We start from the raw sequence: 48,749 nt of genomic DNA, 5'->3' as shown, positions 1-48,749 counted from the left end.
TCTCTAACAATTTGAAGCTTTAAAGACATACTGTAATCGCGTTGGGTGCGTTTTACATAATTTATGTTTTCTTCCATAACGATCTTTTTTGTGTATCGCTATTTCAGGACGGGACAATTTATCAATAAAAAAAGCCAGCAATGTGCTGACTTTTGTTTTATATATTAATAAAATAAATTCTTTTTGTTCTTAACCTAAAATTACATCTGTTTTCATAATGTTCTTTTTTTATATGTAAATATATTCAAATATAATACCAAAAAATTAATTAACCAAATTAAGTACACCTAATACTTTTTATTTAACATCTAAACTATTACCCGAAAGAAATTTTTTGGTTGTTATACAATCTTTAGATAAAAAGTCTTTATGGAACACCTTGTTTAAACCTGATAATGAATGTTTGGCAATAATTGTTAAGCGAATGAATGAAGATTCATCAATCCAATCTTTTTCTATTTCATCAACAGTTCTGACTCGCATTGCGTGCAAATTATGGCTGTCGTTTTTATTTTCACAAGGAATATATGCTGAAAAATTATCTTTTAATGTTATATCATTTCCAACTAAATTGGATCCATTAAAATCTCCAACTGGCTTATAAAAAGTAGTTTCAATGTGAATATCAAATATTTCTGAATTTGTTGCATTAATAAACTTAAAAAAATAATTGATTTCACCTTTATATTCTATTTTACTTATATAATTTGAAATTTTTATGATTGGTCTTTTCTTTTTTAAATAAAAAATTAGAAATAAATACGATGCAATTAATCCAGATATAATTCCAATAAGTAGGCTAATAAAATCAGACATATATAGTTTTTTATTTCAAATATATGTAAAATATTACAAAAACAGTTTTATTTTTTAAATGATATTCAAGTTTAGATCTATTTAGTTAACCAAAATTTTTTTAAAAAAAGTATTATTCATTATAGGGTCAAAAAGATATATTTACAGCTTATCACGACAAGTTTTGGAAGTACTTTTAGGAGCAGGTAAATAAAAACTTGAATTTGTTATATGTAAAAAGCCCCGTTTGAGGCTTTTTTTTGTGGGATAGTTTTTTGTGTTAATGGCTCATTGTTACGGGGTCAAAGTCGGAGACATTTTCCCAGCGTAAACCGACTAACTCTTCGTAGAGCGAGTGACTTTGCCGCCCAGCAGGCTATATTTATTAATCATTAGTCCACTTCATAAATGCTTCAAATACATCCATCCAATGATATTCGGGTTTATTTTTTTGCCAAATGATAAATGAATGGTCATAATCTGGATATACTTTAAATGTTAGATTGTTTTTTTTATGTCTGATGAACTCAATTGGAATCAAATAGGTAGATTCAATAGGTACAGATTCGTCTTTTCCACAAGCTGTAACAAAAATTGGGATTTTGATTTGCAGTAAATTATCAATCGCTGCTTCAGAAAATTTTGTCCAACGTCGAAATGTATGTCCTTCCCAAAATTTACTAATAGAGTTTTCATCCGCTTCAATTTCTTTAAGTTGATTTAATAAAGAGTCCATTTTTACTTTTCCTTGATCTTCTGTTAAAGTACCTTTTTGAATCTCTTTTCTAATAAAAAGTGTGAAATCATAATATTGAGTGTTTCCATCACCTGACCAAAACCCAATATGAGTTAAATCTTTATTTATAGTACCTAATTTAGCAGCAACATCGCTTCCTTCAGAATGACCAATTGCAATAATTTTTTTAGGTTTTTTAACTAAATTCCTTATTATATATTTAAGGACTTCATTTGCTTGGTTTGCCCTGTATTCTAAAGATTCATTTTCATAAAACAATTTTGTAGCTTTAAATTCACTATTTATTGTTGAAAAAGGGATTCCTTTTTTTGATATAACAACAAATACGAAGTTTTTGGGTATTTTTTCTAAGTCAAAAGGAATATGACTTTTTATATAAGTCATTTTGCCTTCTTTTTTAATATTCATAAAAGGTTCTGGCCCAGAACCCTGTAGAAAAAGTAAAATGCTATTTGTATTCTCAATTTTATCATTTGAATATAAATGAAAATTGATAGTGTCTTTCTTTTTAATTATTGAATAGTGTTGATATTTATCTGGTTTTGGGTTAAATTGTCCTAGTAAATTAATAGATAAAAAAAGGAATAATAATGTTTGACAATATTTCATTTTTTGTTGGGTCTTTTAAAATTGCTCGTAGCTAAATCTAATATACTCAATGCTAAAAGAGTTAAAACTATTTGTAATTAAATTCGTCTTTTCAAATATAATCAAATTGCCACTCTCTTCTTATTTATTAAGTATTTTCTTTAAAAATTGTTCAAGCTAATCCCAAAAAAAGCCCCAATTACAGGACTTTAAAATATAAAAATTTTAAACTTATTTCTTCTTCAATTTCTCCTTGAAAAAATCAATAGTTCGTTTCCACGATAGAGTTGCGGAGGCTTCATCGTATCGGGGAGTGGTATTATTATGAAAACCATGATTGACTCCGGGATAAAAATAAGCGGTATGTTCTACTTTATTTTTTGAGTATGGCTTCAAAAGCGGGGCAACCCTCATTTACTTTAGTGTCTAAACCGGTATAGTGTGCCATGATTGGTATTTTTATTTTTTCAGCTTCTTCAGCTGTAGGTTGTCCTCCATAATTAGGAACTACTGCGCATAAATCAGTGATTTTGACCGCCATCATATTGGCAATTTCAGTACTCGGTTTTCATGTACGACAATTTAGCGAACTATAATTATTTTTTATTTCAAAGTATTAAGAATTCCCACTTTCTTATGGATACACTTTCTATTTATTGATTTCAATTGTCCTTTTAGTTTTAGCACTTTTTAATGCAGCATCAAGTATTTCCATCACTATCATATTGTTTTCTAAAGAGGAAAGTTCGTAAGGTTTTAGGGTGATTTCGTTTCTTACAACAGCAGCCAAAAAGGAAAAGGGATCATTACGAGGTGCTTCTAATTCTTTAATCTGGTATGATTCTTCTTTGTATCCGTCATAACCATCGGCAATGCGCACCCGCAAGTTATTTTTATTGTCCGCATATATAGCTCCATTTAAACCATAAATTTCCATATCTTTTCTTCCAATTGGCCAGTTCCAGGACCCTTGAATTAATGCATTTGCATTGTCATACGTTAAAATTATTGTTGATTCGTCATCCACATTTGGATTATTTTCAGGCTGTAGTTGCTGTGTTATTGCAGTTACTGAATTTGGCTTTTTGCCTTCCATTATCCAGGTCATTAGATTTGCACCATAACAACCAAAATCTATAATAGCACCTCCTCCGTTTTGAACAGGATCCGTTAACCATTCTAAAAACTCACTATTAACGCCAATTTTTTTAGGACCTTTGTGCCCATCACGAATTATAACTTTGCGTAAATCGCCTACTTTATCTTTTTTTAATAAATCATATGCTTTGTAGTTTGAAGGATACCAAGTGGTTTCGTAATTAGTAAGTAGATGAATGTTATGCTTTTTAGCAAGCATTTCCATTTTTTTAGCATGTTCCAGACTCACGGCCAATGGCTTTTCAACCATTACATGAATCCCCTTTGGAGCACAAGCTTCAACGACTTCTAAATGTTGATATATGGTACCGAAAGCAGTAACTGCCTCTGGATGTGTTTTATCAATCATTTCTTCAATCGTATTAAAAACAATACTCATTGGGAATTTGTGTTCTTTGGAATATCGTTGTGCTAAACCGCGATTAGGTTCTACTATCCCTACAATTTGAATATCTCCAAGATTTTCGCGACCCAGAATTCCATGTACGTGGGTATGCGTGAGACCAATAATTCCAACTTTGAGCGGCTTTTTCTGAGCTGAAACGTTTAGTGATGTTACTATAATTATGAAGAAAGCATAAAGAAATTTTTGTGACATAGGTAGCATTGTTTAATTTGAAATTATTTTTGTTAAAATTACTGCTTGTTCATAAAATACACACGACTCTTTTTTGCAAATAGTTAGAATCTTTCGTCATTAAATTCGTGTTTTCAAATATAACCAAATTTATTATAAGGAGATTTATAATTTATGCCTTTTAAATAGTTTCCAATCAATGCTAAAAAAGCCCCAATTACGTGACTTTTAAATATTAATAGCGATAACTTTTTCAACAAATTGCCTTCTTTCTATTTTATTATGTGCGTAGTCATCGTATAGGTCAAATACTTAATTTAGGAAAATATGCGCTTGTTTTTTCGCATCATTCGTAATTGCCTTGTATTAATGCTAAATTAGTTTTTCTACGCAATATTTTCGACACCATCGGGAAACGGTCTGTAGGCGTAATAATGCAAGACTTCTTCAATGGCTATTTTCAAGGCTTCGTTTATTGGGAGTAAAGTAATGGCTAGCCTGTTGTCAATTTGAGAAAGTTGCATGTAATAATCCGAAAAAATGGGTACGTATAATCCTTTGCCAATGGCTTCTTCAGTATCCTTGAAGTTTTGTTGCTGTTCTTCTTTGATTATTTTGCAAGTCGCCAATCGCAGTTTACCATATTTGTCTCTGCTCGCGGCATACCCAAAAAGCCTGCAAATCAATCCGCGATAGCGATAGTTGCTACAGCTTCCGTTGCTACGGTTCAAAACATCAAGTGGTCGGTATAAATGACAGTTGCTGTCGGATTTATTATTTAATTCAACAAGCATTTCTTCGGCTTTTCCGTTTAAAAATAAATGTAATGCCCAAGGCAAAAACTCCAAGGGAGAAGCAACGATGTCTGGTGTTGAACAGCATTTACCACAGCCAGTGCGACAATGTAAATTAGTTTCTGATTGGAAAGCACTAATTTCATTTTCAAGACGGCCAAATAATTCTTCAACCAGCCGAACCTTATGTTCTATAGACATTGATTTTTGTGTAAGGTAGTCTATTAAAAAGGGGTAACTGTATAATTAAGTTTTTCTTATCGTTTATAATTGATAAGGTTGTTTATTCAATTGCAAAGCTATAAAAGAGGAAGGAAGTGTTTTTTTTCGGATGGAGACAAATCAGTCATCTCTTAAAAATTCAAATACTTCATCATCCTGAATGATAGTTACTTTGCTGCAATGAGACAAGTGTGAAAAAGAATAAGGCTTTCTGATATTGAAGAATCCACTGCCGGCTAACCTAAATTTTCCGCTACATTCTGGAATACCTGTTGATGAATACCGATTTATTAAATATCCTTCATCAATTGGTTTCAACCAAAACCAACCGCCGGCAACTTCGCCACCCAACCATTGACTGTCTTTGGGGATGTTTTCAGGTCTAGTTGGTACCGGTAGTGTGCCTTTTACGTTTTCTTTGGTATATACTGTATTGGAGTGATGGTGTTGTCTTTTTGGATTATCTGCAGCAATTTTCGGTATAATGATTTTATCCGAAAGACAATTGATATTGGTTATGGGCATGGGTTTGAGACGCCATAAATAACGAAGTTTAAAACGGTATTTTTGCGCAGGGGCTCCAGCCAAAATTCCGTTTCTCACAAACCGGCAACAATTGATTCCATTAATTACAAATGGACCAAAAGGAATTGCTTCTTTATTTTGCAGTTCTTTAATTTTGGATATGGAAGACTCAATGTTTACAGGACAATAAGAAGCATATAACGGACCCATGCCAAAAGTCGTTTCGTTGTTTTGTATTTCATTCAAGAGCTCTTTAATATTTGCTATTTTATTATTGAAGAAGTTGGCCTTTGTGTGAATTTCAAGATTTGCATCCGTAGAAACATCCCGAATCCGTCCATGCTGATACGGAGCATGGTATCTTCCGCAATCAAAATAAGAACAATTGCCTGAGGCAACGTCTACTAATATCAATGACGCATGACCTACTTTATATTGAAAGTTTTTGTTATGACCCAACCAGCGCATGGGGGTATCATACCAGGAACCGGGCTGTTTGCCAATAAATTCAGGCCAGGCAATTGCAATTGCCATTCCGTTATGTTTAGCCATTTTAAAACGTTTTGGGGTTATTCCAGTTTTTTATCTTTCGGCATTGTTCCAAAAATAATCTCCCAAAGGGGAAATGTAAGACCAAAAGCTACCGTTTCATTTTTGTAATGGTGTAGCAGATGGTGTTTCCATAGATAACGAAAAAAGTTTTTGGGAGGTTTGGTTGTATGTATGAAATAATGTAAAGACAGATAGTACGAATAGCCCATTAAAAAACCAGGAAAAAATAGAAGAACATACTTGTCTATAATAAGCCAGAAAATAAATATAAATAAGCCAGCGAGTGGTATGGATACAGGAAGAGGTAAGACCAATCGTTGTTTGTCCCGAGGAGTAGTATGATGCATTCCATGAATCTTGAATATCCATTTCTTAGGGTTTTTATATTCTCCCATATGATAAATAAACCGGTGTATTAAATATTCGGCAAGTGTATAAACAAAGGTTCCAGAAAAAAATAACACTATATAGCCCAGTATTGATAGCTTTATTTTGATTATACCAAAGAGGATTATGTTTAGCGATATAAGTGCTAAAGTGGTGATTACAAACAAAGCATTGGTTTTTGTAAGACTTTCCATGATAGGATTCTCAAAAAGTCGTATAGATTCCTTTGATTTTTTCATTTTTGTTCGTTTTTAATGTTTCCAACGCTGTAAAATTGAAAATATTTAATGCTTTGATTTTGTGGACAAGAGTTATGAAATAATTTTCATTCTCCTTGGTTTTTCTCAAAATCTATCATCCAATTCACACCAAATTTATCAGTAAATGTTCCAAAATAGCCCCCCCAAAATGCATCTTCCATTGGCATTCCTACTTTTCCACCCGCTGAAAGTGCATTAAACAGTTTGTCAGCTTCTTCTTTACTTTCTGCATTGATAGCAAGCGAAAAATTATTTCCGTAAACAGTTTTAGCTCCAAATGATTCGAAGCTGTCACTTCCTGATATAGCAGTTTCTTTACTAATGGGTAAGGAAACATGCATTATTTTTTCGGCTTCTCCGGGAGGACAGGTTTTGCCCTCTTGCATGGGCATATCTTTAAATCTTCCAAAATAAGAGAATTCACCTCCAAACACTGATTTGTAAAAATTAAACGCTTCTTCGCAATTCCCATTATAGGTGATATACGTATTTACTGTTGCCATAGTACAGATGTTTAAATGTTAGATTGTTGTTTTTTAATTGATCATATAGTTTTTTAAAAAAGAATAAGCAATCATTAAAAAGTGATTTTTAAAGATAGTGCCGGTTGTGAATTTAGAACTAATGAACCTTGCATGGGGCTGAAAACGGGTTGGTTAATTAAAGAAATAGTTGCAGCTTTTCGAGCATTATTTCCAGACATTATAAAAAAAGGAATGCTTCCCAAACCAGAAACAACACCTCCCAACATAATAAAACCATAGGCATCTGCTGTTGCATTAGAATTACTATACCAGCTATCGCTAAAACCAATTGCGCCTACTACTGTCATAATAGTTCCGCCAGAGAGTAAAATCCAACCTGTGGTTTTTTGGTTTTTACTTTTCTTCAAGTAATATTCTTTAGAAAATTCATTATTTGGTATTGTCTGGCTAAATGCATTTACCGTAAAAAGGAAAAGTATTAGAAAAGTAATTGTCTTTTTCATGATAATACGTTTTTTTGCCTACTCTTTTAATATGCAGTTTTCGGCTTAGCTGTTTTTATATTTAAGTAAATAAAAAAAATATTTAGGATAATTTTAAATCAAAAGAACAATGATAAATGACTGTAATTATTGGAAAGTATAGGTCAAAATTTCACGCTCTTACCAGTCTTTTTTTGTCAAATATCTTTTGTACCAGACAATCGCTAAATCAGCTACTTCCTGTAATTTTCCAGGCTCTTCGAATAAATGGGTCGCTCCCGGAATTATTTTCATTTCTTTTATGGACCCCAATTCATCATAAGCCATTTTATTCATCCCAATAACTGGAACATCTTCACCGCCTACAATTAGTAATGTAGGAGCGGTTACTAATGGTAATTCGGTTATGGCTAAATCAGGGCGACCGCCTCTCGAAACTACTGCTTTTATTTTGTTTCCAAAATGAGCTGCAGCCCGCAATGCTGATGCAGCTCCGGTACTGGCTCCAAAGTAGCCTATGGGTAGGTTTTTTGCTCCTTTATTGGACATAAGCCATAATGTGGTTTCTATCAGTCGGATGGATAATAAATCGATATTAAACCGGTTTTCGTAAATGCGATCTTCTTCTTCAGTTAGTAAGTCAAACAGGAATGTGCCTATTTTTTGTTGCTGAATCAGTTCTGCGACCATTCTGTTTCGGGAACTGAATCTACTGCTGCCGCTTCCGTGTGAAAAAACAATAATCCCAATTGCATTTTCAGGAATTATTAAATCCCCTTTCAACGTGACAGATGACAAAGGGATATCCAAATCTAATTTCTCCATAATTGATTTTTTTTAAAAATAAACAATAGTAGATTTGTAATGCTATTCAATAGGGCTTGCAACATTTAATATTTTAACGACTTCCTCATCTTCGACTTGATCGAATTCTTCGTAAAATCCTCCAACTCCTCTAAAAGATTTTGAAGCAATTAGATAGATAAATTCATCAGTATTGCTCTCAAATATAGCTACGGTACCATATGGCAATACAGGCACGGCTACGATAATTTTTGCAGGTTTTTGTTTTCGCAACATTTTTATACTGGCAAGCAAGGTATTCCCTGTTGCTATACCGTCATCTACTAAAATTATGTTTTTGCCTTTTATATCCATTGGTTCTCTATTACCCATGTAGAGTTGGTATTTCTCCTTTAATAATTTTCGAAGACGAGTAATTTCTTCATCTATATACACATTGGAAACACCAGGATGCTCATTAATAATCATAGAATCCAGGGATACGGCACCTATAGCAAACTCCTTATTATAGGGATGTCCAATTTTTTTTGAAAGTACAATGTCTAAGGGGAGATGCAATTTTTTTGCTATTTCATGACCAATGGGAACACCACCTCTGGGAACGGCAAGAATTATTGAATTGCTATTCTGATACGTTTTTAATTTTTCAGCTAGCAATAATCCCGCTTCAATCCGGTCTTTTAATATCTCGTTATACATAACATTCCGTTTTATATAAAATAAAAAAATTTGACATAAAGGTACTGATTTTCAGTTACTTTGATTTATTTTGATAAAATTATTTTATTCTTTTTCAAAAGATTTTTTTTTAATATTTCATAATTTAAATAGGAAGAAATCAATTTAGACTGCATTTTATAGTTTAAAAAAGATAGGGTGTGAGATTATTTTCAATCAAATTAAAATGGGTCTTTAAAAGACAAAAGGACATCGTTTTTATAAAAGGATTTTTGCTATTTTTACTTCTTACCTAATGGAGAAAAAATGGCATTGTTAAAAAACATAAATGTAAAGGCTAAAGCGGATAGGAATACTGGTTTTGGAACTAATGCGAATAGTTATGGAGGGCGTTTTGTAAATAAAAATGGAACTGCAAATGTAGAGAAGAAAGGCATGCATATTTTGCATCGGATTAGTTGGTATCATACCATGATTAATATGCCACGATGGAAATTTATGCTGATTCTTTTACTGTTTTATGTTGGTATGAATTTTTTATTCGCATTTGTTTATTATCTCATTGGAATTGAACATTTGGATGGGATTGATGCTTCCGGGTCGGATTGGGTACAATTTGGACAGGCTTATTTCTTTAGTGCGCAAACGTTCACTACAGTAGGTTATGGACATATTAGTCCCACCGGTTTTATGACGAGTTTAGTTTCGGCTGCTGAGGCCTTAATTGGTTTGTTAAGTTTTGCTATTGCCACGGGTTTATTCTTCGGGCGATTTAGTAAACCCACAGCTTTTTTAAAGTTTTCCCATAACGCATTGATTGCGCCTTATGGAGAAATCAAGGGTTTAATGATTAGAACTACCCCTTTTAAAAATACTAATTTCACTGATGCTGAAGCCAAAATGACTCTTGGAATGAGCATTGAAGAAAATGGTATAACGACTAATAATTTCTACTCTTTGGAATTAGAATTAGATAGAATAAATGCTTTAACCTTAAGTTGGACTTTGGTTCACCCAATAACTGAAAACAGCCCACTTTATAATTTTACAGAAGCTGATTTTAAAAATACTCATGGAGAAATTCTTGTTTTCATCAAAACCTTTGATGATATGTTTAGTAATACGGTTGCAATCAGAACTTCATATACGTTTAATGAAGTAGTATATGGAGCAAAATTTGAGCCTATGTACGCCCGAAGCACTGATAATTCTAAAACAATCCTGAATTTAGACAAATTGGATGCCTATAACAGCGTCACTTTAGAATAAAATAATTGTTTTCAGATTATTTCAAATTTATAGAGAAAAATATTTTACATTTGTTTAATAAATTAACTTAAACAATGAACAATATAAAAAGCGTTTTCAGTATAAAGGATCTTGAAAATCTTTCTGGAATAAAAGCGCATACCATACGAATCTGGGAGAAAAGATATGACATATTGCAACCCATGCGTACGGATACAAATATTCGACTATACGATTTGGCAAGTTTGCAGAAGCTTTTGAATATTACTTTGTTGCATGATTATGGGTATAAAATATCTAAAATTGCGACTTATCCCCAAGAAAAAATACCGTCTCTTGTAAGAGAAATTATTTCGACAAAAAATGCCAAAAATCATGCTATCAGTGCCTTTAAGATGGCAATGATGAACTTTGATCAAGAGCTTTTTTTTAATACCTATAATTGGTTAATTGCCGAAAAATCGTTTAAAGAAATCTTTCATCAAGTTTTTATTCCTTTGATGAATGAACTTGGATTGCTGTGGCAGTCTGATACAATTACTCCGGCACACGAGCATTTTGTAAGTTATTTAATTAAGCAAAAACTACTGGTAAATACTGAAAAATTGCAGGTTTTGAAACAAACCAAATTTGATAAGGTATTTGTTTTGTCACTTCCTTTGAATGAGATACATGAATTGGGATTGATGTATTTGAATTATGAAATCCTTTTGAATGGATATAAAACGATTTACTTGGGAGAGAGTATGCCTATTGAAAATTTGAAAGATTTAAAAAAACATTTTAATTCGATTGTTTTTGTGTCCTACTTGACCGTTCAGCCTGATAGAGATTCCATAAATGAATATGTGACTAAAATGACCGATGAATTGGTAGACGATAACGCCGAGTTATGGTTTACCGGCAGGTTGGTTGAATTCATTAATAAGGAAGAACTTTCTGATAGAATATCAATTTTCGATTCCATTTCAGAATTAATAGACCGAATTTGATATTTTGTTTTATATTTTTGTATATTTGTTAAACAAATGAAGAAAAAAATTACAATTATAGGTTCGGGATTTTCAGCTTTGGCTGCTTCCTGTTATTTGGCAAAAAGTGGCCATCAAGTCACCGTTTTTGAGAAAAATGCTGCTATTGGCGGAAGAGCCAGACAATTAAAAAAAGATGGATTTACGTTTGATATGGGACCAAGCTGGTATTGGATGCCGGATGTATTTGAACGTTTTTTTTTCGATTTTGACAAAAAAACAACGGATTATTATGAGCTTATAAAATTATCTCCAGCATACCGAGTGTATTATGCTGTAGATGATTTTATCGCAATTGCGGATAATTTACCGGATATTATATTTGCTTTTGAAGCCATTGAAAAAGGAAGCGGTAAAATACTAAATGAATTTATGGCCGAGGCCAAAAGCAATTATGACATTGCCATTAAAAAATTAGTATACCGTCCCGGGGTTTCTCCATTGGAATTGGTAACTAAGGAGACCGCTTTGAAAATGGGACAGTTTTTTACTAACATCAGTAAAGAGATACGCAAGAAATTTAAGAATGAAAGGCTGATTCAAATTCTGGAATTTCCAGTATTGTTTCTTGGAGCAAAACCATCGGATACGCCATCGTTCTATAGTTTTATGAATTATGCCGATTTTGGTCTTGGAACTTGGCATCCTAAAACAGGAATGTTTGATGTGGTTCGTGCAATGGAAAGTTTAGCAATAGAATTAGGAGTCACGTTTGAGACAAATTCAAATATTGAAAAAATAATTGTTGAAAATAAAGTTGCAAAAGCGATAGTTGTAAATGGCGGAACGATTGCGTCCGATTTGATTTTGAGTGGAGCAGATTATCACCACACCGAAACATTGCTGGATAAAGAACATCGCGCGTACTCCGAGAAATATTGGGAAAGTCGTGTTTTTGCGCCTTCATCATTGTTGTTTTACGTTGGGTTTGATAAAAAAATAGAAAACATATCGCATCACGCTTTGTTTTTTGATGTTGATTTTTATCAGCATGCAAAGGATATTTATGATGAACCGCAGTGGCCAAAACAGCCTTTGTTTTATGCAAACTTTCCTTCGTTGACTGATACAACGGCTGCACCCGAAGGAATGGAATCCGGTTTTTTTCTCATTCCGTTAGCACCCGGAATTACAGATACCGAAGAATTACGAGAAGAATATTTCAATAAAATAATGGATCGTTTTGAAACTTTAACCAAACAAAGTGTGAAAAATAACATTATATTTAAGCAATCTTTTTGTAAAAATGATTTTGTTTCAGAATACAATTCGTTTAAAGGAAATGCCTACGGAATGGCGAATACTTTATTGCAGACCGCTTTTTTAAGACCGAAATTAAAAAGTAAAAAAGTAAAGAATCTATATTTCACGGGACAATTAACCGTTCCGGGACCGGGAGTTCCGCCCGCATTAATCTCAGGAAAACTAGTGTCAGAATTAATAAATAAGCAATTTTTAGAGCAATAAGTATGAAGCAATTATTCGATGATGTGTCTTTCAAATGCAGTAAACTAGTTACTAAAAACTATAGTACTTCATTTTCATTGGCGGTATACATGCTTTCGCCAATCATTAGGGATGCGATATACAGCATTTATGGTTTTGTTCGTTTTGCCGATGAAATTGTGGATTCCTTTCATGGTTTCGATAAAGAAAATTTGATTAATGATTTCGAAAAAGAATATTATAAATCGTATGATTCTGGGATAAGTCTGAATCCAATTTTGAACTCTTTTCAGCATACGGTTAAGAAATACAACATTACTGATGACTTGATTCAGGCTTTTTTGAAAAGTATGAAATTGGATTTAGTAAAATCAGATTATAATAGCAAAGCCGAATATGAAGAATATATTTACGGCTCTGCTGATGTGGTTGGATTGATGTGTCTCAAAGTTTTTGTAGCCGGAAAAGACCATAAATACGAGCAGTTGAAAGACGAAGCGATGCGATTGGGTTCTGCTTTCCAAAAAGTTAATTTTTTGAGAGATTTGAAAGACGATAATCTGGTTTTGAACCGAAATTATTTTCCTGGAGTCGATTTGAATTCATTCGATGAAAATGCCAAAAAAATGATTATAAAGGAAATTCAGGAAGATTTTAATGTCGCGTACCAAGGAATTCTGAAACTGCCCATCGAAGCTAAATTTGGAGTTTACACGGCATTTGTATATTATAAAAAACTCTTGAAAAAACTAGAAAACACGCCTTGTCATGAAATTGGGAATGCCAGAATTCGGGTTTCTAATTACACCAAAGCGGGATTACTGGCGCAATCTTTTGTAACTTACAAGTTGAAATTAGTATGAAAAAAGTGCTTACTCTTTTAAATAAATAATAAAATAATGATTTCCTTTTTAATCTTTTTAGGTGTTTTCCTTTTTATGGAATGTGTGACCTGGCTTACACATAAGTACATTATGCACGGTTTGATGTGGTATTTTCATGCCGATCATCACCAGCCGAAATATGCTAATGTTTTCGAGCGAAACGACGTTTTCTTTGTGATTTTTGCCATTCCCAGCATCGTTCTTTTTTACTTTGGAGTAGAAGGAGGGATGAATTATTTGTTTTTCATTGGACTCGGAATCACATTTTACGGATTCTGTTATTTCATGATTCACGATGTCTTTATCCATCAACGCTTTAAGTGGTTCAAAAACACCAACAACAAGTATGTAATAGGCTTGCGAAAAGCACACAAAGTGCATCACAAACATTTGGGTAAAGAGCATGGCGAGTGTTTCGGAATGTTATTTGTGCCTTTCAAATACTATAAAATCTAGTAATTCTATTTGGGCGTGACCCGATGAAAAATCGGGTCGGGCTGTACGTTACCGCTTTTTTATAGCTGGCAAAAAAGCCATCTATAAAAAGAGCTCCACTGCCATCCCTCACGCGACCCGCAGTTCAATTCAATTTCCGTTTAAAAATAACAAGTACCACCGATGAAACTCTATAAAAAAGAAACAGTTCAGCATGTAAATGCAAGTTTAGAAGAATGTTGGGCTTTTTTTTCCAGTCCAAGTAATCTTCAAAAAATTACACCGGAAACAATGGGTTTTGAAATCACTGATTTCGATAATAAATCCATGTACGCGGGTCAAATAATACAATACAAAGTCTCTCCGCTATTGGGATTGAAATTGCCTTGGGTAACCGAAATCACATTCGTAAAGGAGAATAGTTATTTTATTGACGAACAACGTTTTGGTCCTTATGCGCTGTGGCATCACAAGCATTTTTTCGAAGCTACTGAAAACGGAGTAAAAATGACTGATTTAGTTCATTATGCGTTGCCTTTGGGATTCATCGGTCGTATTATGAATACACTTGTCGTAAAAAATAAATTGAAAGCTATCTTTGATCACAGACGTGTTATGGTTGATAAAATGTTTAATGGTAAATAATGGACAAACAAGAAATAGCACTTTTTTGGTTCAGACGCGATTTACGTTTAGAAGATAACGTAGGATTATTTCATGCTTTGAAGTCTAAATTTCCTGTGATTCCGCTGTTTATTTTTGATGATTCTATTTTAGATAGTTTACCAAAAAATGATGCCAGAGTAGGTTTCATTCACGAATCACTTTCTAAAATAAATACTCAATTACAAGAAATAGGAAGTTCACTTTTAGTAAAAAAAGGAAAAACTATTGAAGTTTGGAAATCACTTTTAGAAGAATTTGATGTGAAGGAAGTCTTCTTCAACAAAGATTACGAACCGCACGCCATACAACGTGACACCATTATTTGTGAAGTATTAGAAGCAAACAATACCATTTCCTATTCTTTTAAAGACCAAGTTATTTTCGAAGAAAAAGAAATCACAAAAGCTGATGGATTACCGTATACCGTTTATACACCTTTTAAAAATAAGTGGCTAGAAAAATACAAATCAATGGCTCCGGTTTCAGAATACGATGCCACGGATATGTTTTCTAACTTCCATAAAAAAAGTTTTGCTTTTCCATCTTTGGAACAAATAGGTTTCGAAGAAACTCCAATAAAAGTAAAGCCACACAATTTAAAATTCATTGCAAATTATCAGGATATAAGAGATTTTCCAGCGTTGGACAAAACCTCTTATCTCTCACCACATCTGCGTTTTGGAACCGTAAGTATTAGGAAATTAGTCAATTGGGCATTTCATAAAAATGATGTCTTTTTGAGTGAATTGATTTGGAGAGAATTTTTCATGCAAATATTATTTAGTTTTCCAAAAGTCGTTACACAAAACTTCAAATCAGCGTATGATGGGATTCAGTGGCGTAATAATGAAGATGATTTTAAACGTTGGTGTTCGGGAACAACAGGATATCCTATGGTGGATGCCGGAATGCGTCAACTCAATGAAACAGGATACATGCACAACAGAGTCCGAATGGTGGTAGCGAGTTTTCTCTGCAAGCATTTATTGATTCAATGGCAATGGGGTGAAGCCTATTTTGCTCAAAAATTATTGGATTACGAATTGTCTGCTAATGTTGGAAACTGGCAATGGGCCGCAGGAACCGGTTGTGATGCGGCTCCTTATTTCCGAGTTTTCAATCCGGAGATTCAGCAAAAAAAATTCGATGAAAAAGGAATCTACATTCGAAAATGGATCAAAGAATTCGATTTAGGATATGGAAAACCAATGGTAGTACATGCTATGGCTAGAGACAGAGCGATTGCGACTTACAAAGCCGGAATTTTGAAGTAAAAAGATAAAGATTGAACAGATTCATAATTTGTTCAATCTTTATTTTCCTTTTTCAAGCAGGTATAGAAAAGGATATTTGTTTACTAACGGATCAATTTCTTCAGCATTCCTTCGAAAATAAATCCATGAAACGGTAAAACGGAATACCAGTATAATTTTCCCCAAATTCCTCTCGGTCTAAAAGTCGCCGCTTGATACAAAGTATTTCCGATAATTTTGAATTCGAGCCAAGCTTCACCTGGTAGTTTCATTTCGGCAAATAAGATTAGTTTTCCCTCTTCTTTATTGGCATACAAAACGCGCCAAAAATCCAAAGCATCCCCAGAATGAATATCATGTCGGTTCGTTCTTCCTCTTCGGGAACCCACGCCACCGTATAATTTATCAATAAAACCACGTAAATCCCACAACCAATCACCATAATACCAACCCGTATCACCACCGATGGACCAAATTCTACCGATGGTAAAATCTCGGTCTATGATTTCCATTTTACGGCGGTCGATAAAACAATCCTTTTTTGGAACCTTTAAATATTCCGACATATTCCTGCTAAAACGACCGCTGATTAAGGAATCCTTCCAGCTCGAAGCTACTTTGTCTTCGTCTACTTTTATCAAAGCACGGGAAAGCGCTTGCTTGTAGGACATAGGCGTAACATTCAGTAGCGTATTGATTCTGTTATCGCTACAAACGACTTCGACTTTCATGCTGCTGACCAGCGCTGACGCAAGTCTATACGATGTTGAGGTTACAAAATACAACCAATATGAGGACAATTTTGGGGTCATTATTGGGACAGTAAATATCCATCGCTTTAGTTTTTTGGCTTCCGCAAAACCCAAAAGCATTTCTTTGTACGTTAAAATGTCCGGTCCGCCAATATCAAAACTCTGATTGTAAGTAAGCGGATTCAATAATGATTTGGATAAAAAATCGAGAACATCTGGAATTGCAATGGGTTGGCACTTGGTATTGAGCCACTTTGGAGTAATCATTATGGGAAGTTTGTTCACTAAATCCCGAATGATTTCGAATGATGCACTGCCGGAACCCACAATAATTCCAGCTCTTAAAGTTGTCGTGGCAAAAGTTCCAATATTTAAAATTTCTTCTACTTTTTTTCTCGAGGATAAATGTTTCGAAAGGGATTTGTCATTTACGATTCCACTCAAGTAAATAACTTGTTTTACTTGGGTTTCATTCAAACGTTGTACAAAATTAAGTGCCGATATGCTTTCTAGTTCATCAAAATTAGCAGCGGATCCCGACATGGAATGAATCAAATAATAAGCAGCATCAATTGTGTCTGGGATGGCTGTCAATGTTTCTTGTTTGAGAAAATCGACTTCAATTACCGTAACACTTTTTTGAAATTCGACAGGACAATAAAACCTGTTTTTATCTCTCACACAACAAATTATGTCGTGTCCTTGCTCTACCAATAGAGTCAAAAGGCGTTTCCCAATATAACCTGTTGCGCCAGTTAAGAGAATTTTCATGGTCTTGTATTTAAACAATTATACTGGTTCGAAATAATACTTAAATTTTTTTTGCCACGAATTACACGAATTAACTCTAATTTCAAATCAATCAAAATATCGATGACATTCTGTTTAATCCGTGTAATCCGTGTTCTATTTTATCAATAAAAAACATTTCGAATGAACAAATAAGTAATTAAAATTAACTCAGTTTATTAGAAACTAAGCTGATAAATTCTTTTCTGGTTTTGTCTTTTTCGAAAGCACCGGTAAAAGAAGAAGTTGTGGTAACCGAGTTTTGTTTTTGAATTCCTCGCATTTGCATGCACATGTGTTGCGCTTCAATCACAACCGCAACACCAAGTGGATTCAAAGCCTCCTGAATACAATTTTTAATCTGGTCCGTCAATCGTTCCTGTACTTGCATTCTTCTTGCAAAAGCATCCACGACTCTTGGGATTTTACTTAAACCTACAATTTTACCGTTTGGAATATAAGCCACGTGTGCTTTGCCAAAAAATGGTAACATATGGTGTTCACACATGGAGTATACTTCGATGTCTTTTACCACAATCATTTGTTTATGGTCTTCTGTAAACATAGCTGATTTTAGTATTTCCAAAGGATCCAGTCCGTAACCATGCGTTAAATATTGCATAGCTTTGGCGACACGTTCCGGTGTTTTTTCAAGACCTTCTCTGTTAACGTCTTCTCCTAAATTTTCAATGATTACTCTATAATTATCAGCTAAAAATCCTGTTATTTCCGTGTCGTATTGTTCAATTTTCTCGTAACTTTTCATTTCTTTTATCATGGTATGCTGTATTTCAATTTTAAGTTTGGCTAATTATTTTATTGGATGTTTTTTTTTGTAAACCATTAAGGGATTAAGAAAAGTTAAGTGCTCTTTCTAAATAAACTTAATTCCTTAATGGTTTAAAAACTTATTTTCTAGATGATAAATGACAACGTCTTTAGATTTTAAAAGTCACTATTCCGTAATCCATCTCGAATACTTGACCGGAAATTGATTTCGCATTTTCCGAAATCAGGAAGTCAGCCATGTGAGCGACTTCTTCCGGTTTTAAATAGCCTTTCATCGGGTGGCGTTCCACCATATTTTCTTTCATTCGATCATTTCGCAAAATACCTGCCGAAAGTCCCGTTTCGGTAATCGTGGGAGCTATAGCATTGATGCGTACTATCGAAGCCAATTCTGCTCCCAATGATTTTACTAATCCTTCAACTCCTGCTTTTGCTGTAGCTATACTAGCATGAAACGGCATTCCTAATTTTGCTGCTACCGTGCTAAACAAAACAATCGATGGATTCGTTCCCTTTTTTAAAACAGGTAAATATTTTTGAATGGCTTTTACAGCGCCAATGACATTAATTTCAAAATCTTTCCTGAAATCATCTATGGTAAGACTTCCTATGGGTTTCAAGTTGATAGAACCCGGACAATAAATCAGGGCATCAATAGTTTCTATTTCCGGTAGCGAATCCTGCAATACATCTGCAGAAAAGTGTTTCAGATTAGGATGTGTGATATCTGGAGCGTTTCGGCTGATGTTGTACACCATGTTTGTCTCTAATTGTTGTAGCAAAATGGCACTACCAATTCCTTTACTACCACCAATGATTACTATATTTTTCATTTTTATAGGTTGTTGTTTTAACAGATTACTGTCCAATGTTTTTATCGTTTGGAAATCTTGTTATTGTTAATTTGTCTTTGCATCGTACACTTAAACCTACCTTCTCGAAAATCTCTTAATTTTTCATGTTTTGTTTTGCGTCCTTGAACCCGTTCACGCCACATTCTAAAACTGGAAGGTTTCATTTCGGTGCGCATCAGGTCGATAACTTCTTGTTCTTTTAATCCAAATTGCATTAAAATCGAATCAAAAGTGGTTCGGTCTTCCCAAGCCATTTCTATGATTCGGTCTTTATCTAAATCAGTAAGTTCTTTTTTTGTAATCACGATATTTTTTTAATTGAGATTGCTATTCATTTTTTGAAATTGCTATTGAAAAATTATTCGCTGTCGCCAATATCAGCCATAGTGTGTAACTTTAAGATACGCGAACTTTCCTCTTTTACCAATGGATTTTTTTTCATTTTCCATAATAAATCACTAGCAAATTTTCTCGTTCGTTCCATATTTACAATTGGTTTTGGGTAAGTAATTCCTATTTCGAAATCATTAAACTTCTGGTCTAGATAGGTCATTTTATAGGGTTCATGTACAAATGCACGAGGCAAATTGCGCAATTCCGGAACCCATTTTTTTATAAATTCACCATCAGGATCGTGTTCGTAACTATTTTTTATTGGATTATAAATGCGCAACATATTGATTCCGGTTTCACCAGCCTGCATTTGCAACTGCGGAAAATGAATTCCAGGTTCAAAGTCCAGAAACATTTGTGATAAATGTTGTGTCGCCTCCTGCCAAGGCTGCCATAAATTATGCGTAAAAAACGACACTAACATCGCACGCATTCTAAAGTTCAAATAGCCCGTTTCGTTCAAGCAACGCATAGAAGCGTCAATTAATGGAAATCCTGTTTGTCCAGTTTTCCAAGCTTCAATATAGTTTTCATTAACTTTCTTTTTCAACGAATGGAAGCCTTTGTTGACACTTTCAAACTCCATGATTTCTTCCATTTCAAATTTTTGAATGAAATGTGCCTGCCAAGTCAATCTGGATATAAATGAATCAATTTGCTTTTTATGGCTGCATGTCAATCTGAAAGTGGCTGCTTTTTGCAAAACTTGTCTGGAGGATACATTTCCCCAAGCGATATAAGGGGATAATCTGCTGCAACTTTTTCGAGCCAATAAAGGCTTTGAAATATGCGAACTGTAATTTTGATAGCGCTCTTCAAAGAAGTTTTGCAAATATTTTCCAGCCATTGTACTGCCACCTTTTTGAAAAATTGTATCCGGAAAAGTTTCTAAATTTGTCTTTTCCAATGCTTTTTCAAGTTGGGTTATTGCTTCCGTATCGAGGAAATTTACTGCTTTCGAATCAAAAATAAATTGTGGTTCATTCATGTATTTTTCCCAGTTTGAAACCCAATCTGTTCTGTTTTTCAACGCTCGGAAAATACCGTTATTGGTATTTTCAACCCAATTTATTTGATTGTTTTTGCAAAAACGTTTGAAGGTTTTATCTCTTTCGTAAGTGATTTTTAAACCCGTTTCCTGATGCGAAAAAACGGTATCTATTTTATATATTTCTTGTAGGGTATTGAATACTTGCAGCAGCTCTGAGGACACCGCTAAAACATGTGTATTCGATTGTTCCAGTTGTTTGTTGATATCTACAAGCGATTGCTTGATGAAATTCCAATGTCTTGGACTGTAATGCGAATCGTTTTCTAAAGACTTTTCGAATACATAAAGCAACAAAGTGGGTGTATCTGTTTTTGTAGCATTGAAAATTGCTTCGTTATCCTGTAAACGAAGGTCCCTTTTAAACCAAACCACATTGATATGTTTCTTGTTTGTATTCATTTAATTTTTAAAATAATTGTTGTTGCAACCATAATTTCTGGAATTTTGATTGTCCGTCATAATTCTCGGCCTGTAACTTAATATTGAATTTTCGATCTCTTGGGTCGTTGCCAACTCCTGAAACATACATCCAATTCCCGTAATTGCTGTGCACATCGTAATCAATAAGCATGGCTTCAAAATAAGCGGCTCCTATGCGCCAGTCTAAAAGTAAATTCTTAGCAAAATAAGAGGCTACATTTTGCCTTCCACGATTGCTCATCCAGCCTGTTTGTTGCAATTCAATCATATTAGCATTTACAAAAGGCTCTTGTGTATTCCCGTTGATCCAGTAGTTTATAGCGGACTGATTATTTTTCCAATCGTAATTTTTATCTAAAATCCCTCCAATTTTAAAAATAGAGTTCCCGTTTTTCATCGAAACATATTTAAAATAATCCCTCCAAATTAACTCGAAAAACAACCAATACGTGGAATCATTTTTCTCGACTTCTTGCTCGTATTTAATAATTTCCCAATAAATTGTTTTCGCCGAAATAGAGCCATTAGCCAACCAAGGAGAAAATTTTGAACTAAAATCAGCTCCAATCAATCCGTTGCGAGTCAATTTATAAACGCTTAGTTTTTTGGTTTCCCAATAATAATTTTTCATTCGTTTCAGTGCTTCATTTTCACCGCCACAAAAAGGAAACGCGGTTCTGGAATCCATTTCAAAATCAGCAAATCCCAATGTTTCCATCGTAGGAATTACTGTTTTATCTAGTATCAAATTTTCTGGAGAAAGTGGTTGAACTGTAAATTCAGGTCTAACTTTTATTGATTTTTCACACTCATTCCTGAATTGTGTAAAAACATTTGGAATCGATGGAATGTCAAACGGAATAGTTGCTGGATGAAATAAGAACTGATTGTAAGTGCTTTTGAACGATATTAAATCCGGAACTTTTAATTTTATATTTTCTAAAACTTCCATTTCTTCACTAGTCCATTCTTCTTGGAAGTAAACAGTATTGATTTCATGTTGAGCTATAATTTCCGGAATAGAATCTTCTGGTTTTTGGTGATAAACCAAAAGTGGAATATTTAATTTTTCCAGATTTTCTTTCAATGCCATTACCGATTCAATTTGGAATTGAGCTCGGAACTTCTCTGTTTTCTTAAAACCAAATCTGCTTTGCTCAAAATGCCTTGGATCAAAACAATACACAGCAAGTACGGTATCATTTTCTAATACGGCATTCGTTAAAGATTCATTATCATTAACTCTCAAATCATTTCTAAACCAAACTAACCCTTTTTGTTTCTTTTGCATTTTTCGCTACAATATTTGACTTCATCCCAAACTTTTTTCCATTTTTTCCGCCAACTAAAAGGTCGGTTACAAACCAAACACATTTTTGAAGGCAGGTTCTCTTTTTTCACTAGTTGTATTTCTGATATTGATTAACGACGATAGTGGCTTTTAAATCGAACATCAAATTATATAAGCCAAAAAAGGTTCTGTTCATATAGATGAAATGTTTGGAACCTCTATTTCCGTTCATTTTTCTAAGATTAGTGTCTTTTGAAAATCGTTCGCCCAATTGTGCGATGCTTTCAAAAAAGGCGGCGTCAGAGAAATCAAAATTTTCGGTTTGAAAGGGTTTGGTGAAAAGCGATAACAAATCGTAAAACATTTGAGTAAAATATTCCACTTCTTCTTTGGAATCATCCGCTCTAAGAATTTCCAATTCGAATAATTTTTCATTAAAAAGTTTCTTGTTATCAATCACTTCTTTATTTATTAATTCGAAATAAGGATTATAGAAGGCATTAGGAATTTGTTTCATACAACCAAAATCCAATGCCACTAATTGGTTTTTGTCGTTGACCAAGAAATTACCTGGGTGTGGATCAGCGTGTACTTTTTTCAAAATATGTATTTGATACATGTAGAAATCCCATAAAGCCTGACCAATACTATTGGCAGCTTCCTGATCGGTATTTTTCTTAGTGAACTCAGAAAGATGAATTCCCGTCATCCAGTCCATTGTGATAATTTTCTCCGAAGAATAGGCAGGATAGTAATTTGGGAAAACCAGATTTTTAATTTTTTTGCACGCTTTAACAACCTCTTGGCTTTGTTTTAGTTCCAATAAATAATCAGTTTCCTCGATTAGCTTATCTTCGACTTCCTTGAAATATTTATCAGAATCTTTTCCTTGAAGGTTAAACATTCTGATTGCTATTGGTTTTACCATCGCTAAATCAGAAGAAATGCTATTCGCTACGCCAGGATATTGGATTTTTACAGCCAGCTTTTTACCGTCTTTTACCGCAACATGAACTTGTCCGATACTAGCTGCATTAACGGAATTCGCATTGAACTCATCAAAAATCTCATAAGGCGTTTTGCCAAAATTTGTCTTAAAGGTTTTCAATACCAGTGGAGCTGAAAGAGGTGGGACAGAAAATTGAGAAAGCGAAAATTTTTCTACATAAGCCTGAGGTAAAAAGCTTTTGTCCATACTTAGCATTTGCGCTACTTTTAGTGCGCTTCCTTTCAAACTTTTTAGTCCATCGTAAATGTCTTCTGCGTTATCTTCATTGAGTTTGTCGCGAGTCAAATCAGAATTGACCATTTTTTCGCCGTAATATTTGAGATAATTTACACCAACTTTTGCTCCAGTTTGCACCAGTTTGGTTGCTCTTTCAATTTTTGACGTAGGGATGTAGTCTATGGTTTTCATTATTTATTGTGTATTTTTTCTTTAAAAATAAATTTTCCAAAGTCTATTAGGCTATCTAGAGGAGTGATATTCATCAATTCAAATGTGGCTTTTATTGACTTCTCTATATATAGGTCAGTTTTCTCGAAAGCAGGAGAGGAGTCTTCCAACCAAAATTTCAAGGTTAATAAAAGTTGTATCCATGACGTTTCCTGAACTGCTTTTTCCTGAAAATTTTGAAATTTTTCCTGCTTGATTCGGTATTCATCTGAAATGATTCCTACGACATAGTTTTTGAAACTGCTTCTCAAACTGGATAGCAGTATTAAATTTTTCAACTCATTGTGATGCTGTTTCAAGCTCATGGTCACATAACTTCTGTTAGCAGACAATAATTCAAAGAAAGTAAAGTAAAAACTCAGCATTTTACTTTTCATATCATAGGTTTCATAGTCTTGGTCCTTTTGAAGTAATTCGACCGTTTTTTCTAGAAACATTTTGAAAACTTCTTTCTCCACACTTTCGATAGTTCCGAAAAAATTGTAAAATTCAGCTTCCGTAAAGTTATTCATCTTTGTAAAATCATACACAGATTTCGGTTTGTCATTATTTTCCAATGTATAATCCATATACATAGAAACTATTTTTTCTCTTGTTATTGTTGATTTTTTAGTAGCCATTTTTAATGTATTTCAAATTAGAGTATAAAGATAGTGAATGTTTAATCAAAATCTAATAATGTTAAACAAAAATTAACGTTAATGTTTATATGACTCAAAATGACTAGATTTGTTTTGTTATGAAAAAAAATATATTAATAAGCGGAGGTTCAGGATTTATCGGTAAACACTTAACTGATTTATTAATTGAGAAAGGATTCTCAGTTTCTATATTGAGTCGAAGTGATAAAAAAAACACAACCGATATTTCTTATTTTAAATGGGATGTTTTCAATCAAACTATTGATGAAGCGTCAGTACTAAATGCAGATTACATAATCCATTTAGCGGGTGAAAATATCGCTGAAAAAAGATGGACTGTTAAACGCAAATTAGCTATTATAGACAGTAGAGAAAAGTCAACACAATTGATTTATTCTGTTTTGAAAAAAAACAATAAAAAACTGGATGCCTTTATTTCGGCTTCAGCAGTTGGGATTTATGGCGCTGTGAACGGAGAAGAGATTTGTACAGAAGATACACCTTTGGCTCATGACTTTCTGGGTGCTACGTGTCAAAAATGGGAAAATGCAATAGATTTTATTGAAAACTTGCATATTCGTACGGTAAAAATCCGAACGGGATTAGTATTAGGAAAAAATGATGGTTTTTTAAAGAAACTGATTCCTGTATTTAAGTATCGTTTGGGTTCAGTATTGGGCTCTGGTAAACAATATATGCCGTGGATACATGTCGATGATTTGTGTCATGTATATCTTGAGGCTGTTGTAAATGAGAAAATGAATGGACCTTATAATGCAGCCGTAACCGACAATACGAACAATATAATTTTTTCTAAAACATTGGCGCGAGTTTTAGGTTATTCTATTTGGTTGCCCAATATCCCCGAATTTTTGTTAAAATTTGTATTGGGTGAGATGTCTAAAATTGTGTTATATGGAAGAAGAGTGTCATCAGAAAAACTGGAAAAATTAGGATTTCAATTTAAATACAAAAACTTGGACGAAGCTCTTAAGAATTGTTTAATTAAATAGCTTTATTGTAAAACACAATAAAGCTGAGTATTCACGTTTTTGGATACTTTACTGCGTACGATAAAAGGAATTTCGATTTTGAAATCGTCAGTATTTAAAGAAAAATTAGTACTCAATTCGATTCCTTGAGTTCCTTTTTTGATTAAACCGGTAACAATGATTTTTTTTGATTTTCCATGCATAGTGATTTTTCCTATAATTTGATATTCATTCGCATTTGAATCAATATTTTTCAAATCAAATTTCTCAATTCTGCCTTTGAAAATGGCTTTAGGATATCGATGACTCTGCATGTAATTAGCATTAAAATGTTCTTCCATCAAACTTCTTTCAAATTGAAAATTTTTGATGATGGCTAAACAGGTTATTTCCCCTGTTTTGGTCATCAAAACACAGGATGTTTTTTTATTTATTGCCTTTACTTCTTCAAAGAAAGGTACTGAAGCTTCAAAATTAATGATTCCTTTATCTGTCGTCATTTTTTCTTGTGCAATAGTAGTAGTAGCTATAAAAATCAGGAAAAGGAGCGTAATTTTTTTCATCGCCTTTTATGAATTAAACTACTTAAAGTTACGAAATTTCAAGGAAATAAGTTTACGATTAATGATAAATTATCACATTAATATAAGCTTATTTAAGCCGTTTATATGAATATGAAGTTGTCTTATGTTTAGATTTTTTCAAATCTTAAATCCATTGATTTTAGTTGAAAAATCAGGCTGAAATAATTAATGTAACTCTAACTGCACGTTATACTTTTTAAGACTTGCCAGCGATTCAGGAGAACTATAATCAAACTCTTCTTCGTGTAGGTCTTTTTCTTTTTTTAAGGCTATTTGTTTGATGCAATTGCAAAAACGGCGTACTTCATTATGGTTGGATAAGATTAAACCGGGAACCAGAACACTTTTGCCTTCCTTGTCTTTTGCAACCATAGTAAAATAAGAAGAATTACAATGTTTTATTTTTCCTGTTTGAATATTTTCGGCCTCAACCCGAATGCCTATAATCATAGAACTGTTACCAACATAATTCACACAGGCCTTCATCGTAACCAGTTCGCCTACTTCAATTGGTTTAAGGAAATTTACCGTATCCACTGACGCGGTCACACAATAATTGCCTGAAAATTTTGAAGCACAAGCAAACGCAATCTGATCTAATAGGGACAAAATATAGCCACCATGAATTTTTCCGCTAAAATTGGTGTGAGAGGGCAGCATCAATTCCGAAATACTGATATTGGACGAAGTGACAGTTTTAAAAGTAGTGTTCATAAAAATTATTTTTGATTAAAAGGGGACGTCTCTTTTTGGACGGAGGTAACAAAATATCTCGTTTCTCCCCACCAGGCAAAGGTTCGGTATCTTTCTACGTAAGTTAATTTCACATAATTTCCTTGAAGCCCTTTCAAATCTTCGATCACTTTTTTGTCACTGTCCAAAACAGAAAAACTAAAAATCTGTGCTCCGGAAATTCCCTGACTTAATTCGCCTTCCCATGTTTTTATGGCCATTCCTTTATGACTCAATTTTATGAGTTCACCGGAACGAATACCTTCACTGTAAGGAACGTAATAGAGAAATGCAAAATAACAAATCAAGACCAGCGTGCCGATTCCTAAAATAATTCCTAAAATTCGTTTCATTTTGTTTCGTTTAATAATTGATTTTCGTCTTTTTCTGCTCTGTTCAAGATACTTTCCGGAAGTGCTTTTTTCGCTTTGGCTCCCATTTTTTTCAATTTCTCGACACTTACAATCAGGTTTCCTTTTCCTTCCACCAGTTTATTCATGGCGCCACTGTATTCAATTTTGCTTTCATCTATCTTCTTTCCTATTTTGATTAAATCAGCTACAAAACCTTCAAATTTGTCATACAATGCACCAGCCTGACGCGCAATTTCCAAAGCGTTTTCCTGTTGCTTTTGGTTCGTCCACATGCTGTCAATAGTTCGTAAAGTAGCCAGAAGCGTGGCTGGAGTAACAATAACAATGTTTTTCTCGAATGCTTTGTTGTATAAACTCGTATCTTCATTAAGCGCCATGGCAAAAGCCGGCTCTATCGGAATAAATAACAATACGAAATCAGGGCTTTCTATTTGATATAGATCCTGATAATTTTTATTGCCCAATTGTTCTACGTGGCGTTTGATGGAGTTAACGTGTTCTTTTAAAAATCCAACTTTTACATCGTCATCTTCCTCATTGATGTATTTTTCATAAGCAGTCAAAGAAACTTTAGAATCGACAATCATTTTTTTGCCGTCTGGCAGATTGATGACAACGTCTGGGAAAACGCGATTGCCATCTTCTGTAGTGAACGCTTGTTGCACTTCGTATTCACGGCCTTTCTCTAATCCTGATTTTTCAAGAACGCGTTCCAGAACTAATTCGCCCCAATTTCCCTGCATTTTGCTGTCGCCTTTCAAAGCTTTCGTCAGGTTGATGGTTTCCTTGCTCATTTGGATATTCATTTCTCGTAAGCCTAGAATTTGTTGGCGCAAAGCCGCATGATAATCAATACTTTCTTTGTGCGTGTCTTCGACTTTCTTTTCGAACAATTGAATTTTATCCTGCAAAGGCGTCAAGATATTTTTCATATTTTCCTTGTTCTGCTCCGTAAATTTATTGGACTTTTCTTCTAATATTTTGTTGGCGAGATTTTCAAATTCCTTGGTGAATTTTTCCTGTAGTTTCTCGACTTCTTCTTTTTGCTCTTTGTTGCGTTCCCAAAGATTCTCAAAATCAACTTCTTTCTTAGAAAGCTGAATGGCTAAACTGTCTTTTTCGCTTCGAATGCTTTCTTTCTCCCCATTGGCGTTTTCTAATTGTTTTTCAAAAGTTGTTTTATCAACAATAATCTGCTCTTTCAGTTGGTTGAATTGTGAGGAAAATGCAATCAGCTTTTCTTCTAAACTAATTTTTTCCGATTGGAATCGGGCGGAGAAAATGAGTTTGCCAATGAAAATACCAATAGCGAGAGCAACGGTGAAAAGCAATAAAAACGGAAGCATATTTGACATAGAATTTCTTTTTGTAAGTTTGTAAAAATAAACAAAAGTTTCCTTACTTTCCTTTCGGAAATCAAAAATACTATCTCAAGTTTTAGCATATCATAGATAAGTAAATCTAATTGTCAATTAATTTATACTTTAAAATCATGCAGGATAAATCTTTAAAATTGAATTCTAGTTTTTTTGCAATTATTGCTATTGTAGGTTGGTTTGCTGTTGTGTTGCAATTGTATCTTATCATTTTGAATCGTGTGGCTTCACTTCCGGAAACGATGGTTCGGTTTTTTAGTTTTTTTACGATTCAAACGAATATTTTGGTTGCAATATGCTTTAGTTTTCTTTGGCTCAAGCCAAAATCCAAATGGGGTTTATTTTTTTCGAAACCCAAAAACACAACCGCAATTACGTTGTACATCACGATTGTAGGACTTGTTTACAATGCAATTCTTAGATTTTTATGGGCTCCAACGGGTTATCAAAAAATAGCGGATGAGTTATTGCATTTGGTTGTTCCAATTCTGGTTTTAGCATATTGGATTCTATTTGTTCCTAAAAAAACTTTAGAATTCAAAAACATCTTTCCGTGGTTAATTTTTCCGGCAGTATATTTAGTCTACACTTTAATTCGGGGCGCTTTTTTTAGTTTTTACCCATATCCGTTTGTCGATGTGGTTCTTTTGGGCTATGGCAAAGTATTACTTAATAGCTTTTTTATGGTATTGGCTTTTCTTTTTTTTGGAACTTTACTAATTGGTATTGGGAAAATAAAAAAGGCCAATAGGAATTAGATTCGTATTGGCCTTTTTAAACAAAATAAATTCTTACTCATTCAGTTTTATATTTCCTCTGTCTTCCTTATTATCCGGATGCTCATTAGGATATCGGTTTGGAATGATATCCGAGTTGTGATCTTTATTTTCTACCATTTTTTTAGCTTGTTCTTCAGAAACATTCGCAATATCTGAACTTAAATTTTCAGGAGTGTTATCCTCATTTTGTTCCAAGGTTCCGTCTATGTTACGCGCTCTTTGAACAATTTTTTGGTTTCCATGATTGTCGGTTTCTACCTCTGATTTTAAATGGGAAACCTCAGGATTCGTATTTTTGGCTAGATTCTGCCCGCTAAATCCTTCGTTTATATTTTGTTTGTTATTTGTTTTTTTTGAACCTAAATCGTTGCTTTCCATAATATTTAATTTAAAGTGAATACGGTTTACTTATATAATATTACGTCTTTAATCGTAAGGAATTCAATAATTTAACATAGCTTTTGGTTTACACCAATAAATGTATGGCGACACTATTTTAAATCCCGCGAAAACAAAACTATCTTTGCACGCACAACTTATACACTAAAATGGCTCATTCTCATTTCATCATTCATAAACCTTACGGGTATCTGAGTCAGTTTATTTACGAATTAAAAAGAAAAAAGAAACTGCTGGGAGAATTGCACGATTTCCCCAAAGGAACGATGGCAATAGGCCGTCTTGACGAAGATTCTGAAGGATTATTGCTGTTGACTACGGACGGGATGATGAGCGAAATCATTCGAAGTAAAAAAGTCGACAAAGAATATTATGTCCAAGTTGATGGCATTATTCATCAGCAAGCCATTGAACAATTGCAAAAAGGGGTTGAAATAGGTTTTAACGGCACCAAATACATCACGAAACAGTGTAAAGCATTCTTGATAAACGAAATTCCTGCTTTTGGAACCAGAGGAAAAAAGATACGGGATGAACGCCACGGTCCTACGTCTTGGGCTTCGATAACGGTGAATGAAGGGAAGTTTCGCCAAGTCAGGAAAATGACTGCCGCTGTTGGTTTCCCCACGTTGCGCTTGGTCCGTGTTCGAATAGGAAACGTACATCTCAATGATTTGCAGGCTGGAGCAGTTTTGGAAGTTGAAGCGTTTCAAATAGAAATTTAAAGGATTTGGATTTTTCAATCTTTTAATAAAGTATACTATGTTAAACATCGTTTTAGTAGAACCTGAAATCCCAAATAATACCGGAAATATTGGCCGATTGTGCGTGGGCACCGAAAGCCGTTTGCACTTAATTCATCCTTTTGGATTTGTTATTAATGATAAAAATCTGAAGCGTTCCGGTTTGGATTATTGGGTGCATCTTGACGTTACGGAATATCAAAATGTAGCCGAATGGAAAGCGCAAATTCCGGATTTATCCCGAGTTTTCCTGATGAGTTCCCATGCCAAAAAATCATATCTGGAGAATGATTTTCAAGATGGTGACTGGTTGGTTTTTGGGAAGGAAAGTAAAGGTTTGAGTGAAGCGGTTTTAAACGAATTCCCCAATCATCTGACCATTCCAATGTCGCCGTTAATTAGAAGTTTTAATATTGCAAATTCTGTTGCGTTTGTCATTGGCGAAGCAAAGAGACAAATTGCATCTAAGTTGTAAGTTATGAGTTTTGAGTTATAAGTAACAACCATTGTATAATGTTGTGTTTAAAAATTAGACAAAATTTCGCAATAGGTTGATTTTAAACTACTGTTTACAATATCGCTCTTTTTGACTTTACTACATTTAAACTTTTGACTTACTTAAGTTGACTGCGTAGAATTAATATTTTTTAGTCTGGCTTTTTCTGAATCACTATATTTTCTTAGGTCGAAATTTCATATATTTGAGTAAGGCATTAATTAAAAAAATATTTGAGTCTCGGCTCCCTCTCCTTCGGAGAGGGTTGGGGAGAGGAAACTTTAAAACGTACTTTTTATGATTGATAAAGTTATCCTTAGAAGTACCATTTTCAAACATTTAGACGGTTTGGTTACCGCTCCGGTAGCGTATGTTTTGTTTGAAAAAGGAGTACTGTCTTATATTCTTGATAAAAAAGAAGTCACACTTTCGGAACTTACGCAACATTTTAAAGCCAATGAAGGCTATCTCCATGTGGGTTTGCGTGTTTTGTGTTCGCAGGGATTCCTGGATTATCATATTAATCACACTACAGACCAAATTAAATTTAGCATAAACGATAAAAGTGCTATTGCTTTTCCAATGTTCTATTTGTATGAAGATGTACTTGATTTACTCCATTTCACGATGCAATTTCGCACGCGATTATTAGACGATATTCCATTTGTTCGATTGGGTTTAATTTTCGAATTGTACGCAGCTAATTATGGAATTTTATTTTCGAATGATGCGCTGACCAATGAAATTCAGCATCAGATTCTAACGCATATTGAAGGGTGTTTGGTTGGACCAATATTAGTGCGGCTTGGTATGAGCGGCATGTTTCATCAATATTTTATGGAAATTTCGTTCCGTCCGGAAGAATTTCATAAATCTCCCGAAAACTTCAAAATCATACTGGATTTCTTTGTTAATTTAGGTTGGTTTACCCAAAAAAAAGGCAATTATCAATTTACGGAAAAAGGGTTGTTTTTTGCCAAAAGAGCTTCTGCTTATGGAGTGACAGTTTCCTATTTACCTACATTTAGTAAAATGGAGGATTTACTTTTTGGTAACCCAAATATACTCAGAACTATAGCTGAAGGGGAAGATGAAATTCATGTGGACCGAGAAATGAATGTTTGGGGAAGCGGAGGTGCGCACGATACTTATTTTAAAGTCATAGATGAAATTATCATCAAATTATTCAATTTATCAATAGAAGACCAGCCAAAAGGGATTCTCGATATGGGCTGTGGCAATGGAGCATTTATTGAACATATTTATACGGTAATCGAAAGACAAACCCTGCGTGGAAAAATGCTCGATGATTATCCTTTATTCCTTGTTGGCGCCGATTACAATCAGGCGGCGTTGAAAGTAACCCGAGCCAATTTAATCAAAGCCGATATTTGGGCCAAAGTAATTTGGGGCGATATTGGACAGCCGGATTTGTTGGCCAACGACTTATTGGAAAATTATAACATTGATTTGAAAGATTTGCTGAATGTGAGAACCTTCCTGGATCACAACCGAATTTGGGAAATGCCAAAGCAAATCACCAAAGACAGAGTGAGTCATTCTACAGGCGCATTTGCGCATAGAGGTGAGCGAATCAGTAATAGTTTAGTCGAAGATAATCTATTGGAACATTTGAATAAATGGTCGCCTTACGTTCGGAAATTTGGGTTGCTAATGATTGAATTGCATACGATTGCTCCAAATTTGACCGCTGCTAATTTAGGAAAAACGGCGGCTACGGCTTATGATGCCACGCATGGTTTTTCGGATCAATATATAGTCGAAATTCCTGTTTTGCACAAAATCGCAGCTGAAGCGGGATTGTACCCGGATGCTAATTTCTTCAGGAGATTCCCAGATTCAAATCTTGCAACAGTGAGTATAAATTTATTGAAAGGGCAATGATTAAACAATCATGAATTTTCCTTTATCAGCGTCAAAAACAATATGCTCATCTTTGAATAAAGTATTGAAACTTCCTTTTGCAATAAAATTACAAGGCTCGTCTTGAAGCACGGTTTCAGGTGTCATAATAATCATTTCGTCACTCAATTGTATCGCCATATCAATATCATGAGTAGAAAATAAAATGCATTTTCCGGTTTCATGAGTAAGCTTTTTCAAAAGTTTGAATAAGGCTACTTTGTGCAATAAATCCAAATGGGTTGTGGGTTCGTCCAAAATTATTAACGGAGTATCTTGTGCCAAAGCGCGTGCAATCAATACTTTTTGCAATTGTCCGTCACTGATTTCATAATGTTTTTTTGTGGCTAAAGGACTGATTTGTGTCAATGCCATCGCTTCATTAACTTTAACAATATCTAGGTCAGATAGAGTTCCCATCCAATTGGTGTAGGGTTGTCTTCCTAAAGCAATGAGTTCAAAAACGGTTAAATTACTGGGAGGCAATTTTTCGGTTAAAACAATACTTAGGTTTTGCGCTAAATCCAAAGGTTCGTAATCAGTGATTTTCCTTTCATTCAAGAAAACAGTACCGGAAAGCGGTTTCTGGATTCCTGTTATTGTTTTTAAAAGTGTTGATTTTCCAATGCCATTTGCTCCAATTAAAGCAATCAGTTTTCCTTTTTTTAAGGAAATAGAAATATCCGAAGCCACTATGATTTTCTCTTTTTTATGAGAATAACCAATGCTAATTTGAGACGCTTGTAAGATGATTTTGTCTTCCATTAGGCAATCATTTTTCGTTTTCTAACCAATAACCAGATTACTACAGGAGCGCCAATTATTGAAGTTACCGCATTGATTGGCAAAGTAATCTCCAATCCGGGCAATTCTGAAATTACATCACAAATAAGCATAATCGAAGCGCCTAAAAGTAACGTACTCCAATACAAAACCGAATGGTTACTGGTTTGAAACACTAATTTTGCTATATGTGGGACTGCCAGTCCTATAAAGGCAATTGGACCTGCATACGCTGTGATACTTCCTGCTAAAATGCTTGTTGCAAAAATAATAATTAATCGTGTTTTTTTGAAATTCAGACCTAAACTGCGCGCATAATTTTCACCCAATAATAGTGCATTAAGCGGTTTGATGCTAAACAGACTTAGTAATAATCCAATCCCCACACAAATTGTTAGAATTAATATAGAAGACCAAGACAAGTTACCTAAATTTCCCATGGACCAAAACGTGAATTTCTGTAATTGTTCAGCGGAACTAAAATACGTAAGAACGCCTACTATTGCACTGGTAAAACTACCAAACATTAATCCTACAATTAAGATGGCCATTGTATCGCGTAGCTTTTGGGAAACCATCAAAACAGCTAGTAACACAACAGAACTTCCAATAGTTGATGCTAAAACCACTCCATACGAGGATAATAAAATGGTACTTAAAAAAGGAGGAAGTAAGCTCGCTCCTAATAGTACGAAAGCGACACCTAAACTGGCACCGGAACTCAGTCCTAAAACATAAGGCCCAGCCAATGGATTTCGAAACAAAGTTTGCATCAGTAAACCACTTATGGATAACCCCATTCCAACAAGAATTGCTGTAATGGCTTTGGGTAAACGATAATTGATGATGATATATTCCCAAGTAGATTTACTGGCTTGACCACCAGTTAAACTAGTATAGACTTCTTTAAAAGGAATCGTTATGGAACCAAAACTAATGTTTACAAAAAACAAAAGAACAAGCCCCAAAGTAAGCAAGAAAAATAGAATCGTATTTCGTTTTTGATTCGCCAATTTAATTTAGTTTTTGTGCAAAAGTAAAAGTATAATTTGGAAGCAATTCAGGATGAAAGATTTTAATGTAATCTTTCAAGACCAAATCAGGTCTGCTTGGTGCTAATTCATAATAAATGGTTCCTCCTGTTGCTCCTAATTTACTTTCAAAAGTATACACATTTTTAGATTTTAAAGCGTCAAACTGACTGTAATGCGGATTGCTGTTTTCGAAATCAGCACTACTTTTAAAAGAACCTGTTGCAATCCAATATTGCGCTGTTTTTGCTTTTTCTAATATTTTTTCAAAAGGTAAACTAAGACTTCCTGTTCCTTCAACATTTGCCCACAAATAATTTGCTTTGGCATCTTTCATAAATTGGGCTACCCAGCTATTTCCTCTTGCTACATACCATTGCTCTTGATAGATAGATCCGTACAAAACGGTTGCTGTTGGTTTTTTGGTAGCAACCAATTGTATCGCGTCATTGTAATTTTTAACGATTTCCTCAAAAAGCGTTTTGGCTTCTTTTTCTTTTCCAAATAAAGCACCGTAAAGCTTAATCCATTCTGCTTTGCCCAGCGGTGTTTGTTCCATCCAGTCCGCTTGAATGAGTACTTTAAGACCACTTTTTTGTAAATTATCAATCATTGGATTATTATTGTCAACTCCAAAAGTTACGATTAAGTTAGGCGCCAATTCAATTAGCTGCTCCATATTTAATTTCTCATTTTGTCCTATGTTTTTAACAGCACCGGCATCAATTAGTTTTCTGGTTTTTTCAGAAGAAACATAATCGGTATGAGGAAAACCCACTAGTGATTTTTCAACTCCCAGCATTTCCAAAAAAGGAATATTGGTCGTTGAGGTAACGACAATAGATTCCAAAGGAATTGGAATTGTTGTGTATTTTTGAAGGCTATCAGGAATGCTGCCGTTTTTTTCTTTTAGTATATAAGTGAAGTCCTTATTTGCTTCAGGCCAAGGGTTTGAAACTTTTACTACTGTATATCCTTCGTGTTTAAAGATAGCTAGGCTTTTTGAATACGTTATGGAATTCCCAGTTGTAACTACTGTTTTGATTGTAGTTTGCTCGTTTTTTTTGCATCCAATTAGCATTAAAAACAATATAAAATAAGTTAATTTCAGCGTATTTCCTTTCATAATTTTTTGCAAATTTGAAGACAAAGGTAAATTATAATTTTTTTATAATCAGAATCAAATTTTTAAAATGAGGTAGGAAGTGTAAAACATAAAATAAGATTTATACTAATAGTTAGCTGCATACCTTTATATTTGTACTTCGTTTTTTTTCTGTTTTTATTTAAAAAAAGCAAGCAAAAAGAACCTTAAATTGATAACTACAATGATGAAAATTTGTTCTTTTCTGCCAGCTGCCACTTCTATGATTTACGAAATGGGATTAGAAAATCAATTGGTTGGTGTTACTTTTGAATGCCACTCGGATAAACCAAAAGTAGTTCGTTCCTATCTTGAAGGTACCAATCACACGAGCAAGGAAATAGACCAAATTGTATCACAATCCAAGGCACAAGGAAAAAGTTTATACTATATAGACGATGCTTTACTAGAATCGATTGCTCCGGATATTATTTTTACACAAGATGTTTGTGATGTATGTCAAATAGACACCAGTCATGTGGCTCGTTCCATTTATAAATTATCGAAAGAACCTGAATTGATTGCACTTATTCCTAGGGATTTAGAAGATATTTATCAAAATGCGATAACTATTGCAAAGGCTTTCGATAAAGAAGAGCGCGCCTATGAATTACTTGCAAAACTTAAAAAACGGACTGATTTTATTTTGGATACGCTCCGCAAAAATAACGCTCCATTAAAACGAGTTATGGTTATGGAGTGGCTGGATCCGATTTATAATTGTGGACATTGGATACCGTATCAAATTTCGCAAGCTGGAGGCGTTGACATGCTTTCGAATCCATCTGGCTATTCGATTGTTACGGATTGGGAACGTATTTTGCTTTACAATCCAGAGGTTTTGGTTGTGGCACCTTGTGGTTTTGATGTCAGCCGTTCGGGGCAAGAAATTGAAGTATTGACAAAATTAGAAGGTTGGGAGACTTTAAAAGCAGTTCAAAATAACGCTATTTTTCTTGCTGATGCTGATTTGTTTACACAACCCAGTACGACTGTTGTAGACGGGATAGAATTGTTGGCAGCACTATTTCATCCTGATCTTTTTGAAGTTCCAAGTAAATTAAAGCACAAATATTTGTCTTTTCATTCTAATGAAAAAGTGAAATAATAATGACTGATACTTTTCCAAACACTATTCGAATAAAACACTGTTCTACCTGTGGAACTCCTTTCAATTGTGGAGATACGCTAGAAGGAAGTAAATGCTGGTGCAATGATTTTCCGCCAATTTTCACACCATCAGAGGTAGTCGATTGCCTTTGTCCAAGTTGCTTTACAACTACTTGTTCCATTAAAATAGAAGAATATGTGGAGTCTGTAACTCCCGAATCAGCAACGCATAATAAAGCTAAAGATTTACCCAAAACGAGTAATATCGTGGAAGGAATCGACTATTACTTAGAAAATGGGAACTATGTTTTTAAAGCTTGGTTTCATCTTAAAAGGGGGCATTGTTGTACCAATGGTTGTAGACATTGTCCGTATAAATAAATAACAATCTACAATTACAATGATATACCTAATAACAGGTGGCGAACGCTCCGGGAAAAGCAGTTATGCTGAAAATTTAGCAAAAGAATTATCAGATAAACCAATGTATGTGGCCACAGCCAGAAAATGGGATGATGATTTCCAAAAGAGAATCGATCGCCATCAAAAAGATCGGGACGAACGATGGATTAATATCGAAAAAGAAAAGCACTTGAGTGAAATAGATTTTTCGGAAAAAGTAGCTATCGTCGATTGCGTTACGCTTTGGTTAACGAACTTTTTTGTGGATACTAAAAATGATGTTTCCTTGTGTTTAGAACAAGCTAAAGCCGAATTTGACGCCATTGCCAATCAAGAAAATGCAACTATAATTATTGTAACCAACGAAATAGGAATGGGCCTTCATGCCGAAACCCATGTTGGTAGAAAATTCACTGAACTTCAAGGTTGGATGAATCAGTATATAGCTGCAACTGCCGATACTGTTGTGCTGATGGTTTCTGGAATTCCTGTAACGATAAAAGAGAAAAAATGAAATAGCTATGATTTTACAATATTGAATTCAAAGAAAGTATTGCCTCATAGCGTATTACATATTCAATTAAAAATCAATAAATAACTACATATGAATTTTGTAACTTCCTGGAGTGGCGGAAAAGACAGTTGTTATGCAATGATGCAAGCAATTCAGCAAGGATTTATTCCAAAAGTGTTACTCAATATGATGAACGAAAATGGGAAAGTATCTCGTTCTCATGGGTTGCCTTTGTCTATTTTGAATCAGCAAGCCCAAAAAATGGGATTGCCTCTAGAAGGAATTCCTGCAACTTGGGGTGATTATGAAGCCAAGTTTATTGCAGTTTTGAAAAGGCTAAAAACCAAATATGATTTGGAAGCAGCTGTTTTTGGGGATATTGATTTGCAACCGCATAAAGATTGGGAAGACAAAGTATGTGCCGCAGCTTCGTTAAAAGCAATTTTGCCTTTGTGGCAACAAGACCGAATCGTTTTGGTAAATCAAATGCTTGAAAACGGAATTGTAACGATGATTGTTTCTTGCAATACAATGATGGGAGAACATTATCTGGGGAAAATTTTGACCAAAGAATTAGCCCAAGAATTGCACGAAAAAGGAATAGATCCTTGTGGTGAAAACGGAGAGTTTCATACTTTGGTAATTAACTGTCCGTTATTTTCTGGAGCGATTGAATTGCCTGAATTCACTAGAATTACCTATGAAAATTATTGTTTCATCGTTTGGGAGGCAGGAAGGTAGAATTCAAAAAACATTCTCACAATACCTCCCACATTGACAACTTTTTACGAATATCCAAGTTCCGTAGGAACGGCACATATTGTAGCATCGGATTTTAATCCGTTGGAATAAAAACAAAAAATCATTTTAGCATGACTTATTTAGATGAAATTTTAAAATCTCGTCGCGACACCCGTCATTTTACGGAGGATCAAGTACCGGATGCTGTTCTTGAAAAAGCTTTGCAAGCGGGACATTGGGCGCCTTCTGTGGGTTTAACCGATGCTACAAAATACTATCTGATCAGGTCGGCTGAAATAAAGAAAGCCATTAAAGATTTATTTTTAGATTATGATGAAAAGGCAATTTCGCTCACGGATAACGAACAACAAAAACAAGCCTACAAAGCCCTTAAGTTGGAAGCGATCGAAGAAGCACCTCTCGGATTGGTGATTTGCTATGATCGTTCGGTTTTGAATAATTTTACGATTGGAACGGTCGGGAGTAACGAAGCGGTAAAGTTCAGTGCGGTTTGTGCGGCGCAAAATATTTGGCTTTCCTTAACGGAGCAAGGGTATTCAATGGGATGGGTTTCCATATTGAATTACTATCAGTTCAAGCAATTATTAGGTTTGCCTGAAAATATGGAGCCGTTGGGGTATTTTTGTGTGGGAAAAGCTGCTACCAATTATGACAATCAACCCATGTTGCAACAACTAAATTGGAAACAAAAACAAGAAATTCCATTAGTTGAGGAAATCAGTATTTTGCAAGAAAGTAAGGTGGAGAAAGTGTTTTTTGATTCTAAAAAGGAAATAGATGCTGCTGCTTTTGCAAATGCGTTACAACTTAAAATCGACCAAAAAACCAAACCAACGGGTTCATTAGGAATTTTAGAGGTACTCGCCAAACAAATAGGGATGGTGTTTCAAACTTTAGAACCTAAAATTATAAAACCGAATATAGTTGTTTTTGCCGCGGATCACGGAATTGCAAATCACGGAGTAAGTGCCTATCCGCAAGATGTAACGAGACAAATGGTGAATAATTTTTTGATAGGTGGCGCTGCAATCAATGTGTTTTGTAAGCAAAATAAGATCCAATTAGCTATTGTAGATGCAGGTGTGAATTATGATTTTCCTATGAATACGGATTTGATTTCGGCTAAAATAGGGAAGGGAACGCTGTCTTTTTTGCAAGGACCTGCAATGAGTAAAACAGAAGTTGAATTGTGTTTTATAAAAGGGAGCGAAATTGTAGCCACTATTGCAAAAACGGGCAGTAATTGTATTGGTTTTGGCGAAATGGGTATTGGCAATACGGCTACAGCTTCGATTTTAATGAGTATTGTTTTAGAATTGCCAATTCAAGATTGTGTGGGAAAAGGCACTGGTGTAAATGACGAACAGTTGATCCAAAAAATTAATATCCTAAAAAAATGCCTTGATAATTACCATGGTTCAGATGATTTAGACAATAAATTAGCTTATTTCGGGGGATTTGAAATCATGCAAATGGTAGGTGGAATGCTTCAGGCAAAGGAAGCCAATATGTTGATTCTAGTGGATGGCTTTATCTGTAGTGTTGCTTTTTTAATTGCTTTTAAAAAGAATCCATCCATTACTAAAAATGCTATTTTTTGCCATTCTTCTGCGGAGCAAGGGCACCAAAAAATATTAGATTATCTAGGAGTTCATACTTTGTTGCAACTTGGTTTGCGATTGGGCGAAGGCACGGGTTGCGCGATTGCTTTTCCTATAATTGAGTCGGCTGTAGCATTCTTGAATGAGATGGCTAGTTTTGAATCAGCGGGGGTTAGCGGTCAATAAACGGTATTATATTCGATTATTGAAACGCACTACTGTACGTCTACAAGAAATAAAATCAACAAAATTTAATTCTAAAAATGAAAAAAGAACTACACATATTTTTTACAGCATTAATGTTTTACACTAGGATTCCGTGTCCTGCAACCATCGATCATAATCCGGATTATTTGAATAAAGCGTCCCGTTATTTTCCATTAATTGGTTGGATTGTAGGGAGTGTGGCTTTTGGGGTATACTGTGTTTTTAATTATTTAGTCGCTCCAGAAATTGCGGTAATCTTCTCTATGATTGCTTCCGTTTTAGTTACCGGAGCTTTTCATGAAGATGGTTTTGCTGATGTTTGTGATGGTTTTGGTGGCGGTTGGACCAAAGAAAAAATCTTGATGATTATGAAAGACAGCGCCATTGGTGCTTATGGAGCGATTGGGGTCGTTTTACTCTTATTAGTAAAGCTGATGTCCACAAATATGCTTTTTAGAAATGCGGAAAATACGGGTCTAAATGTATATTTTGTTAGTTTCTTACTTCTTGTTTCGGCGCATTCTATCAGTCGATTAGCAGCGATTTCAATTGTTTTTACCTATGAATATTCTAGAGAAGATGCATCGAGTAAAAGTAAACCTATTGCACAAAGTTATTCTTGGAGAGAAGTGGTGGGAGCTTTCTTTTTTGGATTACTTCCATTCGTTATTTTGTCTTATTTTCAGTGGCAAATACTGTTGGTTTTAATCCCTGTTTTTCTGACTCGCTTTTTTTTAGCACGCTATTTTCAGAAATGGATTGACGGGTATACTGGGGATTGTTTGGGCGCAACCCAACAGGTTTGTGAAGTGGTTTTTTATATATCAGTTATTGCATTATGGAAGTTTATTTAGTACGTCACACGGAAACGGTTTGTGAAAAAGGAATTTGTTATGGACAATCCGATGTGAAAATCATAGAGCCTTATGATGCTGTTTTTCAGTCTGTTTTAAATCAATTGCCTCAAGATGCAAGGCTGTATTCCAGTCCTTTACTTCGCTGCGTGCTTTTGGCAAATTACATCAAAGACAATTCAGAAATTACTGCTGTAAATGAAGATTCTCGCTTGATGGAAATGAATTTTGGCGATTGGGAAATGAAAAATTGGGATGTAATTCCACCGGATGATTTTACACCTTGGATGACTGATTTTGTAAATGTTCGCGTACCCAATGGTGAATCATTTACGGATTTGCATGATCGAGTGATTAATTTTATGCATAATGAACTTCTAGCAACCCATTCAAAACCAGTAATTATTGTGGCGCATGCGGGAGTGATACGTAGTTTTTTATGTAAAATTTCGGATTTACCTCTAAGAGACGCTTTTCAGAATAAAGTAGATTTTGGAGCTGTAATTAAAATTGAATTATAAAATTCGCAATTATTTAGGTTATTAACTTAATATAATTTTATCTTTGCCGCCGTATTGAGGTTGAGGTTTGTTTTTTCAAACCACATTAAAAGGGAAGAGAGTGATTGAAGATTGATGATTAACGATTTTTGATTCAGAGTTAAAATCTGAAATCAAAATTCAAAATTCAAAATTCAAAAATCTAGCGCTGTACCCGCAACTGTAAGCTATCAAGCTTGTTGTTATCTACGAAACCATTGTTTGCCGCGGCGAATGAGAAGGTAAACAACAAGACGCAAGCCAGGAGACCTGCCTATTACATCGAGTATCAAACTTTCGGGAAAAAAGGTTTGGGTATGGGTCATTCTATGCTTTTCTCCCCATTTATTAAATTTTACATTTTTAAAATGAACAAAAAATTCATTCGCTTTAGTGCGATTGCATTGTTATTTGCAATGAACACTTATGCACAAAGCCAAGAGCCAAAACAACTTGATGAGGTTGTAGTTTCCGATTCGAAATTTGCATTATCAAAAGAAAAATCAGGAAAAGTGATCGTCAAAATCACTGCCGAAGATTTGAAGAAAAAAGCAGGACAATCAGTAGCTTCAGTTTTAAGTACAGTTGCAGGTGTTGAAATCAATGGAAATCAGAGTCGTAATGGTAAGGATTTGGGACTTTACATTCGAGGAGGAAGAAATCATCAGGTTTTAATCTTGATTGATGGTGTTCCAGTAACAGATGCTTCCGGAATTAGCTTATCGTATGATTTGAGATTGCTTCCCGTAGAACAAATTGAAAGTATTGAGATTATGAAAGGCGCTTCAAGTACTTTATACGGTTCAGGGGCAGCAACCGGTGTGATTAATATTACACTAAAAAAAGCAGGTAAAAAAGCTATTGCAGGAAATGCATATATGAATATCGGGACACAAACAGTTGCTAAAAAAGCAAATTATAGTGTGCAAGATTACAATCAGGGCTTTGCTGTAAACGGTGGTTTTGAAAAAGTAAATTATTTTGCTTCTTTGAATAGTACTGAAACTACAGGGATTTCTGAAGCAAAACCATTAAATTCAAATACTAAATTTGAAAATGATGCTTTTTCAAGAGTTAATTCTTTAGTGAAAATTGGCTTTACGCCAACTAAAAAATTATCATTTGATTTCTTTGCTAATTATGACCGAATGAAAAACGATTTTGATGCAGGTTCATTTGCAGATGATCTGAAAAATTTCAGCCTTTCGGAGCAATTTAGAGTTGGTTTTACTCCAAAATATAAATACAATAAAGGAGAATTGGTAATCAATACTAGTGCAAACGTAATCAACCGCGACATCTTTAGTTATGGTTCTTTATTCCAAGCGAAGTCAAGAAGTGTCAATGTCGATGCCTTTAATAAATATGAAATTTCATCTCAATTATTTGTAGTAACAGGAACACAATTTCAGTTTCACGAAATGTCAAACATGAGCCAGTATGACGCAATTACAAATGAAGTGGCTAAATTCAATATGATTGATCCTTATGTAACTGCTGTTTATAATTCAGACTTTGGATTAAACTTAAATGCAGGAGCACGTTATAATATTCATAGTAAATACGGGAATAATTTAGTTTATAATGTTAATCCATCGTATCGCTTTTCAGAGTCATTAAAAGTATTAGCTTCTTATAGTACTGCATTTGTTACTCCAAGTTTGTATCAATTGTATTCTCCTTATGGTGATTTTAATTTATCTCCAGAGAAAGATGCGACTGCCGAAGCTGGTTTTGAAGCAAGTTTAGCAAATAAGAAAGTAGTTTTAAATGCAGTTGTTTTTCAAAGAGAAGAGCAAGATGCTATAGGTTTTGATTTAATGACTTATAAATATTTCAATGTTAATGGTAAAAACAAAGCTAAAGGTCTTGAAACTATGATTTCTTATGCTTTTAATGATAAAGTAAAATTCAATGCCAATTATACGTATACGGAATTAGAAAGACAATCTCGTATTCTAAACCCAAAACACAAAGTAAATGCTGCTCTTGATGTGCAAGCAACAACGCGTCTTGCTTTTAATGTTGCGTACCAATTTGTGTCTGATAGATATTTAGAATATACAATCTATCCAGCTCCAACGTATGATCCTGTATTGAAATCAGAAGTTTTAAAAGATTACCAATTAGTAAATGCTAATGTTCGTTATGAATTAATCAAAAACAGATTAAACGTTTTTAGTGCTGTTGATAATATTCTGGATAAGGATTTTGTTGAGAGCAGAGGATATAGTACTAGAGGAAGAAACTTTAAATTAGGTTTGAATTTCTTATTCTAAAAAAAAGAAATATTTTAGTTTTAGTACTTAAAACCCGTTCCTTAATTTGGAACGGGTTTTTTGTTTTTATTCTGTCCCGAAAATAGTTAAAACTATACATTTTGGTGCATTTCCCTTTCAGGTTCTAAAAATATTCACCGCAAATTCGCTAATTATTTTTCGTTTTACAATCCTTTAATTTGCGGTTAATTTTACTTTCCAACCTAGCAGACTTAGTGTGCAAAACTAAATTTATAGACTTCCGGTAGTGGTTTATTTCATTTCCGAAATGAATTCTGAAATGGATTTAGCAATTTTGTTTTGCTCCTTATCGTCGATCAAGTATTTTTTGTCATTTTCATTGGTTAAATAACCCAGTTCGACAATTACTGCTGGTACATCCGATCTTTTAAGAATGTAGAATGGGCCATTTTTTATACCTGATATTTTCAAATTTGTATCCTTTGAAAATTTGTCTTGCAGTTTTCCGGCAATTTCATTTGATTTTTCAAAAAACTCTGTTTCTTTAGCAACATAAAATTCTAAGCCAGATGTTTTATTATTTAAGCTTGAATTTACATGTAAGGATAAAACCAAATCAGGTTTGATTTTATTTATAAAATCAGTTCTTTCTTCATAGGATAAAAACGTGTCATTTGATCTTGTTAGATGAATCACAACATTGCTATTCAAGGACTTAATTTTGTTAGTGACTTGTTCTACAATTTGCTTTTCAGTAATAGAATTTGAGATGACTCCAAAATCATTACCACCATGACTCGCATCAATAACTACATTTATTTTTTTTGGCTCTAATGGTTTTGAGCTTATAAATGAAAAAGAAATAATTATTATTAAAAATACTTTTTTTAAGTTTTCCATTTAGTTCTTTTTTAGGATGTTAAGTGCTAAATGTAAACTTAAAAAAAGCATTTTTATTATGGAGTAGTTTTAAATTTATTTTAAAGCTTTTAAAAGACCTTCGGGTGCTTTCTCAAGATACATTTGGTTTTGCAACCCATCTATAGATTTTGAATCTTTAAAGTATTCAAAACTTTTCTCTGGATTTTGTTTCATCATTCTAGCTGTTCCGGTAATTTTACCAATTGCAGTGCTTAATAAAGGTTCTGCGGTGTCACCAAGAACGCCATAAGTGCTAATTGTTTCTTTTAATAAATAATCAGGTTGTAATCCATTGAAATAATCTCCAAAACCGGTTGAATTCACAATTTTTAATACAATAGGTTGCATAGCATACCTATGATTAGGGTTTCTGTTTTCTGTGCCAAAAGTAGGTGAATCGTATAGTGTTACTGATCCAACATTTTTCCCGGTTGTGATATCCCCAATTTGTACAACAGTAATGTGAGGTTTCAATCCGTTTATCACCAATTCACTGGCTGATGCAGTACTCTTGGTCGTTAGGATATAAATTTTGGTCATATTTAAACTGTTGATAGCAGTAGTTCCAATTTTGTCCGTAAAGCTATTGATTAAAGCTGTTGGATTTTCAGCTTCGAAATAAGCATTAATTTTAGCATTCCATTGTTGCTTAGCAAATACTTGTCCTGTGAATTGTCCCGTTATCATACTCGCTAATCGTGTAGCTGTTTGAACAGAACCACCGCCATTGTAGCGTAAATCTAAAACCAAGTCAGTAATTCCTTGAGATTTTAGAGTTGCAAAAGCATCATTTAATTGCGTGTCATAATTAGCATAAAAGCCGTTGTACATTAAATATCCAATTTTATGAGAGCCAGAGGTTATAACTTTATTAATTAAAATTGGATTTTCCGATAAAACGGTTTTTGTCAATGCCACTGATTTTCCATTGGCAACAATTGTCGTTCCATTGTAGTCTGCCATATTTAATGTGTAACTATCAGCGGCTAATAGCGATTGATAGTTACTGATGGTAAGTTGAGTTCCATTTACGGCAGTGAACATATCACCACGCTTGATTGCCTTAGTTGATGCATCTGAATTTCCAATAACATAACGTACATAGCCAAATATCTCGGTAGTACTTCCTGGCTTATAACTTAAACCAAAATCAACTCCGTCATTTTTAGTTGTCCCTTGAAGCACTCCTTCCAGTTCTAAATAATCGCTTACAATCCAACTGAATCGATCAATAGTTTTGTCTACTCTTAAGGCATTGAATAAATCTTCAGGAACAGGATACCCTTTCAAAAAAGTATTTAATTCTGCTTGGGTTGGAAATCGGTCATCCGCTAAATTGGGTACGTCAGCTTGCCATAAATAGTATTGATTTAAGCCTTTCCATATAAAATCCTGAATGTCTAAGTTTACTGGTGCGGCAACATCGTCGTTATCTTGACAAGATTGAAAAGTAAAAACGGTTAAGAATAATAAAAGCGTAAGTAGGAATGTTTTTTTCATGTTTTTGTGGCGATATCTTTTATAAACGTAAAAATAGTAACTTTAGTTTTTATTTTATGTTTTTTTGTAACAAAAAGAAATATGAATCGTCTTGATTCTATAAATACTTTATTAAATACTCTTTATGAACCAAAATGAGTTTGTGCAGCTAATCTCGCCATTCAAGGACAAAGTCTTTCGACTGGCAAAGCGATTGCTCATAAGCACTGAAGAAGCTGAAGATGCCACTCAGGAAGTTTGGGTTAAATTATGGAATAAAAATAAAAGTTTAGATGGCTTTAATAGTATAGAAGCTTTAGCGATGACAATGACAAAAAATTATTGTTTGGATCAATTGAAATCAAAAAGAGCGGGGAATATTAAATTAGTCCATAATAATTTTATGGATGGTCAGCCAAGTTTGGATAAAAAAGTAGAAGATATTGATAGTCTGAATTGGGTTGAAAAAATAATAAACCAATTGCCGGAACAACAACGATTATTAATACAGATGCGGGATATTGAACAATATGAGTTTGCTGCAATTGCGGAAATAGTAAACATGAATGAAACCGCTATTCGCGTAGCGCTTTCAAGAGCAAGGAAAACGATAAGAGAAAGCATGACAAAAACGCACAGCTATGGAATTAAATAAAATAGAAATACTTTTAGAAAAATACTTTCAGGGAGAAACCAGTACTGCCGAAGAAAATGAATTACGTAATTATTTTTCTTCGCCGGATGTTGCGCAGTATCTAGAACAATACAAACCTATGTTTGGTTATTTCTCTCTCCCAAAAGAGCAAATGTTGAAGCAAGAAATTCCACAACAAGCTAAGAAACGTTATGTAGCGTGGTTGTCTATTGCGGCTTCAGTAGTTGTTTTGTTGGGAATTGGAACGTATGTGTTTTATAATTATGATAATGCAAATGAGAAGCAGGATTTAGGAACGTATGATGATCCTGAAGTTGCTCTTAGAGAAACTCAAAAAGTATTAGCATTATTATCGAATCATGTAAATGTTGGCATAGAAAGTGTATATTATATTAGAGAATACCAAGAGTCAAAAGAATTAATTTTTAAACAATAATAAATAAATAAAAATGAAAAAAATTATAATAACAGTAGTAGCAGTATTAGTTTCTAGTCCATTTTTCGCGCAAGCGGCCTTCGATAAGTTCGACGGACAAGATGATGTTACATCAATCATTGTCAACAAAAAAATGTTTGATTTAATGAGTAAGGTTAAAGTCGATACTTCAGATAAGGAGACACAACAATACCTTAATTTGATAAAAAAATTAGATAATCTAAAAGTTTTTACAACTAAAAGTACCAGAGTGGAAGGTGAGATGAAAGTTGCGGCTGATAGATATATAAAATCAGCAGGTCTGGAAGAATTAATGCGTGTAAATGATAGCGGAAAGAATATAAAAATTCTAGTAAAATCAGGTGCGAAGGATTCTCAAATAAGAGAGTTGTTAATGTTTATCGAAGGGGCTAAAAATGATGATACGGTTTTAATGTCATTAACAGGTGATTTTGATTTAAGTGAAATTTCGGTACTTACGGACAAAATGCGAATTCCTGGTGGAGATGATTTAAAAAAGGCAACTAAAGGTAGAAAGTAAAATGAAACCTATTTATGGTATTGCGCTATTCTTTAGCTTGTTTCTGTTCAGTTGCAATCAAGAACCTACATTGCAGAAATACTTTGTAGAAAATACTGAAAACAAGAATTTTTTAGCATTAGATATTTCTCCTGGTATATTGAATGTAGATCAGACGAAATTGTCATCGGAACAAAAAACAGCACTGCAATCTTTTGATAAGATGAATGTTCTGGCTTTTAAACTCAATGATAAAAATAAAGCGCAATTTGAAGTGGAGCGTGCTAAAATAAGTCTGATTCTGAAAGATAAAAAATACCAGCAGCTGATGAAATTTGGTTCCGGAAAAGAAGGAGCTTCAGTAAGTTATGTAGGTTCGGATGAGCATATCGAAGAGTTTGTTTTTTTTGCCAATAAAAAAGAAACAGGTTTTGCAGTCATACGGATTTTGGGTAAAGACATGAATCCCACAAATATCATGACTATGATGCAGGTCATTCAAAAATCAAATATTGATTTAGAACAACTCAAGCCTTTGCAACAATTAATGAAATAGTTATTTACATAAATTATAAAGAGGTTGTCTGAAAAGATAGCCTCTACTTGTTTTAAGGAATACCTGATTTAGCAGAAATTTATTAAAAATTGAAAATATTGCCTTAATAATTGTTCTAAAAGTTTGTTTATTGC

Annotated in this window: 55 protein-coding genes, 1 pseudogene and 1 riboswitch; of the genes and pseudogenes, 24 read left to right on the top strand and 32 right to left on the bottom strand. The window is 34.1% G+C overall.

The genetic code is table 11. The features are described 5' to 3' along the window. Window positions 1–297 precede the first annotated feature (297 nt). The 13 genes and pseudogenes from ACM55I_RS13115 to ACM55I_RS13060 all read right to left on the bottom strand — a co-directional run bounded on the left by ACM55I_RS13115 (window position 298) and on the right by ACM55I_RS13060 (window position 9,085). Window positions 298–816 (bottom strand): hypothetical protein, encoded by a 519-nt coding sequence (locus ACM55I_RS13115; RefSeq protein ID WP_416847284.1) that lies wholly within the window; start codon window positions 814–816, stop codon window positions 298–300. Window positions 817–1,180: 364 nt separating this feature from the next. After that, window positions 1,181–2,161, bottom strand: coding sequence for a dienelactone hydrolase family protein (locus tag ACM55I_RS13110; protein WP_416847282.1), 981 nt, complete (start codon window positions 2,159–2,161; stop codon window positions 1,181–1,183). A 210-nt stretch (window positions 2,162–2,371) separates the two neighbouring features. Next, window positions 2,372–2,554 (bottom strand): dienelactone hydrolase family protein, encoded by a 183-nt coding sequence (locus tag ACM55I_RS13105; protein WP_416847280.1) that lies wholly within the window; start codon window positions 2,552–2,554, stop codon window positions 2,372–2,374. After that, the gene (locus tag ACM55I_RS13100) at window positions 2,514–2,684 is read right to left on the bottom strand and encodes a dienelactone hydrolase family protein (protein WP_416847279.1); all 171 of its coding nucleotides are present in this window, start codon (window positions 2,682–2,684) and stop codon (window positions 2,514–2,516) included. Before ACM55I_RS13100 ends, ACM55I_RS13105 begins: the two co-directional genes overlap by 41 nt. A gap of 105 nt (window positions 2,685–2,789) precedes the next feature. Beyond that, window positions 2,790–3,896, bottom strand: coding sequence for a Gfo/Idh/MocA family protein (locus tag ACM55I_RS13095; RefSeq protein ID WP_416847278.1), 1,107 nt, complete (start codon window positions 3,894–3,896; stop codon window positions 2,790–2,792). Window positions 3,897–4,103: 207 nt separating this feature from the next. Then, window positions 4,104–4,184 (bottom strand): annotated as a pseudogene (locus tag ACM55I_RS16340) (hypothetical protein); the annotation flags it as partial. Between the two features lie 77 nt (window positions 4,185–4,261). After that, on the bottom strand, window positions 4,262–4,870 hold the full coding sequence (locus ACM55I_RS13090; protein ID WP_416847276.1) for a YkgJ family cysteine cluster protein: 609 nt from the start codon (window positions 4,868–4,870) through the stop codon (window positions 4,262–4,264). A gap of 141 nt (window positions 4,871–5,011) precedes the next feature. Next, window positions 5,012–5,968: a DUF6695 family protein gene (locus ACM55I_RS13085; RefSeq protein ID WP_416847275.1), complete on the bottom strand. Its 957-nt coding sequence runs from the start codon at window positions 5,966–5,968 to the stop codon at window positions 5,012–5,014. 17 nt (window positions 5,969–5,985) lie between these two features. Continuing rightward, on the bottom strand, window positions 5,986–6,594 hold the full coding sequence (locus ACM55I_RS13080) for a sterol desaturase family protein (protein WP_416847274.1): 609 nt from the start codon (window positions 6,592–6,594) through the stop codon (window positions 5,986–5,988). 86 nt (window positions 6,595–6,680) lie between these two features. Continuing rightward, complete coding sequence (locus ACM55I_RS13075) at window positions 6,681–7,118, bottom strand: VOC family protein (RefSeq protein ID WP_416847273.1); 438 nt, start codon at window positions 7,116–7,118, stop codon at window positions 6,681–6,683. A gap of 74 nt (window positions 7,119–7,192) precedes the next feature. Further along, a complete protein-coding gene (locus tag ACM55I_RS13070; protein ID WP_416847272.1) occupies window positions 7,193–7,603 on the bottom strand; it encodes a hypothetical protein in 411 nt (136 codons plus the stop codon). A 159-nt stretch (window positions 7,604–7,762) separates the two neighbouring features. Beyond that, window positions 7,763–8,407 carry a dienelactone hydrolase family protein gene (locus ACM55I_RS13065; protein ID WP_416847271.1) on the bottom strand — a complete coding sequence of 215 codons (645 nt, stop codon included), beginning with the start codon at window positions 8,405–8,407 and terminating at the stop codon, window positions 7,763–7,765. A gap of 42 nt (window positions 8,408–8,449) precedes the next feature. After that, entirely contained in the window at window positions 8,450–9,085 is a 636-nt protein-coding gene (locus tag ACM55I_RS13060; RefSeq protein ID WP_416847269.1) for a phosphoribosyltransferase, read from the bottom strand. Window positions 9,086–9,370: 285 nt separating this feature from the next. On the opposite strand from ACM55I_RS13060, the gene ACM55I_RS13055 reads away from it, so the two are divergent. The 7 genes from ACM55I_RS13055 to ACM55I_RS13025 all read left to right on the top strand — a co-directional run bounded on the left by ACM55I_RS13055 (window position 9,371) and on the right by ACM55I_RS13025 (window position 16,048). Next, window positions 9,371–10,333 (top strand): ion channel, encoded by a 963-nt coding sequence (locus tag ACM55I_RS13055; protein WP_416847268.1) that lies wholly within the window; start codon window positions 9,371–9,373, stop codon window positions 10,331–10,333. 74 nt (window positions 10,334–10,407) lie between these two features. Then, window positions 10,408–11,304 carry a MerR family transcriptional regulator gene (locus tag ACM55I_RS13050; RefSeq protein WP_416847267.1) on the top strand — a complete coding sequence of 299 codons (897 nt, stop codon included), beginning with the start codon at window positions 10,408–10,410 and terminating at the stop codon, window positions 11,302–11,304. Window positions 11,305–11,340: 36 nt separating this feature from the next. Next, window positions 11,341–12,810, top strand: a complete 1,470-nt coding sequence (locus tag ACM55I_RS13045) for a phytoene desaturase family protein (protein ID WP_416847265.1) — start codon at window positions 11,341–11,343, stop codon at window positions 12,808–12,810. Window positions 12,811–12,812: 2 nt separating this feature from the next. Then, entirely contained in the window at window positions 12,813–13,652 is an 840-nt protein-coding gene (locus ACM55I_RS13040; RefSeq protein ID WP_416847264.1) for a phytoene/squalene synthase family protein, read from the top strand. 36 nt (window positions 13,653–13,688) lie between these two features. Continuing rightward, window positions 13,689–14,129, top strand: coding sequence for a sterol desaturase family protein (locus ACM55I_RS13035; RefSeq protein ID WP_416847263.1), 441 nt, complete (start codon window positions 13,689–13,691; stop codon window positions 14,127–14,129). A 162-nt stretch (window positions 14,130–14,291) separates the two neighbouring features. After that, on the top strand, window positions 14,292–14,753 hold the full coding sequence (locus tag ACM55I_RS13030) for an SRPBCC family protein (RefSeq protein WP_416847262.1): 462 nt from the start codon (window positions 14,292–14,294) through the stop codon (window positions 14,751–14,753). Next, the gene (locus ACM55I_RS13025; protein WP_416847261.1) at window positions 14,753–16,048 is read left to right on the top strand and encodes a cryptochrome/photolyase family protein; all 1,296 of its coding nucleotides are present in this window, start codon (window positions 14,753–14,755) and stop codon (window positions 16,046–16,048) included. Before ACM55I_RS13030 ends, ACM55I_RS13025 begins: the two co-directional genes overlap by 1 nt. Before the next feature lie 83 nt (window positions 16,049–16,131). Here ACM55I_RS13025 and ACM55I_RS13020 read toward each other — a convergent pair whose 3' ends face one another. From ACM55I_RS13020 to ACM55I_RS12980, 9 genes are all read right to left on the bottom strand, one after another. Then, the gene (locus ACM55I_RS13020; RefSeq protein ID WP_416847259.1) at window positions 16,132–17,550 is read right to left on the bottom strand and encodes an SDR family oxidoreductase; all 1,419 of its coding nucleotides are present in this window, start codon (window positions 17,548–17,550) and stop codon (window positions 16,132–16,134) included. Window positions 17,551–17,734: 184 nt separating this feature from the next. After that, window positions 17,735–18,346, bottom strand: coding sequence for a GTP cyclohydrolase I FolE (gene folE / locus ACM55I_RS13015; RefSeq protein ID WP_416847258.1), 612 nt, complete (start codon window positions 18,344–18,346; stop codon window positions 17,735–17,737). Window positions 18,347–18,506: 160 nt separating this feature from the next. Then, the gene (locus ACM55I_RS13010) at window positions 18,507–19,190 is read right to left on the bottom strand and encodes an SDR family NAD(P)-dependent oxidoreductase (protein ID WP_416847257.1); all 684 of its coding nucleotides are present in this window, start codon (window positions 19,188–19,190) and stop codon (window positions 18,507–18,509) included. Window positions 19,191–19,231: 41 nt separating this feature from the next. Then, the gene (locus tag ACM55I_RS13005; protein ID WP_416847286.1) at window positions 19,232–19,513 is read right to left on the bottom strand and encodes a TIGR03643 family protein; all 282 of its coding nucleotides are present in this window, start codon (window positions 19,511–19,513) and stop codon (window positions 19,232–19,234) included. A 56-nt stretch (window positions 19,514–19,569) separates the two neighbouring features. Beyond that, window positions 19,570–21,054: a cryptochrome/deoxyribodipyrimidine photo-lyase family protein gene (locus tag ACM55I_RS13000; RefSeq protein ID WP_416847256.1), complete on the bottom strand. Its 1,485-nt coding sequence runs from the start codon at window positions 21,052–21,054 to the stop codon at window positions 19,570–19,572. Window positions 21,055–21,061: 7 nt separating this feature from the next. Beyond that, window positions 21,062–22,366 (bottom strand): DASH family cryptochrome, encoded by a 1,305-nt coding sequence (locus tag ACM55I_RS12995; protein ID WP_416847255.1) that lies wholly within the window; start codon window positions 22,364–22,366, stop codon window positions 21,062–21,064. Further along, entirely contained in the window at window positions 22,342–22,476 is a 135-nt protein-coding gene (locus ACM55I_RS12990) for a DUF2256 domain-containing protein (protein WP_416847254.1), read from the bottom strand. Before ACM55I_RS12990 ends, ACM55I_RS12995 begins: the two co-directional genes overlap by 25 nt. Beyond that, window positions 22,476–23,783 (bottom strand): ABC1 kinase family protein, encoded by a 1,308-nt coding sequence (locus tag ACM55I_RS12985; protein WP_416847253.1) that lies wholly within the window; start codon window positions 23,781–23,783, stop codon window positions 22,476–22,478. Before ACM55I_RS12985 ends, ACM55I_RS12990 begins: the two co-directional genes overlap by 1 nt. Continuing rightward, window positions 23,783–24,442: a TetR family transcriptional regulator C-terminal domain-containing protein gene (locus ACM55I_RS12980; RefSeq protein WP_416847251.1), complete on the bottom strand. Its 660-nt coding sequence runs from the start codon at window positions 24,440–24,442 to the stop codon at window positions 23,783–23,785. Before ACM55I_RS12980 ends, ACM55I_RS12985 begins: the two co-directional genes overlap by 1 nt. A gap of 119 nt (window positions 24,443–24,561) precedes the next feature. Between ACM55I_RS12980 and ACM55I_RS12975 the strand changes: the two genes are divergently transcribed. Continuing rightward, entirely contained in the window at window positions 24,562–25,476 is a 915-nt protein-coding gene (locus ACM55I_RS12975) for a TIGR01777 family oxidoreductase (RefSeq protein WP_416847250.1), read from the top strand. 2 nt (window positions 25,477–25,478) lie between these two features. On the opposite strand, the gene ACM55I_RS12970 is transcribed toward ACM55I_RS12975, so the two are convergent. From ACM55I_RS12970 to ACM55I_RS12955, 4 genes are all read right to left on the bottom strand, one after another. After that, window positions 25,479–26,018: a YceI family protein gene (locus ACM55I_RS12970; RefSeq protein ID WP_416847249.1), complete on the bottom strand. Its 540-nt coding sequence runs from the start codon at window positions 26,016–26,018 to the stop codon at window positions 25,479–25,481. 186 nt (window positions 26,019–26,204) lie between these two features. Next, on the bottom strand, window positions 26,205–26,753 hold the full coding sequence (locus tag ACM55I_RS12965) for an acyl-CoA thioesterase (RefSeq protein ID WP_416847248.1): 549 nt from the start codon (window positions 26,751–26,753) through the stop codon (window positions 26,205–26,207). A gap of 5 nt (window positions 26,754–26,758) precedes the next feature. Next, window positions 26,759–27,124 carry a 6-phosphogluconate dehydrogenase gene (locus tag ACM55I_RS12960; RefSeq protein WP_416837474.1) on the bottom strand — a complete coding sequence of 122 codons (366 nt, stop codon included), beginning with the start codon at window positions 27,122–27,124 and terminating at the stop codon, window positions 26,759–26,761. After that, a complete protein-coding gene (locus ACM55I_RS12955; RefSeq protein ID WP_416847247.1) occupies window positions 27,121–28,500 on the bottom strand; it encodes a DNA recombination protein RmuC in 1,380 nt (459 codons plus the stop codon). Before ACM55I_RS12955 ends, ACM55I_RS12960 begins: the two co-directional genes overlap by 4 nt. Before the next feature lie 137 nt (window positions 28,501–28,637). Here ACM55I_RS12955 and ACM55I_RS12950 point away from each other — a divergent pair, with 137 nt between their 5' ends. Further along, complete coding sequence (locus ACM55I_RS12950; protein ID WP_416847245.1) at window positions 28,638–29,279, top strand: Pr6Pr family membrane protein; 642 nt, start codon at window positions 28,638–28,640, stop codon at window positions 29,277–29,279. 33 nt (window positions 29,280–29,312) lie between these two features. Here the strand turns inward: ACM55I_RS12950 and ACM55I_RS12945 are convergent, their stop codons facing one another. Further along, window positions 29,313–29,678, bottom strand: a complete 366-nt coding sequence (locus tag ACM55I_RS12945; protein WP_416847243.1) for a hypothetical protein — start codon at window positions 29,676–29,678, stop codon at window positions 29,313–29,315. A 170-nt stretch (window positions 29,679–29,848) separates the two neighbouring features. Here ACM55I_RS12945 and ACM55I_RS12940 point away from each other — a divergent pair, with 170 nt between their 5' ends. The 3 genes from ACM55I_RS12940 to ACM55I_RS12930 all read left to right on the top strand — a co-directional run bounded on the left by ACM55I_RS12940 (window position 29,849) and on the right by ACM55I_RS12930 (window position 32,843). Continuing rightward, entirely contained in the window at window positions 29,849–30,424 is a 576-nt protein-coding gene (locus tag ACM55I_RS12940) for a pseudouridine synthase (protein WP_416847242.1), read from the top strand. 37 nt (window positions 30,425–30,461) lie between these two features. After that, window positions 30,462–30,917: a tRNA (cytidine(34)-2'-O)-methyltransferase gene (locus tag ACM55I_RS12935; RefSeq protein ID WP_416847241.1), complete on the top strand. Its 456-nt coding sequence runs from the start codon at window positions 30,462–30,464 to the stop codon at window positions 30,915–30,917. A 318-nt stretch (window positions 30,918–31,235) separates the two neighbouring features. Further along, complete coding sequence (locus ACM55I_RS12930; protein ID WP_416847240.1) at window positions 31,236–32,843, top strand: class I SAM-dependent methyltransferase; 1,608 nt, start codon at window positions 31,236–31,238, stop codon at window positions 32,841–32,843. On the opposite strand, the gene ACM55I_RS12925 is transcribed toward ACM55I_RS12930, so the two are convergent. From ACM55I_RS12925 to ACM55I_RS12915, 3 genes are read right to left on the bottom strand one after another with little or no spacing between them, the layout of a single operon-like run. After that, window positions 32,844–33,626 (bottom strand): ABC transporter ATP-binding protein, encoded by a 783-nt coding sequence (locus ACM55I_RS12925; RefSeq protein WP_416847239.1) that lies wholly within the window; start codon window positions 33,624–33,626, stop codon window positions 32,844–32,846. It lies immediately after the preceding gene. Beyond that, window positions 33,626–34,657 carry an iron chelate uptake ABC transporter family permease subunit gene (locus ACM55I_RS12920; protein ID WP_416847237.1) on the bottom strand — a complete coding sequence of 344 codons (1,032 nt, stop codon included), beginning with the start codon at window positions 34,655–34,657 and terminating at the stop codon, window positions 33,626–33,628. Before ACM55I_RS12920 ends, ACM55I_RS12925 begins: the two co-directional genes overlap by 1 nt. A gap of 1 nt (window position 34,658) precedes the next feature. Then, window positions 34,659–35,801, bottom strand: coding sequence for an ABC transporter substrate-binding protein (locus tag ACM55I_RS12915; RefSeq protein ID WP_416847236.1), 1,143 nt, complete (start codon window positions 35,799–35,801; stop codon window positions 34,659–34,661). A gap of 202 nt (window positions 35,802–36,003) precedes the next feature. Here ACM55I_RS12915 and ACM55I_RS12910 point away from each other — a divergent pair, with 202 nt between their 5' ends. The 8 genes from ACM55I_RS12910 to ACM55I_RS12875 all read left to right on the top strand — a co-directional run bounded on the left by ACM55I_RS12910 (window position 36,004) and on the right by ACM55I_RS12875 (window position 44,087). Continuing rightward, on the top strand, window positions 36,004–36,927 hold the full coding sequence (locus ACM55I_RS12910) for an ABC transporter substrate-binding protein (protein WP_416847234.1): 924 nt from the start codon (window positions 36,004–36,006) through the stop codon (window positions 36,925–36,927). Window positions 36,928–36,929: 2 nt separating this feature from the next. Beyond that, entirely contained in the window at window positions 36,930–37,310 is a 381-nt protein-coding gene (locus tag ACM55I_RS12905; protein ID WP_416847233.1) for a DUF5522 domain-containing protein, read from the top strand. Between the two features lie 19 nt (window positions 37,311–37,329). Continuing rightward, window positions 37,330–37,845: a bifunctional adenosylcobinamide kinase/adenosylcobinamide-phosphate guanylyltransferase gene (gene cobU, locus ACM55I_RS12900; RefSeq protein WP_416847231.1), complete on the top strand. Its 516-nt coding sequence runs from the start codon at window positions 37,330–37,332 to the stop codon at window positions 37,843–37,845. A 90-nt stretch (window positions 37,846–37,935) separates the two neighbouring features. Then, window positions 37,936–38,586, top strand: coding sequence for a Dph6-related ATP pyrophosphatase (locus ACM55I_RS12895; RefSeq protein WP_416847230.1), 651 nt, complete (start codon window positions 37,936–37,938; stop codon window positions 38,584–38,586). Window positions 38,587–38,717: 131 nt separating this feature from the next. Further along, window positions 38,718–40,394 (top strand): nicotinate-nucleotide--dimethylbenzimidazole phosphoribosyltransferase, encoded by a 1,677-nt coding sequence (gene cobT, locus ACM55I_RS12890; RefSeq protein ID WP_416847229.1) that lies wholly within the window; start codon window positions 38,718–38,720, stop codon window positions 40,392–40,394. 77 nt (window positions 40,395–40,471) lie between these two features. Next, window positions 40,472–41,269, top strand: coding sequence for an adenosylcobinamide-GDP ribazoletransferase (locus ACM55I_RS12885; protein WP_416847228.1), 798 nt, complete (start codon window positions 40,472–40,474; stop codon window positions 41,267–41,269). After that, window positions 41,254–41,790, top strand: coding sequence for an alpha-ribazole phosphatase (cobC, locus tag ACM55I_RS12880; RefSeq protein WP_416847227.1), 537 nt, complete (start codon window positions 41,254–41,256; stop codon window positions 41,788–41,790). Before ACM55I_RS12885 ends, cobC begins: the two co-directional genes overlap by 16 nt. Before the next feature lie 46 nt (window positions 41,791–41,836). Beyond that, a riboswitch (cobalamin riboswitch) is annotated at window positions 41,837–42,101 on the top strand. 75 nt (window positions 42,102–42,176) lie between these two features. Continuing rightward, a complete protein-coding gene (locus ACM55I_RS12875; RefSeq protein ID WP_416847225.1) occupies window positions 42,177–44,087 on the top strand; it encodes a TonB-dependent receptor plug domain-containing protein in 1,911 nt (636 codons plus the stop codon). 252 nt (window positions 44,088–44,339) lie between these two features. Here ACM55I_RS12875 and ACM55I_RS12870 read toward each other — a convergent pair whose 3' ends face one another. Both ACM55I_RS12870 and ACM55I_RS12865 read right to left on the bottom strand, forming a co-directional pair. Beyond that, window positions 44,340–44,948, bottom strand: a complete 609-nt coding sequence (locus tag ACM55I_RS12870) for an N-acetylmuramoyl-L-alanine amidase family protein (protein WP_416847224.1) — start codon at window positions 44,946–44,948, stop codon at window positions 44,340–44,342. 75 nt (window positions 44,949–45,023) lie between these two features. Beyond that, window positions 45,024–46,469, bottom strand: a complete 1,446-nt coding sequence (locus ACM55I_RS12865; protein ID WP_416847223.1) for a S41 family peptidase — start codon at window positions 46,467–46,469, stop codon at window positions 45,024–45,026. 124 nt (window positions 46,470–46,593) lie between these two features. On the opposite strand from ACM55I_RS12865, the gene ACM55I_RS12860 reads away from it, so the two are divergent. From ACM55I_RS12860 to ACM55I_RS12845, 4 genes are read left to right on the top strand one after another with little or no spacing between them, the layout of a single operon-like run. After that, the gene (locus ACM55I_RS12860) at window positions 46,594–47,103 is read left to right on the top strand and encodes an RNA polymerase sigma factor (RefSeq protein WP_416847222.1); all 510 of its coding nucleotides are present in this window, start codon (window positions 46,594–46,596) and stop codon (window positions 47,101–47,103) included. Further along, window positions 47,090–47,539, top strand: coding sequence for a hypothetical protein (locus ACM55I_RS12855; RefSeq protein WP_416847221.1), 450 nt, complete (start codon window positions 47,090–47,092; stop codon window positions 47,537–47,539). Before ACM55I_RS12860 ends, ACM55I_RS12855 begins: the two co-directional genes overlap by 14 nt. Window positions 47,540–47,552: 13 nt before the next feature. Continuing rightward, window positions 47,553–48,080, top strand: a complete 528-nt coding sequence (locus ACM55I_RS12850) for a DUF4252 domain-containing protein (protein ID WP_416847219.1) — start codon at window positions 47,553–47,555, stop codon at window positions 48,078–48,080. Window position 48,081: 1 nt separating this feature from the next. Continuing rightward, entirely contained in the window at window positions 48,082–48,615 is a 534-nt protein-coding gene (locus ACM55I_RS12845; RefSeq protein WP_416847218.1) for a DUF4252 domain-containing protein, read from the top strand. Window positions 48,616–48,749: the final 134 nt, after the last annotated feature.

Origin of the sequence: Flavobacterium algoris, assembly GCF_048158525.1 — a bacterium.
GTDB classification, from domain to species: Bacteria; Bacteroidota; Bacteroidia; order Flavobacteriales; family Flavobacteriaceae; genus Flavobacterium; species Flavobacterium algoris.
Note: the sequence above shows the minus strand (reverse complement) of the source record. Positions and strands in the feature narration are given on the sequence as shown.

Bases quoted from the DNA above. Each gene is read 5' to 3' on its own strand.
- ACM55I_RS13090 (WP_416847276.1), bottom strand. From the start codon at position 4,870: ATGTCTATAGAACATAAGGTTCGGCTGGTTGAAGAATTATTTGGCCGT.
- ACM55I_RS13110 (WP_416847282.1), bottom strand. From the start codon at position 2,161: ATGAAATATTGTCAAACATTATTATTCCTTTTTTTATCTATTAATTTA.
- ACM55I_RS12850 (WP_416847219.1), top strand. From the start codon at position 47,553: ATGAAAAAAATTATAATAACAGTAGTAGCAGTATTAGTTTCTAGTCCA.
- ACM55I_RS13040 (WP_416847264.1), top strand. From the start codon at position 12,813: ATGAAGCAATTATTCGATGATGTGTCTTTCAAATGCAGTAAACTAGTT.
- ACM55I_RS12955 (WP_416847247.1), bottom strand. From the start codon at position 28,500: ATGTCAAATATGCTTCCGTTTTTATTGCTTTTCACCGTTGCTCTCGCT.
- ACM55I_RS13095 (WP_416847278.1), bottom strand. From the start codon at position 3,896: ATGTCACAAAAATTTCTTTATGCTTTCTTCATAATTATAGTAACATCA.
- ACM55I_RS12975 (WP_416847250.1), top strand. From the start codon at position 24,562: ATGAAAAAAAATATATTAATAAGCGGAGGTTCAGGATTTATCGGTAAA.
- ACM55I_RS12870 (WP_416847224.1), bottom strand. From the start codon at position 44,948: ATGGAAAACTTAAAAAAAGTATTTTTAATAATAATTATTTCTTTTTCA.
- cobT (WP_416847229.1), top strand. From the start codon at position 38,718: ATGACTTATTTAGATGAAATTTTAAAATCTCGTCGCGACACCCGTCAT.
- cobC (WP_416847227.1), top strand. From the start codon at position 41,254: ATGGAAGTTTATTTAGTACGTCACACGGAAACGGTTTGTGAAAAAGGA.
- ACM55I_RS12945 (WP_416847243.1), bottom strand. From the start codon at position 29,678: ATGGAAAGCAACGATTTAGGTTCAAAAAAAACAAATAACAAACAAAAT.
- ACM55I_RS13050 (WP_416847267.1), top strand. From the start codon at position 10,408: ATGAACAATATAAAAAGCGTTTTCAGTATAAAGGATCTTGAAAATCTT.
- ACM55I_RS13085 (WP_416847275.1), bottom strand. From the start codon at position 5,968: ATGGCTAAACATAACGGAATGGCAATTGCAATTGCCTGGCCTGAATTT.
- ACM55I_RS13010 (WP_416847257.1), bottom strand. From the start codon at position 19,190: ATGAAAAATATAGTAATCATTGGTGGTAGTAAAGGAATTGGTAGTGCC.
- ACM55I_RS12910 (WP_416847234.1), top strand. From the start codon at position 36,004: ATGATGAAAATTTGTTCTTTTCTGCCAGCTGCCACTTCTATGATTTAC.
- ACM55I_RS13035 (WP_416847263.1), top strand. From the start codon at position 13,689: ATGATTTCCTTTTTAATCTTTTTAGGTGTTTTCCTTTTTATGGAATGT.
- cobU (WP_416847231.1), top strand. From the start codon at position 37,330: ATGATATACCTAATAACAGGTGGCGAACGCTCCGGGAAAAGCAGTTAT.
- ACM55I_RS12950 (WP_416847245.1), top strand. From the start codon at position 28,638: ATGCAGGATAAATCTTTAAAATTGAATTCTAGTTTTTTTGCAATTATT.
- ACM55I_RS13060 (WP_416847269.1), bottom strand. From the start codon at position 9,085: ATGTATAACGAGATATTAAAAGACCGGATTGAAGCGGGATTATTGCTA.
- folE (WP_416847258.1), bottom strand. From the start codon at position 18,346: ATGATAAAAGAAATGAAAAGTTACGAGAAAATTGAACAATACGACACG.
- ACM55I_RS12935 (WP_416847241.1), top strand. From the start codon at position 30,462: ATGTTAAACATCGTTTTAGTAGAACCTGAAATCCCAAATAATACCGGA.
- ACM55I_RS12985 (WP_416847253.1), bottom strand. From the start codon at position 23,783: ATGAAAACCATAGACTACATCCCTACGTCAAAAATTGAAAGAGCAACC.
- ACM55I_RS12895 (WP_416847230.1), top strand. From the start codon at position 37,936: ATGAATTTTGTAACTTCCTGGAGTGGCGGAAAAGACAGTTGTTATGCA.
- ACM55I_RS12905 (WP_416847233.1), top strand. From the start codon at position 36,930: ATGACTGATACTTTTCCAAACACTATTCGAATAAAACACTGTTCTACC.
- ACM55I_RS12940 (WP_416847242.1), top strand. From the start codon at position 29,849: ATGGCTCATTCTCATTTCATCATTCATAAACCTTACGGGTATCTGAGT.
- ACM55I_RS12965 (WP_416847248.1), bottom strand. From the start codon at position 26,753: ATGAACACTACTTTTAAAACTGTCACTTCGTCCAATATCAGTATTTCG.
- ACM55I_RS13020 (WP_416847259.1), bottom strand. From the start codon at position 17,550: ATGAAAATTCTCTTAACTGGCGCAACAGGTTATATTGGGAAACGCCTT.
- ACM55I_RS13070 (WP_416847272.1), bottom strand. From the start codon at position 7,603: ATGAAAAAGACAATTACTTTTCTAATACTTTTCCTTTTTACGGTAAAT.
- ACM55I_RS12885 (WP_416847228.1), top strand. From the start codon at position 40,472: ATGAAAAAAGAACTACACATATTTTTTACAGCATTAATGTTTTACACT.
- ACM55I_RS12995 (WP_416847255.1), bottom strand. From the start codon at position 22,366: ATGCAAAAGAAACAAAAAGGGTTAGTTTGGTTTAGAAATGATTTGAGA.
- ACM55I_RS13030 (WP_416847262.1), top strand. From the start codon at position 14,292: ATGAAACTCTATAAAAAAGAAACAGTTCAGCATGTAAATGCAAGTTTA.
- ACM55I_RS12855 (WP_416847221.1), top strand. From the start codon at position 47,090: ATGGAATTAAATAAAATAGAAATACTTTTAGAAAAATACTTTCAGGGA.
- ACM55I_RS13100 (WP_416847279.1), bottom strand. From the start codon at position 2,684: ATGATGGCGGTCAAAATCACTGATTTATGCGCAGTAGTTCCTAATTAT.
- ACM55I_RS12865 (WP_416847223.1), bottom strand. From the start codon at position 46,469: ATGAAAAAAACATTCCTACTTACGCTTTTATTATTCTTAACCGTTTTT.
- ACM55I_RS13105 (WP_416847280.1), bottom strand. From the start codon at position 2,554: ATGAGGGTTGCCCCGCTTTTGAAGCCATACTCAAAAAATAAAGTAGAA.
- ACM55I_RS13000 (WP_416847256.1), bottom strand. From the start codon at position 21,054: ATGAATACAAACAAGAAACATATCAATGTGGTTTGGTTTAAAAGGGAC.
- ACM55I_RS12930 (WP_416847240.1), top strand. From the start codon at position 31,236: ATGATTGATAAAGTTATCCTTAGAAGTACCATTTTCAAACATTTAGAC.
- ACM55I_RS12970 (WP_416847249.1), bottom strand. From the start codon at position 26,018: ATGAAAAAAATTACGCTCCTTTTCCTGATTTTTATAGCTACTACTACT.
- ACM55I_RS13080 (WP_416847274.1), bottom strand. From the start codon at position 6,594: ATGAAAAAATCAAAGGAATCTATACGACTTTTTGAGAATCCTATCATG.
- ACM55I_RS13075 (WP_416847273.1), bottom strand. From the start codon at position 7,118: ATGGCAACAGTAAATACGTATATCACCTATAATGGGAATTGCGAAGAA.
- ACM55I_RS12925 (WP_416847239.1), bottom strand. From the start codon at position 33,626: ATGGAAGACAAAATCATCTTACAAGCGTCTCAAATTAGCATTGGTTAT.
- ACM55I_RS13045 (WP_416847265.1), top strand. From the start codon at position 11,341: ATGAAGAAAAAAATTACAATTATAGGTTCGGGATTTTCAGCTTTGGCT.
- ACM55I_RS12980 (WP_416847251.1), bottom strand. From the start codon at position 24,442: ATGGCTACTAAAAAATCAACAATAACAAGAGAAAAAATAGTTTCTATG.
- ACM55I_RS12960 (WP_416837474.1), bottom strand. From the start codon at position 27,124: ATGAAACGAATTTTAGGAATTATTTTAGGAATCGGCACGCTGGTCTTG.
- ACM55I_RS12875 (WP_416847225.1), top strand. From the start codon at position 42,177: ATGAACAAAAAATTCATTCGCTTTAGTGCGATTGCATTGTTATTTGCA.
- ACM55I_RS13115 (WP_416847284.1), bottom strand. From the start codon at position 816: ATGTCTGATTTTATTAGCCTACTTATTGGAATTATATCTGGATTAATT.
- ACM55I_RS12915 (WP_416847236.1), bottom strand. From the start codon at position 35,801: ATGAAAGGAAATACGCTGAAATTAACTTATTTTATATTGTTTTTAATG.
- ACM55I_RS13065 (WP_416847271.1), bottom strand. From the start codon at position 8,407: ATGGAGAAATTAGATTTGGATATCCCTTTGTCATCTGTCACGTTGAAA.
- ACM55I_RS13025 (WP_416847261.1), top strand. From the start codon at position 14,753: ATGGACAAACAAGAAATAGCACTTTTTTGGTTCAGACGCGATTTACGT.
- ACM55I_RS13055 (WP_416847268.1), top strand. From the start codon at position 9,371: ATGGCATTGTTAAAAAACATAAATGTAAAGGCTAAAGCGGATAGGAAT.
- ACM55I_RS12845 (WP_416847218.1), top strand. From the start codon at position 48,082: ATGAAACCTATTTATGGTATTGCGCTATTCTTTAGCTTGTTTCTGTTC.
- ACM55I_RS12860 (WP_416847222.1), top strand. From the start codon at position 46,594: ATGAACCAAAATGAGTTTGTGCAGCTAATCTCGCCATTCAAGGACAAA.